The 57,355-nt window shown below is 72.9% G+C and carries 49 protein-coding genes, 2 pseudogenes and 1 riboswitch (2 of these 52 running past the window's edge); of the genes and pseudogenes, 34 read left to right on the top strand and 17 right to left on the bottom strand.

From position 1 onward, the window contains the following. The 6 genes from DEH69_RS09915 to thiO form a co-directional block, all read right to left on the bottom strand. Positions 1 to 789, bottom strand: partial view of a transglycosylase SLT domain-containing protein gene (locus tag DEH69_RS09915; RefSeq protein ID WP_113686551.1) — the 5' portion only. 78 nt of this gene lie to the left of the window's left edge; 789 of the gene's 867 nt are visible here — the first part of the coding sequence; its start codon is at positions 787 to 789; its stop codon lies off the left edge, out of view. 305 nt (positions 790 to 1,094) lie between these two features. Then, the gene (pknB, locus tag DEH69_RS09910; protein WP_113686550.1) at positions 1,095 to 3,065 is read right to left on the bottom strand and encodes a Stk1 family PASTA domain-containing Ser/Thr kinase; all 1,971 of its coding nucleotides are present in this window, start codon (positions 3,063 to 3,065) and stop codon (positions 1,095 to 1,097) included. Between the two features lie 130 nt (positions 3,066 to 3,195). Continuing rightward, positions 3,196 to 4,353, bottom strand: a complete 1,158-nt coding sequence (locus DEH69_RS09905; RefSeq protein ID WP_181727347.1) for a DUF4190 domain-containing protein — start codon at positions 4,351 to 4,353, stop codon at positions 3,196 to 3,198. 82 nt (positions 4,354 to 4,435) lie between these two features. Further along, a complete protein-coding gene (locus DEH69_RS09900; protein WP_258534572.1) occupies positions 4,436 to 5,206 on the bottom strand; it encodes a thiazole synthase in 771 nt (256 codons plus the stop codon). A 162-nt stretch (positions 5,207 to 5,368) separates the two neighbouring features. After that, the gene (gene thiS / locus DEH69_RS09895) at positions 5,369 to 5,593 is read right to left on the bottom strand and encodes a sulfur carrier protein ThiS (RefSeq protein ID WP_258534565.1); all 225 of its coding nucleotides are present in this window, start codon (positions 5,591 to 5,593) and stop codon (positions 5,369 to 5,371) included. Further along, a complete protein-coding gene (gene thiO, locus DEH69_RS09890) occupies positions 5,590 to 6,792 on the bottom strand; it encodes a glycine oxidase ThiO (protein WP_113686547.1) in 1,203 nt (400 codons plus the stop codon). The genes thiS and thiO overlap by 4 nt, the downstream gene beginning before the upstream one ends. Then, positions 6,784 to 6,895, bottom strand: a riboswitch (TPP riboswitch). Its footprint overlaps the gene before it by 9 nt. Positions 6,896 to 7,102: 207 nt before the next feature. On the opposite strand from thiO, the gene DEH69_RS09885 reads away from it, so the two are divergent. The 3 genes and pseudogenes from DEH69_RS09885 to DEH69_RS09875 all read left to right on the top strand — a co-directional run. Then, positions 7,103 to 8,020 (top strand): DUF1996 domain-containing protein, encoded by a 918-nt coding sequence (locus tag DEH69_RS09885; RefSeq protein ID WP_258534564.1) that lies wholly within the window; start codon positions 7,103 to 7,105, stop codon positions 8,018 to 8,020. A 97-nt stretch (positions 8,021 to 8,117) separates the two neighbouring features. After that, positions 8,118 to 8,759 carry a DUF305 domain-containing protein gene (locus tag DEH69_RS09880; RefSeq protein ID WP_113686545.1) on the top strand — a complete coding sequence of 214 codons (642 nt, stop codon included), beginning with the start codon at positions 8,118 to 8,120 and terminating at the stop codon, positions 8,757 to 8,759. A 223-nt stretch (positions 8,760 to 8,982) separates the two neighbouring features. After that, positions 8,983 to 10,194 (top strand): annotated as a pseudogene (locus DEH69_RS09875) (family 16 glycosylhydrolase); the annotation flags it as partial. A 53-nt stretch (positions 10,195 to 10,247) separates the two neighbouring features. Here DEH69_RS09875 and DEH69_RS09870 read toward each other — a convergent pair. Continuing rightward, the gene (locus tag DEH69_RS09870; RefSeq protein ID WP_113686543.1) at positions 10,248 to 11,300 is read right to left on the bottom strand and encodes a LacI family DNA-binding transcriptional regulator; all 1,053 of its coding nucleotides are present in this window, start codon (positions 11,298 to 11,300) and stop codon (positions 10,248 to 10,250) included. Positions 11,301 to 11,331: 31 nt separating this feature from the next. Between DEH69_RS09870 and DEH69_RS09865 the strand changes: the two genes are divergently transcribed. The 8 genes from DEH69_RS09865 (at position 11,332) to DEH69_RS09830 (ending at position 18,146) form a co-directional block, all read left to right on the top strand. Next, a complete protein-coding gene (locus DEH69_RS09865) occupies positions 11,332 to 12,534 on the top strand; it encodes an NAD(P)/FAD-dependent oxidoreductase (RefSeq protein WP_258534563.1) in 1,203 nt (400 codons plus the stop codon). A gap of 32 nt (positions 12,535 to 12,566) precedes the next feature. Beyond that, positions 12,567 to 12,932, top strand: a complete 366-nt coding sequence (locus DEH69_RS09860; protein ID WP_113686542.1) for an Rv2175c family DNA-binding protein — start codon at positions 12,567 to 12,569, stop codon at positions 12,930 to 12,932. A gap of 54 nt (positions 12,933 to 12,986) precedes the next feature. Next, on the top strand, positions 12,987 to 13,658 hold the full coding sequence (gene thiE / locus DEH69_RS09855; RefSeq protein ID WP_113686541.1) for a thiamine phosphate synthase: 672 nt from the start codon (positions 12,987 to 12,989) through the stop codon (positions 13,656 to 13,658). Between the two features lie 10 nt (positions 13,659 to 13,668). After that, positions 13,669 to 14,595 (top strand): methylenetetrahydrofolate reductase [NAD(P)H], encoded by a 927-nt coding sequence (gene metF / locus DEH69_RS09850; protein ID WP_113686540.1) that lies wholly within the window; start codon positions 13,669 to 13,671, stop codon positions 14,593 to 14,595. A 19-nt stretch (positions 14,596 to 14,614) separates the two neighbouring features. Then, complete coding sequence (locus tag DEH69_RS09845; RefSeq protein ID WP_113686539.1) at positions 14,615 to 15,580, top strand: hypothetical protein; 966 nt, start codon at positions 14,615 to 14,617, stop codon at positions 15,578 to 15,580. 620 nt (positions 15,581 to 16,200) lie between these two features. Then, positions 16,201 to 16,680, top strand: a complete 480-nt coding sequence (locus DEH69_RS09840) for an SAV_6107 family HEPN domain-containing protein (RefSeq protein ID WP_113686538.1) — start codon at positions 16,201 to 16,203, stop codon at positions 16,678 to 16,680. A gap of 44 nt (positions 16,681 to 16,724) precedes the next feature. After that, on the top strand, positions 16,725 to 17,540 hold the full coding sequence (locus tag DEH69_RS09835; RefSeq protein ID WP_113686537.1) for a bifunctional 2-polyprenyl-6-hydroxyphenol methylase/3-demethylubiquinol 3-O-methyltransferase UbiG: 816 nt from the start codon (positions 16,725 to 16,727) through the stop codon (positions 17,538 to 17,540). Positions 17,541 to 17,747: 207 nt separating this feature from the next. Beyond that, positions 17,748 to 18,146, top strand: coding sequence for a DUF3040 domain-containing protein (locus tag DEH69_RS09830; protein WP_113686536.1), 399 nt, complete (start codon positions 17,748 to 17,750; stop codon positions 18,144 to 18,146). Positions 18,147 to 18,222: 76 nt separating this feature from the next. Here the strand turns inward: DEH69_RS09830 and DEH69_RS09825 are convergent, their stop codons facing one another. From DEH69_RS09825 to DEH69_RS09810, 4 genes are all read right to left on the bottom strand, one after another. Next, entirely contained in the window at positions 18,223 to 20,661 is a 2,439-nt protein-coding gene (locus tag DEH69_RS09825) for a DUF3488 and transglutaminase-like domain-containing protein (protein ID WP_309302774.1), read from the bottom strand. Between the two features lie 7 nt (positions 20,662 to 20,668). Then, entirely contained in the window at positions 20,669 to 21,976 is a 1,308-nt protein-coding gene (locus tag DEH69_RS09820) for a DUF58 domain-containing protein (RefSeq protein ID WP_113686535.1), read from the bottom strand. Then, positions 21,976 to 22,968: a MoxR family ATPase gene (locus DEH69_RS09815; RefSeq protein ID WP_113686534.1), complete on the bottom strand. Its 993-nt coding sequence runs from the start codon at positions 22,966 to 22,968 to the stop codon at positions 21,976 to 21,978. The genes DEH69_RS09820 and DEH69_RS09815 overlap by 1 nt, the downstream gene beginning before the upstream one ends. A 130-nt stretch (positions 22,969 to 23,098) precedes the next feature. Beyond that, entirely contained in the window at positions 23,099 to 23,614 is a 516-nt protein-coding gene (locus tag DEH69_RS09810; RefSeq protein ID WP_113686533.1) for a carbonic anhydrase, read from the bottom strand. 203 nt (positions 23,615 to 23,817) lie between these two features. On the opposite strand from DEH69_RS09810, the gene rsmH reads away from it, so the two are divergent. The 16 genes from rsmH to DEH69_RS09730 all read left to right on the top strand — a co-directional run bounded on the left by rsmH (position 23,818) and on the right by DEH69_RS09730 (position 41,617). Then, on the top strand, positions 23,818 to 24,795 hold the full coding sequence (rsmH, locus tag DEH69_RS09805) for a 16S rRNA (cytosine(1402)-N(4))-methyltransferase RsmH (protein WP_113686532.1): 978 nt from the start codon (positions 23,818 to 23,820) through the stop codon (positions 24,793 to 24,795). Continuing rightward, positions 24,792 to 25,397, top strand: a complete 606-nt coding sequence (locus tag DEH69_RS09800) for a septum formation initiator family protein (RefSeq protein WP_113686531.1) — start codon at positions 24,792 to 24,794, stop codon at positions 25,395 to 25,397. Before rsmH ends, DEH69_RS09800 begins: the two co-directional genes overlap by 4 nt. Beyond that, complete coding sequence (locus tag DEH69_RS09795) at positions 25,394 to 27,265, top strand: penicillin-binding protein 2 (RefSeq protein WP_113686530.1); 1,872 nt, start codon at positions 25,394 to 25,396, stop codon at positions 27,263 to 27,265. Before DEH69_RS09800 ends, DEH69_RS09795 begins: the two co-directional genes overlap by 4 nt. Positions 27,266 to 27,394: 129 nt before the next feature. Continuing rightward, positions 27,395 to 28,990 carry a UDP-N-acetylmuramoyl-L-alanyl-D-glutamate--2,6-diaminopimelate ligase gene (locus DEH69_RS09790; protein ID WP_181727346.1) on the top strand — a complete coding sequence of 532 codons (1,596 nt, stop codon included), beginning with the start codon at positions 27,395 to 27,397 and terminating at the stop codon, positions 28,988 to 28,990. Next, positions 28,987 to 30,417, top strand: coding sequence for a UDP-N-acetylmuramoyl-tripeptide--D-alanyl-D-alanine ligase (gene murF, locus DEH69_RS09785; RefSeq protein WP_113686529.1), 1,431 nt, complete (start codon positions 28,987 to 28,989; stop codon positions 30,415 to 30,417). Before DEH69_RS09790 ends, murF begins: the two co-directional genes overlap by 4 nt. Further along, positions 30,414 to 31,478, top strand: coding sequence for a phospho-N-acetylmuramoyl-pentapeptide-transferase (gene mraY / locus DEH69_RS09780; protein WP_113686528.1), 1,065 nt, complete (start codon positions 30,414 to 30,416; stop codon positions 31,476 to 31,478). Before murF ends, mraY begins: the two co-directional genes overlap by 4 nt. Before the next feature lie 5 nt (positions 31,479 to 31,483). Continuing rightward, positions 31,484 to 32,911, top strand: a complete 1,428-nt coding sequence (murD, locus tag DEH69_RS09775; RefSeq protein WP_258534571.1) for a UDP-N-acetylmuramoyl-L-alanine--D-glutamate ligase — start codon at positions 31,484 to 31,486, stop codon at positions 32,909 to 32,911. A 41-nt stretch (positions 32,912 to 32,952) separates the two neighbouring features. Next, the gene (ftsW, locus tag DEH69_RS09770) at positions 32,953 to 34,323 is read left to right on the top strand and encodes a putative lipid II flippase FtsW (protein WP_113686526.1); all 1,371 of its coding nucleotides are present in this window, start codon (positions 32,953 to 32,955) and stop codon (positions 34,321 to 34,323) included. Between the two features lie 6 nt (positions 34,324 to 34,329). Beyond that, on the top strand, positions 34,330 to 35,421 hold the full coding sequence (gene murG / locus DEH69_RS09765; protein WP_113686525.1) for an undecaprenyldiphospho-muramoylpentapeptide beta-N-acetylglucosaminyltransferase: 1,092 nt from the start codon (positions 34,330 to 34,332) through the stop codon (positions 35,419 to 35,421). Positions 35,422 to 35,447: 26 nt separating this feature from the next. After that, positions 35,448 to 36,248 carry a cell division protein FtsQ/DivIB gene (locus DEH69_RS09760; RefSeq protein WP_113686524.1) on the top strand — a complete coding sequence of 267 codons (801 nt, stop codon included), beginning with the start codon at positions 35,448 to 35,450 and terminating at the stop codon, positions 36,246 to 36,248. A gap of 254 nt (positions 36,249 to 36,502) precedes the next feature. Beyond that, on the top strand, positions 36,503 to 37,741 hold the full coding sequence (gene ftsZ, locus DEH69_RS09755; protein ID WP_113686523.1) for a cell division protein FtsZ: 1,239 nt from the start codon (positions 36,503 to 36,505) through the stop codon (positions 37,739 to 37,741). Positions 37,742 to 37,774: 33 nt separating this feature from the next. Continuing rightward, positions 37,775 to 38,509: a peptidoglycan editing factor PgeF gene (gene pgeF, locus DEH69_RS09750; RefSeq protein ID WP_113686522.1), complete on the top strand. Its 735-nt coding sequence runs from the start codon at positions 37,775 to 37,777 to the stop codon at positions 38,507 to 38,509. After that, positions 38,506 to 39,237 carry a YggS family pyridoxal phosphate-dependent enzyme gene (locus tag DEH69_RS09745; protein WP_113686630.1) on the top strand — a complete coding sequence of 244 codons (732 nt, stop codon included), beginning with the start codon at positions 38,506 to 38,508 and terminating at the stop codon, positions 39,235 to 39,237. The genes pgeF and DEH69_RS09745 overlap by 4 nt, the downstream gene beginning before the upstream one ends. Positions 39,238 to 39,360: 123 nt before the next feature. Beyond that, complete coding sequence (locus DEH69_RS09740) at positions 39,361 to 39,984, top strand: cell division protein SepF (protein WP_113686521.1); 624 nt, start codon at positions 39,361 to 39,363, stop codon at positions 39,982 to 39,984. A gap of 72 nt (positions 39,985 to 40,056) precedes the next feature. Further along, on the top strand, positions 40,057 to 40,341 hold the full coding sequence (locus DEH69_RS09735) for a YggT family protein (RefSeq protein WP_113686520.1): 285 nt from the start codon (positions 40,057 to 40,059) through the stop codon (positions 40,339 to 40,341). Between the two features lie 49 nt (positions 40,342 to 40,390). After that, the gene (locus DEH69_RS09730; protein ID WP_113686519.1) at positions 40,391 to 41,617 is read left to right on the top strand and encodes a DivIVA domain-containing protein; all 1,227 of its coding nucleotides are present in this window, start codon (positions 40,391 to 40,393) and stop codon (positions 41,615 to 41,617) included. Positions 41,618 to 41,698: 81 nt separating this feature from the next. Here DEH69_RS09730 and ileS read toward each other — a convergent pair whose 3' ends face one another. Continuing rightward, positions 41,699 to 44,872 (bottom strand): isoleucine--tRNA ligase, encoded by a 3,174-nt coding sequence (ileS, locus tag DEH69_RS09725; protein WP_113686518.1) that lies wholly within the window; start codon positions 44,870 to 44,872, stop codon positions 41,699 to 41,701. 517 nt (positions 44,873 to 45,389) lie between these two features. Here ileS and DEH69_RS09720 point away from each other — a divergent pair. The 3 genes and pseudogenes from DEH69_RS09720 to DEH69_RS09710 form a co-directional block, all read left to right on the top strand. After that, positions 45,390 to 45,800, top strand: a pseudogene (locus DEH69_RS09720) (TraR/DksA family transcriptional regulator); the annotation flags it as partial. A gap of 99 nt (positions 45,801 to 45,899) precedes the next feature. Next, positions 45,900 to 46,538, top strand: a complete 639-nt coding sequence (gene lspA / locus DEH69_RS09715; RefSeq protein WP_113686629.1) for a signal peptidase II — start codon at positions 45,900 to 45,902, stop codon at positions 46,536 to 46,538. A gap of 44 nt (positions 46,539 to 46,582) precedes the next feature. Further along, on the top strand, positions 46,583 to 47,524 hold the full coding sequence (locus tag DEH69_RS09710; RefSeq protein ID WP_113686516.1) for an RluA family pseudouridine synthase: 942 nt from the start codon (positions 46,583 to 46,585) through the stop codon (positions 47,522 to 47,524). Positions 47,525 to 47,601: 77 nt separating this feature from the next. Here the strand turns inward: DEH69_RS09710 and DEH69_RS09705 are convergent, their stop codons facing one another. Further along, positions 47,602 to 48,675 (bottom strand): mechanosensitive ion channel family protein, encoded by a 1,074-nt coding sequence (locus DEH69_RS09705; RefSeq protein WP_113686515.1) that lies wholly within the window; start codon positions 48,673 to 48,675, stop codon positions 47,602 to 47,604. Between the two features lie 144 nt (positions 48,676 to 48,819). On the opposite strand from DEH69_RS09705, the gene DEH69_RS09700 reads away from it, so the two are divergent. Then, a complete protein-coding gene (locus tag DEH69_RS09700; protein WP_113686514.1) occupies positions 48,820 to 49,407 on the top strand; it encodes a dienelactone hydrolase family protein in 588 nt (195 codons plus the stop codon). Between the two features lie 11 nt (positions 49,408 to 49,418). Here the strand turns inward: DEH69_RS09700 and DEH69_RS09695 are convergent, their stop codons facing one another. From DEH69_RS09695 to DEH69_RS09685, 3 genes are all read right to left on the bottom strand, one after another. Beyond that, entirely contained in the window at positions 49,419 to 50,300 is an 882-nt protein-coding gene (locus tag DEH69_RS09695; RefSeq protein WP_147255505.1) for a hypothetical protein, read from the bottom strand. Positions 50,301 to 50,535: 235 nt separating this feature from the next. After that, positions 50,536 to 51,369: a DsbA family protein gene (locus DEH69_RS09690; protein WP_113686512.1), complete on the bottom strand. Its 834-nt coding sequence runs from the start codon at positions 51,367 to 51,369 to the stop codon at positions 50,536 to 50,538. 101 nt (positions 51,370 to 51,470) lie between these two features. Beyond that, positions 51,471 to 52,145, bottom strand: coding sequence for a hypothetical protein (locus tag DEH69_RS09685; RefSeq protein ID WP_113686511.1), 675 nt, complete (start codon positions 52,143 to 52,145; stop codon positions 51,471 to 51,473). Between the two features lie 272 nt (positions 52,146 to 52,417). Here DEH69_RS09685 and dnaE point away from each other — a divergent pair, with 272 nt between their 5' ends. Then, positions 52,418 to 55,954: a DNA polymerase III subunit alpha gene (dnaE, locus tag DEH69_RS09680; protein ID WP_113686510.1), complete on the top strand. Its 3,537-nt coding sequence runs from the start codon at positions 52,418 to 52,420 to the stop codon at positions 55,952 to 55,954. Between the two features lie 132 nt (positions 55,955 to 56,086). Next, positions 56,087 to 56,320, top strand: coding sequence for a hypothetical protein (locus tag DEH69_RS09675; RefSeq protein ID WP_113686509.1), 234 nt, complete (start codon positions 56,087 to 56,089; stop codon positions 56,318 to 56,320). Between the two features lie 104 nt (positions 56,321 to 56,424). Here DEH69_RS09675 and DEH69_RS32510 read toward each other — a convergent pair whose 3' ends face one another. Then, positions 56,425 to 56,550 carry a hypothetical protein gene (locus DEH69_RS32510; protein ID WP_258534562.1) on the bottom strand — a complete coding sequence of 42 codons (126 nt, stop codon included), beginning with the start codon at positions 56,548 to 56,550 and terminating at the stop codon, positions 56,425 to 56,427. A 189-nt stretch (positions 56,551 to 56,739) separates the two neighbouring features. On the opposite strand from DEH69_RS32510, the gene DEH69_RS09670 reads away from it, so the two are divergent. Then, positions 56,740 to 57,355: the 5' portion of an NYN domain-containing protein gene (locus DEH69_RS09670; protein ID WP_113686508.1), read on the top strand. Its footprint extends 602 nt past the window's final position; only the first 616 of its 1,218 coding nucleotides appear in the window; it begins with the start codon at positions 56,740 to 56,742; its stop codon lies beyond the right edge, outside the window.

The raw sequence follows: 57,355 nt of genomic DNA, 5'->3' as shown, positions 1-57,355 counted from the left end.
CGGGTCGTAGATGTCATACGGGGTGCCCTCGACGTGATAGGCGTCGAACGTCGGCTGAATCACCTGGAGAAGGCCGATGGAAGGCGTTCCGTTGATGGCGTTGATATCCCAGAGATTGATGGCGTTGGGGTCGCCGCTCGACTCGCGGATGATGTTGCGGTGAAGTCCGTCATAGGTGCCGGGAATTCCGTTCGCGGCCATGACGTCAAGGGCCTCGCGGATCCATCCGTCGAGATTGTCGGGATAGGTCGGCGCCGCGGGCTCGGCCGCGGGCTCGGGCTCGGCCTCGGCGGCCGGGGGCGCCGCGGGGGCGGCCTCGGGCTCGGCGGCGGCCTGGGCGGTGGGCTCCTCCTCGGCGGCCTGGGCCTCCTCCTGGGCCTGCCGCTCGGCCTCGGCCTGCCGTTCCTCCTCGGCCTGCCGCTCGGCCTCGGCGGCGGCCTCGCGCTCCTCGCGCTCCTCGCACTCGGCCTGCTTGGCGCTCTCGGCGGCGAACGCGCGCTGCCCCGCCACCGCGGTGGCCAGCGCGGACTTCGTGCCGGGGGCCAGCTCGGCGAACTCGGCGACCTCGGGGGCCAAGGCCCCTGGCTGCCGGTGTCCCGGGAGGTCGGCGGCCTTCACATCCCAGGCCACCGCGCGGGAGTTGGCCACCTGGACCGCGGTCTTGGTGTCGGCCGCCGCGGGCGTCGCCGACAGGGCCAGGGCGCACACACCGGCGGCGGCCAGCGTCGCGGTGGTGGTGCGCCGCAATCGGGTCTTGCGGAGCGTGGACGTTCTGCGGTGAGCGGGCATTTCGGGGGACCTCGTGTTCGGTGGCGTGTCAGGGGCCGGTTGCGATGGCCCTTCGTAACAGCACTCAAAATCGGCGCGCAATATCCCCGTGTACTAGGCGCCATAGTGGTGGACGAGGAATGCCCCGGGAAACGAGAAAGCCGCGGGACGGGAATTCCCGGGCCCTGCGGCGGAAATGGGGGGAGACCCCCGAGCACTAAGCGGATTCGTATGTGATGTGCGTCTCATGACGTGGTTCACAGGGCGCACGGGATGAAACGGGGCACCCGGTGGCGGCGGCCCCCGCCGGAGGGGCCGCCGCGGGGTCAGTTGACCCAGATCGTCACGGTCGAGCCGCGCGGCGCCCGGTCGCCAGGCCCTGGTGACTGGTTGAAGACGTCGCCGAGCAGGAAGATCCGGTTGACGTTCACCTCGAAGCCCGCGTCCTCGAGCGTCTCCCTGGCCTCGCCCTCGTCCATGTCGCCCACGTCGGGCACCTCGATCATCTCGGGGCCGCGGGAGAGCGTGAGCTGGACCGTGTCGCCCTCGGCCGCGGTCTCGCCGCCGCCTGGCGACTGCTCGGCGACCGTGCCCGGCTCCTCGTCGGAGTACACGCGCCCTGACTCGACGTCGACGTCGAAGCCCGCGCGCTCCAGGCGCGCGATGGCCGAACTCTCGGACATCCCGGTCACATCGGGCACATCGATCTCGGGGCCCCTGCTCACCACCAGGCGCACCGCCGAGTCGGGGCGGCGCTCCTCGCCGGGCGCGGGGTCCGTCTCGAGCACCGAGCCGCGCGGCACCTCGTCGGAGAAGACCCACTCCTCCTCGCCCGGCGTCAGCCCCGCGTCCCGCAGCTCGGCCTGCGCCTCGTCGAGCGGCAGGCCCCTGACGTTGGGCACCTCGGCGACCTCGGGGCCGAGCGAGACGGTGAGCGTCACCGTGGCGTTGTTCCTGATCCGCTCGCCCCGTTCAGGATCCGTCGCGATGACATGCCCCGGCTCGACGGTCTCGGAGAAGTCCTCCTCGATCCGCACCCTCAGGCCCGCGTCCCGCAGCTCGGCGGTGGCCTCGTCGACGGTCAGGTCGTAGACGCCTGGAGTCCGCATGAACTGCCCGGAGTTGATGTACCACACGCCCACGCCACCGGCTACGAGCAGCAGCGCGAGCGCGATCAAGGGCAGCGCCCGACGGCGCGGAAGCCGCCCGCGCACCCCGGCGCGCACCCCGGCGCGCACCCCGCGCCGCCGCAGCCCTTCGGGCGGCCCTTCAAGCGGGCCTTCGGGCGGCAGGGGCGCGCCATCGGGAAGCTCGATGCGGCTGGTGACCTGCGTTCCGTCGGCCCGCGCGCCGACCCCCGCGGGCATCGGCGGCACCTCGCGCGTGAGGTCGTCGGGGCCCACCACGCCCGCAAGGGCCGAAGCGGGCGGCTGCGCGTCGAGCTGCTGATCGGTCATCGCGGCCCGCGCCGCGCGCACCAGGCCCAGCATCGCCGCCGCGTCCGTCGGCCGGTCCCCCGGCACCCTGGCCGCGGCCGCCGCGACCAGGCCGTCGAGCTCGGGGGCGAGCCCTCGCACCGCGGCCGACGGCGCGGGAACGTCCTCGTGCACCCGCGCGTACAGCACGCGCGCCGGGGAGTCCCCCTGGTGCGCCTTCGCGCCGGTCAGCATCTCGTACAGCAGCAGGCCGCACGCGTAGACGTCGCTGCGCGGGTCCACCGCGCCGCCCTCGATCTGCTCGGGCGCCAGATACGACACCGTGCCGAGCACCGACCCCGTGGTGGCCGACGTCTGGCTGTCCACGCCGCGGACCAGCCCGAAGTCGGCGACCTTGACCCGGCCGTCGTCGCCGATCAGGACGTTCTCCGGCTTGATGTCCCGGTGCACCAGGCCCGCCCGGTGCGCGGCGGCGAGCCCCGCGAGCACCGGCTCCATGATGTCGAGCACCGCGCGCGGCTGGAGCGCGCCCCGGCCGCGCAGCAGATCCCGCAGGGTGCAGCCCGCGACATACTCCATCGCGAGGTAGACATAGCCCCCGTCCCTGCCCTGGTCGAGCACCCCCACGATGTTGGGGTGGGCGAGCCGGGCCGCGGCCTTGGCCTCGCGGATGAACCGCTCGGTAAACGCCGCGTCGCCCGCGAGCGAGGGGTGCATCACCTTCAGGGCGAGCACCCGGTCGAGCCGGGTGTCCACCGCCCGGTAGACGGTGGCCATGCCCCCCACGGCGATCCGCTCGTCGACGCGGTAGCGCCCGTCGAGAACGTGTCCGATCAGCGGGTCGTGAAGGGTGGTGTCCACGGCACCCGAGTCTACGAGCACCGCGGCGTCGTCCGGCCGTTGACGACCGCCCCGGGCCACAACCGCGGCCGAACGGTGACGAAGGGCCACGCACCGGCCGCCCCCGGGCCGCCCTCCCGGGCCCCCGCCGTCAGGCCCCCGTCGCCAGGCCCAGGGTGTCGCGGATCTCGACCTCGAGCTCGATGCCCATCACCGCGTACCCCGTGTCCACATAGGCGTCGAACGCGTCGGCGTCCACCGCGCCCGCCGCGCCCGACCAGCTGGCCAGGCTCTCCTCGCGCGCCCGCACAAGCCGCCCGATCAGCTCGTCGACCCCGGGCGACCACGCGTGGTCCGCGAGCGCCTCGGTCTCGGCCTCCACCACCTCGGCCATGCGCGCCGCCCACACCTGACGGTCCGCGAGATCCGCCTCGGGCAGCGGCTCGCTCCACGTCACGAGGTCGAGCGGGGTGGTGATCTCCAGATAGCCCAGCTGGTCCTCGCTCATGCCGCTGGCGTCCCCGCGCAGCGTCTCGTCGAGCTGGCCGCCGTCGAGGTGGCCGAGAAAGCAGATGACCTCACGGTCGCCGTACTGCCATGAGTCCCTGGTCGGGTGGTAGTAGTACGGGCTGACGTCGAGCGGGAGCGCCCAGGTGTCCAGCACATAACCCTGGATCAGCCGGTCGCACTCCTCCTCGGCCAGCGTCAGGATCTCCTCGTCGCCGGGGAACGCGTCGTGCCCCTCGACCAGGACCGTCCCGAACGCCTCCGCCTCGTGCGGCCCTTCGCACGGGCGGCGGGTGACAAACGTTTCCTCGACGCCCTCGCCGAACGCGTCCAGGCTCGTGCCGGGGTCGAAGCAGTCACCCGCCTCGATGTCGTTGACCTGGACGTCCTCGCCGTCCGTGCCCTCCGAGCCGTCCCCCTGGTCGCCCCCGGGGGCGCTCTCCCGCTCCTCAGCGCCGCCAGGCGCGGCCCCGATGCCGGTCCTGTCGCCGGTGCCGCCCCTGGGGTCGCTCATCACGGCGAGCGGAACGGCCACCGCGAGCGCCACCACCTGCAACGACGCGATCACCAGCCCGGCCACCGCGAGGCCGCGCCCCCGCTCGGGAGTGACCCGCGGCCTGGCGAGCGCGAGGACGCCGAGCATCAGGCCCAACGGGAAGACGCCGAACGACGTGATGAACGCCCAGACCGGCAGCCTGCCGAACGGCTGCCGCGGCGGCACCGCGGGCGCCTGGGGTATCAGCGGCGCGGCGCCCTGTGCCGGTGGTGGCGGCGGCGCGTCCGGTGGCGGCGGTGTGCTCACAGACCCCCCAAGGGCGTGGTGCCGGGCGTGGTGTCGCTCTTCCCCGGGGGCACCAGCGTGCATCGTAGGCGTGGATCGTATATCAGTACGAGAACGCCGGACGCTCGGGATCGAGCGACGCGAGACCCTCGGCCGGGGACGACGCCTCGGCGTGGTGCCGCCGCGGCATCCGCCCCGCCCGGTAGGCCAGGCGCCCCGCGACCACGGCGTTCCGCATCGCCTCCGCCATCAGCACGGGCCGCCGCGCCCGGGTTACCGCGGACGCCAGCATCACCCCGGCGCACCCCAGCTCCATCGCGAGCGCCGCGTCCGACGCCGTGCCCGCCCCCGCGTCCAGGATCACCGGCACGGAGACGCGCTCGGCGATGAGCTGGAAGTTGTGCGGGTTGCGGATGCCGAGGCCCGAGCCGATGGGCGAGCCCAGCGGCATCACCGCCGCACAGCCCGCCTCCTCGAGGCGCTGGGCGATCACCGGGTCGTCGTTGGTGTAGGGCAGCACCGTGAACCCGTCGTCCACCAGGAGCTCCGCCGCGTCGAGCGTGGCCACGGGATCGGGCAGCAGGGTGCGCTCGTCGGCGATCACCTCCAGCTTCACGAGGTCGGTGCCCAGCGCCTCGCGCGCGAGCCGCGCCGTCAGCACGGCCTCGCCCACCGTGTGGCAGCCCGCGGTGTTGGGCAGCGGGACGATGCCGAGTTCGCCAAGCACCGAGAGGACCGAGCCGCCCACGCGGGGGTCGAGGCGGCGCATCGCCACCGTGGTCAGCTGGGTGCCCGACGCGACCAGCGCGTCCCGCAGCACCTCCAGGCTCGGCGCGCCGCCCGTGCCCATGATCAGCCGCGACGTCAGCCGCAACGCGCCGAGGTGCCAGACGTCCTGGGCGTCGTCCGCGGCCGCCTCGTCGCCGGGCCGCGCCGTCGCCGTCGGGGTCGATGTCGGTGTCGCGGTCGATGTCGCGGTCGATGTCGGTGTCGGTGTCGATGTCGATGTCGGTGTCGATGGGGTGGTCAAGCCTGGTCAGCCTCCCTGCACTGCGGTCAGTACCTCGACGCGGTCGCCGTCGGCCAGCGCGGTCCCCGCCCACCGCCCGCGCGGGACCACCGTCTCGTTCACCGCGGCGGCGACCCCCGAGGCGGCCGAGGTCAGCGCGCCCACCAGCGCGTCCAGCGTGGTCCCGCTGGCCAGGGCGCGGCGTTCACCGTTCACCCATACCGTCACCCGGCCGTTCACCGTGTCCTTCACACCGGCACCTCCCAGCCGCTGATGGCGAATCGGTCCGCCGCGAACGGGCGGGCGTAGTCCGGCAGTTCGCCGGTCTTGAGCGAGGCGGCCAGCGCGTCCCCCGTGACCGGGGCGAGCAGCACGCCGTTGCGGTGGTGACCGGTCGCCAGGTGCAGCCCTGGCAGCGCCGTGGGGCCGAGCAGCGGGGCGTTGTCCGGCGTCGCGGGCCGCAGCCCCGCCAGGGTTTCCACGAGCGGCAGCTCGGTGATTCCCGGCACCAGCTCATGGGCGTCACGAAGCAGTTGGTAGACGCCCCCGGCCGTCACCGTGGTGTCCAGGCCACGCTCCTCCGATGTCGCGCCCACCACCAGCTCGCCGCTCTCCCGCGGCACCAGGTACACATCCCCGCCGCGTACCACCGCGCGCACGGTGCGCGAGAGGAACGGCGCCAGGGGCCGCGTGATCCGCAGCCGCAACACCTGCCCCTTGACCGGCCGCACCGGCACCGAAACCTCGGGTGGCAGCCCGCCGAGCCGCCCGCTGCGGCAGCCCCCGGCGAGCACGGTGAGCCCGGCGGCCAGGGCCGTTCCGTCGTCGAGCGCCACCCCCGTGGCCCGCCCTCGCGCCACCGTCAGCTCGCGCGCCCAGGCCCGGTGGAACGCCACCCCGGCCCGCTCACACGCCGTCAGCAGCGCGGCCGTCAGCAGCCGGGGGTCCACCTGGTGGTCGCCGTCCGCCCTGAGCCCCCCGCGCACGCCCGGCGCGAGCATCGGCTCCAGCTGGCGGCACTCACGCCCCGTCAGCCACTCGGTCTCCAGACCGCAGCGGCGTTGCAACGCGTGCAACTCCCGCAGCTGCGCCCGGTCGTCCGCGTCGAGCGCGGCGGCCAGCGTGCCGCACGCGCGGTACCCGACGCCCGCGCCCGCCGCCTCGGCCAGCTCGGCCGCGAAGTCGGCCCAGCGCGCCGCCGAGACCAGGCCGAGGCCGAGCAGCGGCTCCTCGCCGTGGCGCAACTCCGTGACGGCGGCGAGCATCCCGGCCGCCACCCGCGCGGCGCCGCCGCCTGGCGTCGGGTCGACGACCGCGGTGCGCAGCCCGAGTCCGGCCGCCCGCCACGCGGTGACCAGGCCGATGACGCCCCCGCCGACCACGACCGCGTCAAACGACGCGCGCGGGGACGAACGGCCCTGTGAACGCGGTGATGTGGTGCGCGGAACCACGCGACTCCTCCCTTCGCCGGCATGACCCGGATCAGGTGCGTACGGTCGGAGGCCGGCCAGCCTCCCTCTCAGCCCGGTACGCCGGGCTCCCGTGGTGCCTTTCTCGACATGCCAGCGTAGTACGCGCCGTGAGCGCCGGGGGAGTGCGGGTCGCCCCGGCGCTGAGAGAGCGCTCTCTCGAAATGCTCTCCGGCATCTACGGATCCGGTTCCGGGAATGCGCCGGATGCCTTGACGGCATGGGTGGCCACTTCTACGTTCCACCGTGAGAGCGCTCTCTGACCCCCCACCACCCCCCGATGGGAGAGCACGTGACATCACCCCACCCCCGCGACGGGACGGCTCCGTGGCCCCGTCGCGCGCTCCTCGCGGTGCTTGCCATCGCCGCGCTGTTCGCCTCGCAGCTGTTCGCCTCGTCCGCCTCGACGGCCGCGCCCGGGGAACGGGCCGCGGACGTCGGCCCGAACGCCGTGCGCGTCGCGGAGTTCGTGGCCGAGTGCGCGTTCAGCCACCGGCTGCCCGACGACCCGATCGTCTTCCCCGACATGCCGGGCGCCTCGCACATGCACAGCTTCTTCGGCAGCACGGTGACCGACGCCGGTACCACCAACCTGGGCGATCTGCTCCAGGGCGACAGCACGTGCGACCCGGTCATCGACCTGTCCTCGTACTGGGTGCCGACCCTGTTCGTGAACGGCCAGCCGGTCGAGCCGCAGTCGGCGACGTTCTACTACCTCGGCGAGGGCGTCGACGCCGATGTGGTCGCGAACACCCAGCCGCTTCCCCGGGGCCTGAAGATCGTGGCGGGCAACGCCCTCGCCACGGGCCCCGACCAGTCCATCGCACGGTGGTCGTGCCTGCACGCCGGACATGTCAACCCCTCGAAGGACTTCGTCAACTGCCCAAGCGGCACCGCGTTGGAGTCGTATCTGGACTTCCCGCAGTGCTGGGACGGCGTGAACCTGGACTCGCCCGACCACAAGAGCCACATGGCCTACCCGGTGGCCGGTCAGTGCCCGTCGACGCACCCGGTGGCGGTGCCGAAGCTCCGACAGGTGCTGCGCTACCCGGTCAACGGCGATCCCTCGGGCTTCGCGCTGGCCTCGGGAGCGGGCTACACGATGCACGGCGACTTCTTCAACGCGTGGCCCGAGGACGAGATGCTGCGGCGGGTGGAGGACTGCATCCGCCCCGTCATCAAGTGCGGCGCCGACGGCGTCCCCTCGTGACCCCCGTCCGACCCTTCTGAGCACCACCGAAGCAGGCGCACCCGTGTGCCGGTCCGCCCCGTGCGGGCCGGCACCGTCAGGAAGGAGTCGCGGCCCCATGCCGACCACCCCCACCGCGCGCTCGGCCGCCGCCGCGCTGCTCGCCGCCGCGCTCGCGCTGTGCGCGCCGGTGCTGCTGACCGGCCGCGGCGGCCCGGACGAGGAGGCGCCGCGCGAGCCGCGCGAGCCGCGCGAGCCGTCCGCGGCGGCTGGGGCCGCCTCCGGCGCGGCCACCGACCCCGCCGCTGTGGGCACCCTGAACGCCACCGACCTCGCCTGGATCCAGCTGATGATCCCGGTCAACGACCAGCTCCTGCCGCTGCTCGACCAGGTCGCCGAGCGCAGCCCCGACCGGGCGTTCCGGGAGTTCGCCACGGGGCTCGCCGAGCGCCACCGCTCCGAACTCACCGAGCTGCACGCCCTGTTGGACGAGGCGGGCGTCGAGTACACCAACCTCCACGAGGGCCACGACATGCCAGGGATGGTCACGGACGAGGAGCTGGCCGCCCTCGCCGCCACCGAGGGCGCCGCCTTCGACCGCGCGGCCAAGACCCATCTGCGCGAGCACCTGGAGCAGTCGGCCCGGGTGTCGCGTTCCGAGGTGGAGTCGGGAGCCGACGCCGACGCGACCGCGCTCGCCGCCGGACTCGACGAGGCCCGCGCCGACCAGCTCGACGAGCTCACGGCCCTGGGCGGCTGAACGCGGCCCCACCCCGATACACCCCCCACCGGACCCCCACCGGACCCCCACCGAAGCCCCACCGAAGCCCCACCGGACCCCCACCAGAGAGGATCAGGACGAGATCATGCATGCCACCCCACCGAGGAGGCGCCTGCCGCGCACGCTGGCGGCGCTGGTCGCCGCGCTGGCGACGCTCCTCGGCCTCACCGCCATCGCCGGGCCCTCCGCGGCGGCCCAGGACGAGGTCCTGCTCTCCTACGACAAGCCCGCGCAGGCGTCCACGAGCCAGCACGACGGCAACTGCTGGGAGTGCGTCCCCGCCCGCGCGTTCGACTTCGACCCCGCGAGCCGCTGGGCGACCTCGCCCGAGAACGGCTGGAGCGACCCCGGCTGGATCTCCGTCGACCTGGGCGCCCCCGCGCACATCAGCCGCGTCGTCCTCCAGTGGGACCCGGCCAACGCCCTCGCGTACGAGATCCAGGTCTCGGACGACAACCAGAGCTGGGAGACCATCTACCGGACCACGACCGGCGCGGGCTTCCGCGAGGAGCTGGCCGTCTCGGGCGATGGCCGCTATGTGCGGATGTACGGCACACAGCGCTCGGGCCCCTACGGCTACTCGCTGTGGGAGTTCCAGGTGTACGGAACGGGCGGCGCCCCCGAGGCACCGCCCGTGCCGCCGGACCCCGCCGACCCGCCGCAGCTGGTGTGGAGCGACGAGTTCGACGGGCCCGCGGGCGCGACCCCCGACCCGGCCAAGTGGAGCCAGGACCCGGGCAACGGGCGCAACAACGAGCTCCAGATGTACACCGACGGGCAGAACACCACGCTGGACGGCAACGGCTCCCTGGTCATCGAGTCACGCCGCCAGGAGACGCCGGGCTCGAGCTGCCCCGTCGACCCGCTCAGCGGCTCCACGACGTGCCAGTACACCTCGGGCCGGATCAACACCTACGGGAAGTTCGACTTCACCTACGGCCGCGTCGAGGCCAGGATCCAGGTGGCCAGCACGCGCGGCATGTGGCCCGCGTTCTGGATGCTCGGCTCCGACTTCTACTCGGAGGGCCGCCCCTGGCCCTACACCGGCGAGATCGACATCATGGAGCACGTGGGTCACGAGCCCCACACCGTGCACTCCACGCTGCACGCCCCCGCCTACAACGGCGGTGGCGGTTACGGCGACTCCCACGAGCTGCCCGCCCCCGCGTCGGCCGATTACCACGTGTACGCGGTGGAGTGGGACAGCCGGGGCATGGTGTTCACCGTGGACGACAACGTCGTGCACACCGTCGACCGCGCGGAGCTGGAGAGGACGGTCGGGCCCTGGGTCTTCGATCACGACTTCTTCATCATCCTCAACACCGCGGTGGGCGGCGACTGGCCGGGCCCGCCCGACGGCTCCACGGTCTTCCCCCAGCGGATGCGGGTGGACTACGTCCGCGTCTACCAGTGAAAGGCCATCGGTGAACGGCTCCCGCCGCGCGCCGGAGCGCGCGCCGGGAGCGTTCAGCCGCTCTGCCGGATCACCAGCTCGGGGTGGAACACGACCGAGGGCAGGGGACGTTCCCCCGTGTCGATCTGGCGCAGCAGCAGCCTGGCCATCTCCGCGGCCATCTCCTCCACCGGCTGCCTGACCGTCGTCAGCGGCGGGTCGCAGGCGAGCGCCGAGCTGCTGTCGTCGAAGCCCACCACGGCCACGTCGTCGGGCACCCGCCTGCCCTGCCGGTGCAGCGCCGCCACCGCGCCGAGCGCCATCAGGTCGGAGGCGACGAACACCGCGTCGAGATCGGGCCGCAGCCCGAGCAGCCGCTGCATCCCCGATGTGCCGCTCGCCTGGGTGAAGTCCCCCTCCGTCCAGACCACTTCGGCCAGGCCGCGCTCCTTCGCGGCCGCGAGGAACCCCGCGAGCCGCTCGCGCGCCGCCGTCATGTCCTGCGGCCCCGCGATCGCCGCGACGCGCCGCCGCCCGGTCGCCGCCAGGTGCTCGGCCGCGAGCCGCGCGCCCGCCCGCTGGTCGGCGTCCACCGAGGTCAGCGAGAGCGGCGTCGCCGGCCGCCCCGCGAGCACCGCGGGCAGCGCCGTGCGCGCGAGCAGCCCGGGCAGCGGGTCGTCGGCGTGCGAGGAGATCAGCACCACCCCGTCCACGTGCCCCTGCTGGAGATAGCCGAGCAGCTGGGTGCGGGACGGCTCGTCGTCCGCGAGGAGCAGCACCATCTGCACCCCGCGCGGCCTGGCCACCTCGAGCAGCCCGCCGACCACGCGCCCGAAGTAGGGGTCGGAGAAGATCCGGCCCACGAACGGGCCCGTTACCTCGCGCTGTTCGCGCTCGGAGACGACCAGCGCGACCGAGTCGGTGCGCCGCGTCACCAGCGAACGCGCCGCGCGGTTGGGCACGTAACGCGTCCGCGCGATGGCCTCGTCGACCAGCTTGCGCAGCCTGGGGTCGACGGTGGCCTCGCCGTTGATCACGCGTGACACGGTGGCGCGGGACACCCCGGCGACGCGGGCCACGTCCTCCAGGGTGACGGGCCTGGAGGACGAGGAGGGCTCCGGAGTCACCCCGCCTTTATACCCTCGTACGCTGGGGCGCGTGAGTGAGTCCGGTGTGGTCGTGGTGGGAGCGGGTCTCGCGGGGGCGCACACCGCGGCCCGGCTGAGGGAGCGCGGCTGGGCCGGTCCGGTCACGCTCGTCGGGGCGGAGACCCACCCGCCCTACGACCGCCCCCCGCTGTCCAAGGAGCTGCTGCTCGGCACCGCCGAACGCACCGATCTCGACATGGACTTCGCGGCCCTGGGCGTCGAGCTCGCACTCGGCCGCACCGCCACGGGCCTGCGCGCCGACGCCCGGGTGCTGGAGACCGACGCCGGCCCGGTGCCCTATGACCACCTGGTGCTGGCCACGGGCGCCGAGCCCGTCGCGTTGCCCGGCACCGGGGGGCTCGCGAATGTGCACACCCTGCGCACCCTCGACGACGCGCGCCGCCTGAGGCCCGTCCTGGAAGCGGGCGGCAGCGTGGTCGCGGTGGGAGCGGGCTGGATCGGCGCCGAGGTGGCCACGGCGGCGCGCGCCGCCGGCTGCCGGGTGACCGTGGTCGAGGCGGGGCGCCAGCCGCTCGCGGGCGCGCTGCCCGCCGAGGTCACCGCGCCGATGCGCCGCTGGTACGCCGACGCGGGCGCCGAGCTGCGCACCGGCTCGCCCGTGACCGCCGTCCACGACGGCGAGGTCGAGCTGGCCGACGGCACCGTGGTCGGCGCGGACGCCGTGCTGGTCGGGGTCGGCTCGCGCCCGGCCACCGGCTGGCTCGCGGGCTCGGGCGTCGAGCTGGCCGCCGACGGCTCGGTCGCCGCCGACGCCGCCCTGCGCGCCTCGGCGCCCGGTGTCTGGGCGGTCGGCGACTGCGCGTCCTACCCCGCCGCCCGCTACGGCGGCAGGCGGCTGCTGATCCACCACTGGGACAACGCCATGACCGGTCCCGCCACCGTGGCCGCGGGGATCCTGGGCCGGGACGCCGTCCACGACCCGGTGCCGTACTTCTGGTCCGAGCAGTTCGGCCGGTATGTGGCCCACGCGGGGCTGCGCGGCCCCTCCGACGCCCTGCTGTGGCGTGGCGACCCAGGGGAGCCCGGCTGGACGGCCCTGTGGCTCGGCGATGGCGGTGCGCTCACGGCGTTCCTCGCCGTGGACCGCCCCCGCGACCTGTCCCAGGGCCGCCGCCTGCTGGAACGCGGCGCCGCGCTCGACCCGGAGCGGGCCGCCGACCCGTCCGTACCACTCAGGGCCGCCGCCCGCTGACGGCTGTCGGTGGAAGGTGGCAGGCTGGACGTGTGACCGAGATTGATGCGAAGACCGACGCTCTCGTGCCCGCCTGGCTCACCGTTCCCGATGTCGCCGATGAGCTCGGCGTCGAGGTGACCCGCGTCCGGCAGCTGGTCAAGGAGGGCCAGCTCATCGCCGTGCGCAGGGGCGAGAATCGTGTCCTCCAGGTGCCCGCTGCCTTCGTCGGCGGCGGCAAGATCGTCAAGGGCCTGGCCGGCACCCTGACGCTGCTGCGCGACGACGGCTTCACGGACGAGGAGATGCTGGAGTGGCTCTTCACGCCCGACGACAGCCTCCCCGGCACGCCCGCCGACGCGCTGCGCGAGAATCGGGGCACGGAGGTGAAGCGCCGCGCCCAGGCGCTCGCCGTGTGATGTGAACGCCATGTGATCCGAACGCCCCGCCACCCGAACGTTGAGGGGGACCCCATGCGGCTCGCCGACGCCCGGCTCTATCTGTGCACGGACGCCAGAAAGCGGCAGGGCGATCTGCCGGGGTTCCTCGACGCGGTGCTCGCCGCGGGCGTGGACATCGTGCAGCTGCGCGACAAGACGCTTGAGGCAGCCGAGGAGCTGGAGCACCTGGCCGTGTTCGCCGACGCCTGCCGGCGGCACGGCCGGCTCCTCGCGGTCAACGACCGGGCGGACGTGGCGCACGCGGCCGGGCCCGACATCCTGCACCTGGGCCAGGGGGACCTGCCGGTGGCCGCCGCCCGGGCCATCCTCGGCGACGGCGTGCTGATCGGGCGCTCCACGCACGCGGAGGCCGAGGTGGACGCCGCCGTCGCCGACCCCCGCGTGGACTACTTCTGCACGGGCCCCTGCTGGCCCACCCCGACCAAGCCGGGCCGCCCCGCCCCCGGGCTGCCCCTGGTGCGCCACGCCGCGGCGACCGCGGGTGACCGCCCGTGGTTCGCCATCGGCGGCATCGACGCGGGGACCCTGGACGCGGTGCTCGACGCGGGCGCCCGCCGGGTCGTGGTCGTGCGCGCCGTCACCGAGGCGGACGACCCGGCCGAGGCGGCGGCGGCCCTGGCGCGGCGGCTGCGCGAGCGTCCGCTCCCCGGACGCGGACCGGGGCTGGCGGCCCGTTCCGGGTAGCCTTCGTCACATGGCCCTAGGGATTGCCAGCAGGATGACCGGGCGCGCGCCGACCGTGCGAGACCTGCTCGCGGCGGGGGAGCGCTCCTACTCCTTCGAGTTCAGCCCGCCGAAGACCGAGAGGGGCGAGCGCACCCTGTGGAGCGCCATTCGCCGGGTGGAGGCGGTGGGCCCGACGTTCGTCTCCGTGACCTATGGCGCGGGCGGCTCGTCCAGGGAGCGGACCGTGCGGGCCACCGAGCGGATCGCCGCCGAGACCACGCTGACGCCCGTCGCCCATCTCACCGCGGTCAACCACTCGGTGGCCGAGCTGCGGAACATCGTGGGCCAGTACGCGGGCGCCGGCATCAGGAACATGCTGGCGCTGCGCGGCGACCCGCCGGGCGACCCGATGGGGGAGTGGACGCGGCACCCCGAGGGGATCAGCTACGCCGCCGAACTGGTCGGTCTCATCAAGGAGTCGGGCGACTTCTGCGTGGGCGTCGCGGCGTTTCCCGAGATGCACCCCAGGTCCACCGACTGGGAGAGCGACATCCGGCACTTTGTCGCCAAGTGCCGCGCGGGCGCCGACTACGCGATCACGCAGATGTTCTTCTACCCCGAGGACTACCTGCGGTTGCGCGACCGCGTGGCCGCCGCGGGCTGTGAGACGCCCATCATCCCCGAGGTGATGCCGATCACCAGCGTCCGGCAGATCGAGCGCTTCACCCAGCTCAGCAACACGACGTTCCCGCCCGATCTGGAAAGGCGCATCCTCGCGGTCAAAGACGACCCGATGGCTGTACGCTCGGTCGGGATCGATTTCGCCACGGAGTTGTGCGCGAGGCTGATGGAGGAGGACATCCCAGGGATCCACTTCATCACCCTGAACACGTCGGTGCACTCCACGGCGACGCTGGACGTCTACAAGAATCTGGGTCTGCACCAGCGGACCTAGGTCACTGGAGAGGGGCGTAATGGGCTGGACGGTCCTCTACATCGCTTTTGGCATCGTGGCCCTGTGGCTGCTCGGAGAGGTCCTGCTCCAGTACAAGGCGCGGCTGCGCTGGCGGCTCGTGGCGTTCTGCGGGTTCCTCGGCGTCGTGATCGGCGTCGTCCTGTCCCATGTGCCGCTGATCGCGGTGGGCGCGGTCGCGTTCGCCACCGGCCAGACGTTTGTCACCCTCTCGTTCCGCCGCGGCTTCTCGACCGGCTGGGCGCTCGGCGGCAAGCCGGGCACCAGCAGGCGCAGGCGTGAAGGGGCGGGCGGCGTACGGCCGATGCCCGCCGTTCCCGACGGCGCGGCCGATGGCGCGGTCGACGAGGCGGTCGAGGGGGCGGTCGAGGGGGCGGACGTTCCCCCGCCGCCGCCGGACGCCCCCGGCGTCCCCGAGGCGCCGGGTGTCCCGCCCATGCCGGACGAGACGCCCGCCGAGGGCTTCGCCGCGTACGCGGGTGACGGCGGCGAGATATACGGGGACCGGGCGCGGGAGACCGCCGACGTCTACCAGGACCCCTACGCCACCACCGCGGTGGGCTACGGGAGTTACCAGGGCGACTACCCCGCCGAGGCCCAGGGCTGGGGCGCCCCGCAGCAGGACTACGGCGCCGAGCCGTACGCCCCCGAGCACCAGCAGTACGCCGCCACCTACGCCGCTGACTACGCGGCCGACTACGCGGGGCCCCCGGCCCCCGCCGACGAGCACGCGGGCGCGCCCTGGCCCGCCGCCTCCGACACCTACTACCAGGAGACGCCGCCCGGCGGCGTGTGGGTGCCGCAGCAGCGCGAGAGCCCCGTTCCCGACCTGCCGGACCCCGGCTATGGCTACCCCCCACAGCAGCCACAGCAGCCACAGCAGCAGGCCCATGACTACCCCCGGCACGACGGATACGGCCCATCGGCGGGCCAGGGCTACTACTACTCCGACGACCAGCGGTACTGACCGGCCGGTCGTCCGCCCCCTTCCCGCTCCCCGCTCCCCTCAACGGCCCCCGAAGTGGCCGCCGTTCGGCGTGCGTCGGGAGCGGGGCACCTGAGTACCCGGTTGAGTACCCCCTGAGTAGCACGACGGAGGGAAGCGGCCGCGCGTCACGGAAGAGTGAGGCGCGGCAGAGCCCGTGGGCCGGACCGCCGACACGGGGCGGCGCAGGGCACAGGAGCTCGGCCATACCCGGGGTGGGGGAACTCACCGGGGAGCGGAGGGCGTTCCGTCATGGCCCTCCGCCCCCGGCGAGCCGGCCGCGCAGCGGCCCGAGCCCGCGCGGTCGGCCAGGCGTCGATGCCCGGCGCGAACTCCCCTTTGGGCCACGCCCTCTTCAGGCACCTCCTCCACTACCCGCGGGAGGTCACCGCGCGGTTCGGCGAGCGCCGCGCGCCACGCGCGCCCGGGGCACCACGGCTCGGTGTCCAGTCCCGGCCTTCCCACGTCAGGGCCGCTCCCGACGGATTGTCAGTGCCATGGGTCACCATGTGCACAGATGCGCAATCCGCGCGGAATCAGCACACGCTGGCTTCCACGCACGACGCTGTACGACGCGAGTGACGACTGACTGGAGGCTCGTCATGAACGGACTCCCGACCGATGTGCACCCTGTGCCGCGCCGGGCTCCCGCGCCGCCGGCCGCGCTCGACCTGCTCGCCAAGGCGGAGCGCGGCCTCGACGAGGCGGCCGCGCTCACCGACCCCGGCGAGTCCTATGTGGCCGCCCACCTCGCCGCGCTGCGCGCGGCCGCGGCCGTGCTCGCCGTCAGGGGCCGCCCCGAGCCGACGGCCCGCGGGCGGCGCCGGATCCGCGGCGTGTGGGAGGTGCTGCCCGAGATAGCCCCCGAGCTGGCCGAGTGGGGCGTGCTGTTCGCCGCGAGCGCGAAGCGGCGGGCCCGAATAGACGCGGGCATCCGGGGAGTTGTCTCTCGGGCCGACGCCGACGAGCTGGCGCGGGCCGCCGGGTTCTTCGTGCGCCTGGTGGAGGAGAAGCTGGTGCGCCAGCCGATGCTGCGCGCCGACCGCGAGCGGGGCGGGCAGGGGGAGCAGGGCGGCAAGTAGGGTGGTGAGGCCCCCGTCACGCCACACCGAGGAGCACCACCGCCATGCCGTCAGAGTCGAGGGTCAGCGCCCGAGGCGGCCCCACGCCGGGACCGCACGCCGCGCTGCGCGCCGGGGTGGCCTGGGAGGTGCTGCGCCACGCGGTCGCGCGGCGCGCCGAGGCCGCGGGGCGGCCGGTGCTCGACGTGCTCGACACCGGGGGCGGCAGCGGCAGCTTCGCCGTTCCCCTGGCCGGGCTCGGCCACCGGGTCACCGTGGTCGACCCCAGCCCCGACGCGCTCTTCGCGCTCGGGCGCAGGGCGGCCGAGGAGGGCGTCTCGTGGGACTCTGCCGATGGCGGCCGGGTCAGGGGCGTCCAGGGGGACACCCAGGACCTGCTGAGCGTCGCGGGGCGCGACGCGTTCGACGTGGTGCTGTGCCACGGCGTGCTCGAGTATGTGGAGGAGCCCGCCGCCGCGCTGGCCTCGGTGGCCGACGCGCTGCGCCGCGGCGGCGGCACGGTGAGTCTGCTGGTGGCGGGAGTGGGCGGCGCGGTGCTCTCCCGGGCGCTGGCCGGGCGTTTCTCCGAGGCCCGCAGGGCGCTCGCCGACCCGGCGGGGCGCTGGGGCGAGGCGGACCCGGTGCCGCACCGTTTCACCGTGGAGGGGCTGACGTCGCTGGTGAGCGAGGCGGGTCTGGTGCCGGGGGAGGTGCATGGCATCCGCGTCTTCGCCGATCTCGTGCCTGGCTCGCTTGTGGACACGGAGCCCGACGCTCTCGCCGCCCTGACCAGGCTCGAAGCGGAAGCCGCCCGTCAGCCGGCGTTCCGGGCGATCGCCGGGCAGCTGCATATGCTCGCCGAGCTTCCGGGCGAACTGTAGTCCAGTTCCTCGTATCATCGTGAGGGACTAGCTGGGCATGATCCGAGGTTCGCGAGGGAAGGACATTCCCAACCCCGCGGGGCTTGGTGTGCCGGGTGTGGTGGGCGAAATTGGCGTACAGGGGTGGGTTTCACAGGGCGACTTCCCTGCCTATCCTTGGAAGAGTCGGATCGGGTCGCCACCGCGACCGACGAGTAGGAGGACTCCGTGCCGCTCTCGGACCACGAGCAGCGCATGCTCGAACAAATGGAGCGAGCGCTGTACGCCGAAGATCCCAAATTCGCGACAGCGCTTGAGGGAAACGAGCTGCGCACGTACACCCGCAAGCGGGTCTACCAAGCGATTGCCGGTTTCCTTGTGGGGATCGGCCTCCTCATGGGAGGCATGGTCGCCCAGTTCATCGCCCTTAGCGTGGTGGGCTTCCTCGTGATGCTCGGTTGTGCCGTCGTCGCCGTGACCGGCTGGCGCAAGTCGCCGTCGGCGGGCGAGGGGCAGGCGCGCGGCGGGGGCGCAGGTGGCAGGCAGCGTGGCCAGAAGCAGCGCCGCTCCATGATGAACAGGATCGAGCAGCGCTGGCAGCGACGCCGTGACGCGCGCGACGACTGAGGCCGACGAGAAGCGTTGAGGGCCGCCCGGCAGGTGCCGGGCGGCCCTTCTGCGTGCCTGTCGCGCCCTGCGCCCCTCAGGCCCTGCGGCGCGTGAGCCGGGCCGTGATGCGCCCCGCCCTGGCGCGCAGGCGCCCGACGAGCGCCGCCCGCCGCTCGGAGAGCAGCCGTGTCACCCATATGGCGGAACGCGGCAGCAGGAGTGCCCGCCACCGTTCGGCCCGGCTCGCCCCGGCGCGCAGGCCCGCGGCCGCGGTGCGCACGTCATGGGCGAGCCCGCGCTCCTCGCGCCGCGCGCCCGGTGGCGCGTACAGCTCCTCCTCCACGGCCGTGGCCACGCGCAGCACGGCCGCCGCGGCCTCCTCGCCGAGCCCGGTGACCCGCACCAGCCGCTCGCCCGCCTGCCGGGGCGTCTCCCAGCTCTGCGGCGGCACGCCGTAGTCCCACGCGGTGTCCTTCAGCTCCCGCCAGGCCGCCAGCGTCCCCGCCCCCCGCGCGAGCCGCCCCGTCCTGGCCCGGGTCCGCCACAGCAGCGGACCGCCGAGCAGCGCGAGTGCCAGGCCGCCGCCGCCGAACAACAGCGCGGCCCACCACCCCGGCAGCCCGGCCTGGTCCTCGCTGTCCAGCGCGATCGGCTCCTGGGGCCCGCACGCGCCGTCCACGGCGGGGTCGCAGCGGTCTGGCGCGGTCGGCGTCGGTGTGGGCTCCTCGTCCGACGGCTCGGGCTCGGGCACCTCGGGATCCGACGGGCTGTCCTGGTCGGGCGCCGCGTAGTCGGGCCTGGTGTGGTCGGGCGCGTTGCCCTGGCCGGGCGTCGGCTCGAACCTGACCCAGCCTGTGCCCTCGAAGTACAGCTCGGGCCACGCGTGCGCGTTGTGGATGCCCACCGAGTAGGTGCCGCCCGGCATCCGCGTCCCCGGCGTGAACCCCACCGCGACCTGCGCGGGGATGTCCAACGTCCGCGCCATGGCGGCCATGGTGAACGCGAAGTGGACGCAGAATCCCTCCCTCTGCTCCAGGAAGTTGACGATCGCCTCGCTGCCGCTGCCCGACTCCACCTCGGTGTCGTAGGCGAACCCCCCCGAGCCCGTGAACCACTCCTGCAACGCCACCGCCCGCGCGTGGTTGTTCGCCGCGCCCCTGGTGACCTCGCGCGCGGTCTCCTCGACCTCGGGCGGCAGGTTGTCAGGGACCCGCGTGTAGTGCCGTGCGATGTCGGTGCGCGGCTGCGGCGCGTTGGTCAGCTGGTCGGCCGTGGGCTCGACGAGCAGGTGGTTGACCTCGTAGGTGCGCCCGCTCGCGGAGAGGCCCGAGTCGTTCGACACGAGCGTCTGGGAGCCGGTGTCGTACGACCAGTTGCCCGTGGTTTCGATCCACTCCGCCGGATACGGCACAGGCAGCGAGGACTGGGCGTAGCTCTCGGACGCCGTGATCGACGTCGTCACCTGCGAGGTCTCGACGCCGGGCGCGAGCCCGTTCACGCTCCATGGCCCGCCGGGCACCGGGTCGTGCCAGCGCGAGGAGATCCACTCCTCGCCGGTGAAGTCGTCGAGCGCGACCAGCCGCAGATACATCTCGTCGGGCGACGGGCTGTTGGTCCTGTACCGCAGGATCTCGCGGTCCGCCGGCTGGTTGAGCTGGTCCTGGAGCGCGACCACGGGGTCGACCGAGGAGACCGAGCCGCCCCCGCCCCCGGCGCCGCCCTCGCCGTCGATGTCGAGCAGCCCGCCGCCGAGCGACGGCAGCAGCGCGGGCGCGAGCGCGGCGACGCCCAGGCTCACCGCGCCGATGCGCCGCCCGGCGCGCGCCCTCGGCCCGGCGCCGAGCACCTGGTCCCGCGGCCCCATCGGCCGCCCGTGGCCGGGGCCGCCGAAGAACCTCCCCCAGGTGCCGAGCCGTTCACGCCCCTCCGCGAGCAGCAGCACCAGGTACCCGGCCGCCGCGGTCACGAAGTACGGCCAGCTCGACGCGTCCTGGGCGACGCCCGCCGCCACCGAGTAGAGCGCGAGCAGCGGCAGCCCGGCCGCGGCGGCGCTGCGCATCGGCACCGCGAGGACGTCCACGAGGAGCCCGATCAGCAGCACCCCGCCGAACACCATGAGCCTGATGCCCTCGGTCGCGGGCGCGGGCGCCACATACCGGCCGATGTCCTCGGCCCCGGCGGAGAGCAGCCGCCCGAACCGGTCGAACACCGCGGGCCCAGGCAGCAGCCCGCCGACCGCGTACTCCGCCGCCGAGACCACGGTCAGCATCAGCAGCGACGCCAGCGCCTGCACCGCGACCGTCGGCGGCATGGCCATGCCGCGCCAGCGCATCAGCACCCCGATGCCGGTCTGGGTGGCCGAGAGGACGGCGACCTGGACCATCCAGTCCGAGCCGTCGATCAGCGGCAGCAGCGCGCACGCCGCGGCGAGCGTGGCCACCCATGCCGCGCAGGCCATCCGTATCCGGCTGTCCATCCGGCTGTCCATCCGGCCGTTCATCCGCCCGTTCCATCCCTCCGGCTCGTCGGGCACCCGCGGCTCATCGCGGCCCGGTCACTCCCCGGCCCGCGGCCGCGAGCTCGAGCGCGGCCTCCTGCCACAGCCGCCCCAGCGGCACGCCCTGGTGGTGCGCGAGCGCCGTCCACCCCGCCTGTCCGAGCGCCCGCAGCCGGTCCGCCTCGTACGCCGGGTCCCACTGACCCGCGGCGAGCAGCGCGACCGCGCCGTTGGCCCGCTGCCTCAGCCGCCCCAGCACGGCGATCTGCTCGTCGTCCACGGCGCCGAGAAACGCGACCAGCAGCCCGGTGTCGCCGCCGCGAGCGCCCGCGAGCGCCCCATCGAGCCCGTCGTTGGCCGAGTGGTCGACCACCGCGAGCGCGTCCATGATCAGCCCTGTGACCTCGGCGGTGTCGGCCGTTCCGGTGTCGGGGCCCGGCATCGCGAGCCCCGCGTCGGTCACGAGCCGCGCGCCGTATCCCCGCGCCACCAGGTGGCTCACCACCGAGGCGGCCCCCGACACCGCGCGTTCGAACGCCGATTCGGGCCCGCCGCCCGCGTAGGCGCGCCGCCGCGTGTCGAGCAGCACGGTGCACCGCGCCTGGAGCGGCTGCTCCTCGCGCCGCACCATCAACGCGCCCCGGTGCGCCGTCGAGCGCCAGTGCACGCGCCGCAGGTCGTCGCCGTGCCGGTAGTCGCGCGGAATGATGTCGTCGTCGCCCGCCACCGCGATGACGCGCTGCCTGCCGTCCCCGTGCCCGCCCGCGTCGCCGCCGAGCCGCACCGGCGGCAGCGACTCGATCCGCGGCAGCACGGTCATTACGTCGTACGCGTGGAACGACCGGCTCAGCTCCACCATCCCGAACGGGTCGGCGAGCCGCAGCTGCAAGGGCCCCAGCGGGTAACGCCCCCGCAGGTCCGAGCGGATCCGGTACGTCACCTCGCGCCGCCCGCCCGGCTCGATCCGGTCGAGCACGAACCTCGGCCTCGGCCCCAGCACATAGGGCACCCGGTCCTGGAGCAGCAGCAGCCCGCTGGGCAGGCGCGCGACGTTCTCTACGCGCAGGTGCACCCGCGCCTCGCTGCCCGCGCCCACCCGGGCGGGCGAAAGGCGCCGCGCCGCCGCCACCCCGCTGCGGGTGCCGTGCAGCACCAGCACGCACAGCACGGGCAGCGCGGCGAGCAGCATCCCCACCCGCAGCAGGTCGGGCTGCCCCAGCAGGTACGCGCACGCCGCCGCCGCGCCCCCGGCCGCGAGGAACGACCGGCCGCGCGTGGTCAACCCGGCGAACGCCGCCCGCAGCGGCCCCCGGTCGTCCTCCGCTCCCGCGGGCGGCCGGTCCCGGGACATCAGTAGCCCCGCAGGCGCTGGGCGGCGTAGGGGTCCGGCACCGAGGTTCGGCGCAGGATGTCGGTCACGAACTGCTCGGTGGTGTGCCGGTTCAGCTGGGCCTGCGCGCTCGGCAGCAGCCGGTGGGCCAGCACGGGCACCGCGAGCTGCTGGATGTCGTCGGGCAGCACGAAGCCGCGCCCGGCGAGCGCCGCCGCGGCCTTGGCCGCCCGCACCAGGTGGAGCGTCGCGCGCGGGGACGCCCCGAGCCGCAGCTCGGGGTGGCCGCGGGTGGCCGCGGTGAGGTCGACGGCGTAACGCCGCACCGCGTCCGACACGTGCACCTCGCGCACGGCCTCGATCAGCTTGATCACGTCGCTCGCGTGCGCCGCGGGCCGCAGCGACGCGAGCGGCGACACGCCCCCGTGCGACTCCAGCATCCGCAGCTCCGCCTCGGCGCTCGGATAGCCGACCGAGACCCGCGCCATGAAACGGTCACGCTGCGCCTCGGGCAGCGGGTACGTCCCCTCCATCTCCACGGGGTTCTGCGTCGCGATCACCATGAAGGGGCGCGGCAGCTCGTAGGTGCGCCCGTCCGCCGTGACCTGGCGCTCCTCCATCGACTCGAGCAGCGCCGACTGCGTCTTGGGCGAGGCGCGGTTGATCTCGTCGCCGATGACGATCTGCGCGAACACCGCCCCCGGCTTGAACTCGAACTCCTTGCGCTGCTGGTCGAAGACGCTGACCCCGGTGATGTCGGTGGGCAGCAGATCCGGCGTGAACTGGATGCGCTGCACCGAGCAGTCGATCGACTTCGCCAGCGCCTTGGCCAGCATCGTCTTGCCGACCCCCGGCACGTCTTCGAGCAGCAGGTGCCCCCCGGCGAGCAGCACCGTCAGCGAGAGCCGTACGACCTCCGGCTTCCCCTCGATCACGCTCTCCACCGCGCGGCGCACCTGCTCCGCCGTGGCGCTCAGATCGGTGAGGTTGGTCTGCTCCTCATAGGTCGTCACCCGGCCCTCCTCGGCCCCATTTGCCATGCCAGGCCCGGCGTGCCGCCGGGCCGTGTCGATCAACCGGACACCGATTCCGAACCGGACGGTTGCCTCCCCGCAGCATTCTTCACACTGCCAGGGCCGCCCGTCACTGGACCGGCGTGCCCGCGGGGTCGATCTCCCGCAACAGCCCGGTCGTCACGTCGAACACAAAGCCGCGTACGTCATCAGTGTGCGGGAGAAAGGGGGAGGTGCGCACGCGGGCCATTGACTGGCGCACGTCCTGGTCGAGGTCGTGGAACGACTCCAGCGCCCAGTTCGGCCGCTGACCGACCTCGAGCTCGAGCTCGTGCCTGAAGTCCTCGCTCAGGCCGAGCAGCCCGCACCCCGTGTGGTGGATCAGCACCACGGCGCGGGTCTGGAGAAGCCGTTGACTGATGGTCAGGGAGCGGATCACGTCGTCGGTGACCACACCGCCGGCGTTCCTGATGGTGTGGCAGTCGCCCAGCGCGAGGCCCAGGGCCTCGTGCAGGTCGAGCCTGGCGTCCATGCAGGCGACGATCGCCACCTTGCGCACTGGTCTGGCGTCCATTCCCGGATCGGTGAACGCCTCGGCGTAGCGTTCGTTGGCCCGGAGAAGCTCATCGGTGACCGTCTGCGTCATATCTGTGACGTTAATACGAGCGCCACTGAGGCGTCTCCCCGGGACGAGTGATGCGGGTCACAGCTTCCTGGCGCATCCTGGGGTCGGTCCGGTGACCGCGGAAACCGGTGGGCTAGTGTGACGCGCACCGGGAGGCGTGCACCAGGCCACTGTTTCCGCCCGTCATTCGCCCGTCACCTGTCTCACCTCCCCCCGGAAGGCACATGACGACCAGCAACGACCGGCCGCCGGAGGCCCGGCACCGCCCCGTCATGCTCAGGCGCTGCCTCGAGCTGCTCGGCCCGGCGCTGCGTGCCCCGGGGGCGGTGGCGGTCGATTGCACCCTCGGCCTCGGCGGGCACAGCGAGGCGCTGCTCACCGCGTTCCCCGGGGCCCGCCTCGTCGCCCTCGACCGCGACCCCGAGGCGCTGCGGCTGGCCGGCGAGCGCCTTGCCCCGCACGGCGACCGCGCCACCCTCGCGCACGCCGTCTACGACGAGCTGCCCGACGTCCTCGCGCGCCTAGGCGTCACCCGAGTGGCCGCCGTGCTCTTCGATCTCGGCGTCTCGTCGATGCAGCTCGACGAGGCCGACCGCGGCTTCGCCTACGCCCGCGACGCCCCCCTCGACATGCGGATGGACCAGTCGAAGGGCCCGAGCGCCGCCGACGTCCTCAACACCTACCCCCCGGGCGAGCTGGTCCGCGTCCTGCGCGCCTACGGCGAGGAGCGCAACGCCCGCCGCATCGTCGACGCCATCGCCAAGGAGCGCCGCCGCGAGCCGCTGACCTCCACAGCCCGGCTCGTCACCCTCATCCGCGACGCCCTGCCCCAGGCCGCCAAGCGCACCGGCGGCAACCCCGCCAAGCGCACCTTCCAGGCCCTGCGCATCGAGGTCAACGGCGAGCTGCGCGCGCTCGAACGCGCCCTGCCCGCCGCCATCGACGCCCTCGCCGTGGGCGGCCGCGTCGCGGTCCTTTCGTACCACTCGCTCGAGGACCGGCTGGTCAAGCGGGCCCTGGCCGAGGGCGCCGGATCGACGGCCCCGCCCGGGCTGCCCGTCATCCCCGAGCAGTACCAGCCGCGCCTGCGCCTGCTGACCCGCGGCGCGGAGCAGCCGGACGCGGAGGAGCTGGCCGAGAACAGCCGCGCCGCCCCCGCCCGCCTGCGCGCCGCGGAACGCGTCAGGGAGGCCGTCCCATGAGCCGTTCCCGAGGCCCCGGGCCCCAGACGCGGCTGACCCGCCTCGCCGGACTGGTGCCCAACCGTTCCTCGTCCGCAGCCCGCACCCCGTTCGTCCTGCTCGTGGTGGCGCTGCTCGGCCTCGGCATGATCGCCCTGCTGTTCCTCAACGCCTCGCTCAACCAGGGCTCGTTCGAGCTGAGCGAGCTGCGCAGGGAGACCCGCGAGCTGACCGACGAGGGTCAGGAGCTCCAGGCCGAGGTGGACGGGCACGCGGCCCCCGACGCGCTGGCCGAGCGCGCCCGCGAGCTTGGCCTCGTCCCGGCCGGGCCGCCCGCGTTCATCGGCCCCGACGGCACCGTGCTCGGCGAGGCCGAGCCCGCCCCCACGCCCACGCCGGAGCCCGACGACGAAGCGGCCGAGGGCGGCGACGCGGCCAACGGCGGTGATCCGGGGGACGCTTCGGAGGAACGCCCCGAGATCGCCCCGCAGTCGGGCGACCTCGTCCCCGTGGTCCCCGCGCCTCCGGGACCGCCCGCGCCATCGACCGCGCCCACCGAGCCCACCGCGCCCACCGAGCCCACCGCGACGCCGGGGGCGCCCCGACCGGGGGAGACCTCATGACCGCGCCAAGGCCGCCGCAGCCGCGCCGTTCCCGCCCCGACGGCCCCGCGTTGCGCCTGGGCTCCCCACGCCCCAGGCTGCGCCTGATCGGCCTGGCGCTGACGCTCATCATGGTGGCGTTCTCCGTGCGGCTGCTCCAGGTCCAGGCCGTCGGCGCCTCCTCGTACACCGCGCAGGCCACCGTCAACCGCTATGTCACCGTCCCGCTGACCGCCGAGCGCGGCGACATCACCGACCGCGACGGCGCCGCCCTGGCCACCACCGTGGACGCGTACGACATCACCGCCGACCCGCTCCTCTTCTCCGAGGAGGAGACCGGCATCCCCGACGCCCCCGAGCGCGCCGCCGCGCTGCTCGCCCCGATCCTCGGCAGGGACGCCGCCGAGCTGACCGACCTGCTCGACGACCCCGACTCGCGCTACGCCGTGCTCGCCCGCGAGCAACTCCCCGCCGTCTGGCGGCAGATCCAGGACCTGCGCGCCAACCTCGCCGAGCAGGAGGCCAAGGGCACGGGCGAGCAGGTGCTCTCCGGCGTCTTCGCCGAGGAGAACTCCAAGCGCGTCTACCCCAACGCCGACCTCGCCGCCGCCGTTCTCGGCTTCGTCAACGGCGAGGGCGTGGGCGGCGGCGGCCTCGAGGCGCAGCTCGACGACCAGCTCTCGGGCGAGGACGGCGACATCACCTACGCCCAGTCCGGCGGCCGCCGCATCCCCACCGCCGAGGAGACGGAGAACCCCGCCGTCCCCGGCACCGATGTCGAGCTGACCCTCGACCGCGACATCCAGTGGGCCGCGCAGCACGCCATCGAGGCCCAGGTCGAGGAGTCGGCGGCGGACAGCGGCTATGTCGTCGTCCAGGACACCACCACGGGCGAACTCCTCGCCCTGGCGAGCGCCCCCGGCTACGACCCCAACGACCTGACGGCCGTCGACGGCCAGGGCCTGGGCAACCCCGCGCTCCAGGACGCGTTCGAGCTCGGCTCCACCAGCAAGGTCATCACCATGGCCGCCGTCCTGGAGGAGGAGGCGGCCACCAGCGACACGCACGTCACCGTGCCCAACCGCCTCCCGCGCGCCGACCGCAGCTTCGCCGACCACGAGGAGCACGAGACGCTCTACCTCACCCTCGCCGGCGTCCTGGCCCAGTCGAGCAACATCGGCACGATCCTCGCGGCCGAGGAGCTGGGCGACACCCAGTCCGAGGCCAACGAGGTGCTTCACTCCTATCTGCGGGCCTTCGGCTTCGGCAGCCCCACCGGGCTCGGCTTCCCCGGCGAGACCCCCGGCATCCTCGCCGACCCCGAGGACTGGAACGCCTCGCAGCAGTACACGATCCCGTTCGGCCAGGGCCTGTCCGTCAACGCCGTGCAGGCCGCGTCCGTCTACTCCACGCTCGCGGGCGGCGGCGAGCGCGTCACCCCGACCCTGGTGCGCGGCACCACGGGCCCCGACGGCGAGTACAGGTCCGCGCCCGAGCCCGAACGCCAGCGCGTGGTGAGCCAGGACACCGCGACCGAGCTGACGCGCATGCTGGAGACCGTGGTCGCGAGCCCTGACGGCACCGGCGCTGCCGCCCGCATCCCCGGCTACCGCGTCGCGGGAAAGACCGGTACCGCCAACCGGGTGGACCCCGAGACGGGCGTCTACGACGGCTACACCTCGTCGTTCGCCGGGTTCGCCCCCGCCGACGACCCCCGCGTCACCGTCTACTGCGTCGTCCAGAACCCCACGGACGGCCCCTACACCGGCAGCGAGGTCTGCGGTCCCGTCTTCAACGAGGTCATGCGCTTCTCCCTGGCCGCCCTCGAGGTCCCGCCCACCGGCTCGGAGTTCGAGGGACTGCCGATCACGTTCGACCCCGACGCCTGACCACCCCGCAGGCACGACGACCCCGCACCACCCCCGCACCACAGAGCGGAGCACAGGCACGTGAGAACCATCACCGACGGGTCAACCTCGTTTCGCTCCGGCACGCCCCAGCCCGGTACGCTCACCGCCGTGCCACTCGCTGATCAATCACCGCGCCGCCCGGCGCATGTGAGGCCCGTGCCCCTGGCGGAGCTGGTCGCGCTCCTCGACCGCCCCGAGCTCTCCGGCGTCGAGGCTCCGGGCGGCGAGCAGCCCGTCACCGGGATCACCCACGACTCACGCGCCGTCATCCCCGGCGACCTCTACGCCGCGCTCCCCGGCGCCCGCTTCCACGGCGCCGACTTCGCCGCCCAGGCCGCCAGCCTCGGCGCGGTCGCCGTGCTCACCGACCCCGGCGGCGCCGAGCGCGCCGCGGTCACCGGGCTCCCGGTCCTCACCGTGCCCGAGCCGCGCGCCGTGATGGGCGGCCTGGCCGCCGCGATCTTCGACGAGCCCGGGCGCGACCTGCTCCAGATCGGCATCACCGGCACCTCGGGCAAGACCACCACCGCCTACCTGGTCGAGGGCGGCCTGCGCCACGCGGCCAAGGACGGCGAGGAGACCGGCCTCATCGGCACGGTCGAGACCCGCGTCGCGGGCGAGCGCCTGGCGTCCGAACGCACCACCCCCGAGGCCACCGAGCTCCAGGCCCTCTTCGCCGTCATGCGCGAGCGCGGCGTCCGCTCCGTCGCCATGGAGGTCTCGAGCCACGCGCTGGCCCTCGGCCGCGTCGACGGCTGCGTGTTCGATGTCGCCGTCTTCACCAACCTCAGCGCCGAACACCTCGACTTCCACCCGGACATCGAGGACTACTTCCTCACCAAGGCGCGCCTGTTCACCCGCGCCCGCGCGCGGCTCGGCGTGGTCAACCTGGACGACGAACACGGCCGCAGGCTGCTCGGGCTCTCCGAGGTCCCGGTCACCACGTTCTCCGCCGAGGGCCACCCCGACGCCGACTGGCGCGCCGATGACGTGGAGATCGGCCCGCTCGGCTCGACGTTCACCGCGCTCGGCCCCGAGGGCGCCCGCGTGCGGGCCACCGCCCCGCTGCCGGGCCCGTTCAACGTCGCCAACGCCCTCGCCGCCGTCGCGGCCCTCGCCGTCGCGGGCATCGACCCCCAGACCGCGGCCGACGGCGTCGCCGCGGTGCCCGGCGTCCCTGGGCGGCTCGAACGGGTCGACGCGGGACAGCCGTTCCTCGCCGTGGTCGACTACGCCCACAAGCCCGACGCCGTGGAGTCCGTGCTCTACGCCCTGCGCAAGGTGACCAGGGGCAGGCTGCACGCCGTGCTCGGCTGCGGCGGCGACCGCGACCCGCACAAGCGCCCGCGCATGGGCGCCGCCCTGGCCCGGCTGTCCGACACCGCCGTGCTCACCTCGGACAACCCCCGCTCCGAGGACCCGCTCGCCATCCTGGCCGCCATGCTCGCGGGTGCCGCCGATGTGCCCGCCCACGAGCGCGGCACCGTGCTGGTGGAGGAGGACCGCGCGGCCGCCATCGCCGCCGCCGTCGCCCGCGCCGAGCCGGGCGACACCGTCCTGGTCGCGGGCAAGGGCCACGAGCGCGGCCAGGACATCGCCGGAGTCATCCGGCCCTTCGACGACCGAGAGGAGCTGCGCGCGGCCATCGAGCGCGGCTCGCAAGCCCCAAGACATCCCGACGCCAGGCGAGGCCCGTTGCAGTGATCCCCCTTTCCGTTGCTGAGCTCATCACGGTCGTGCGGGGAGAGCCGCATGACATACCGGAGTCACCACCCCGCGTCACCGGGCCCGTGGTCATCGACTCCAGGCTGGCCGAGCCCGGCTCACTCTTCGCCGCGCTGCCGGGCGAACGCGTCGACGGCCACGACTTCGCCGCCGCCGCCGTCGCCGCGGGCGCCGCCGTGGTGCTCGCCACCCGCCCCGTCGGCGTGCCCGCCGTGCTCGTCGACGACGTCACCGCGGCGCTCGGCGCCCTCGCCCGGCACACCGTCAAGGACCTGGGCGCCACCCTTGTCGCGCTCACCGGCTCCGCGGGCAAGACCAGCACCAAGGACCTCATCGCCCAGCTGCTCGAGCGCACCGCCCCCACCATCTGGCCGCCCGGCTCCCTGAACAACGAGATCGGCCTGCCGCTGACCGCCCTGCGCGCCGGGGAGGCCACCCGCTTCCTCGTGCTCGAGATGGGCGCCCGCGGCATCGGCCACATCCGCTACCTCACGTCGCTCACCCCGCCGCGCATCGGCGTGGTCCTCAACGTCGGCTCCGCGCACATCGGGGAGTTCGGCTCGAGAGAGGCCATCGCGCAGGCCAAGGGCGAGCTCGTCGAGGCGCTGCCGCCGGCCGCCGAAGGCGGCGTCGCCGTGCTCAACGCCGACGACCCGCTGGTGCGCGCCATGGCCAGCCGCACCGCCGCCAGGACGCTGCTCTTCGGCGAGGCCGACGACGCCGACGTCCGCGCCGCGCACGTGCGGCTGACACCACGGGGACGGCCGGCGTTCGAGCTGCATACCCCCACCGGGTGCGCCGATGTGACCCTGCGCCTGTACGGTGAGCACCATGTGTCGAACGCGCTTGCCGCGGCGGCTGTTGCGCATGAGGTAGGCATGTCCGCCGCGGACATCGCCGAAACCCTGACGGAGGCCGCGCCGCTCTCGAAGTGGCGGATGGAGGTCACCGAACGGTCCGACGGCGTCACCGTGGTCAACGACGCCTACAACGCCAACCCCGAGTCGATGCGCGCCGCGCTGCGCGCGCTCGTCGCCATGGGCGACGCCGCGAAGGCACGGGGCGGGCGCACCTGGGCGGTGCTCGGCGCGATGGCCGAGCTCGGGGAGGACGCGCTGGCCGAGCACGACGCCGTCGGGCGGCTGGTCGTCCGGCTCAACGTGAGCAGGCTCGTGTCCGTCGGCGGCCAGGAGGCCGCGTGGCTGGACATGGGCGCCAAGAACGAGGGTTCGTGGGGTGAGGAGTCGGTGCACGTGTCCGACGCTCAGGCGGCGGTCGAGCTGCTGCGCAGGGAGCTGAGGCCGGGAGATGTCGTGCTGGTCAAGGCGTCCCGCGCGGTGGGCCTGGAGGAAGTCGCCACCCGGCTGACGGGCGACGGCGTCGATGGCGAGGTCGCCGCCCGATGAGGCAGATCCTCTTCTCCGGCGCGATCGGACTCTTCCTGACCCTGATCGGCACGCCGCTGCTGATCAAGCTGCTGGCCCGCAAGGGCTACGGCCAGTACATCAGGGACGACGGCCCGAGGGACCACCACAGCAAGCGCGGCACCCCGACCATGGGCGGCATCGCGTTCATCCTGGCGACCCTGATCGCCTACGCCCTCACCAAGGTCATCACCAGCGAACAGCCCAGCATCTCGGGCCTGTTGGTGCTCTTCCTGATGGCGGGCATGGGCCTGGTCGGCTTCCTCGACGACTACATCAAGATCGTCAGGCGGCGCAGCCTGGGCCTGCGCGCCGGCGCGAAGATGCTCGGGCAGTTCATCGTGGGCGTGACGTTCGCGATCCTGTCCCTGAACTTCGCCGACGCCCGCGGGCTCACCCCGGCGTCCACGCACCTGTCGTTCACCCAGGACTTCTCCTGGACCATCGGCCCCGTGCTGTTCGTGCTGTGGGCGCTGTTCATGATCCTGGCCATGTCCAACGGCGTGAACCTCACCGACGGCCTCGACGGCCTCGCCACGGGCGCCTCGGCGATGGTGTTCGGCGCGTATGTCTTCATCGGCGTCTGGCAGTACGGCCAGACGTGCGCCGACCCGGTCACCGCGGGGGCGTCCTGTTACGAGGTACGCGATCCGCTCGACGCCGCGGTGGTGGCCGCCGCGCTCATGGGCGCGCTCTTCGGCTTCCTGTGGTGGAACACCTCACCGGCCAAGATCTTCATGGGCGACACCGGCTCACTCGCGCTGGGCGGCGCGCTCGCCGGGCTCGCCATCGTCTCGCGCACCGAGCTGCTCGTCGCGGTGCTCGGCGGCCTCTTCGTCCTGATCACCATGTCCGTGGTCATCCAGGTCGGCTCGTTCCGGCTGACCGGGCGGCGCGTGTTCAAGATGGCGCCGCTCCAGCACCACTTCGAGCTCAAGGGCTGGAGCGAGGTGCTGGTCGTCGTGCGGTTCTGGATCATCCAGGGCATGTGCGTCATCGTCGGCATCGGCATCTTCTACGGCACATGGGTGGCGGACTGGTGACACGGCTGCCTGCAACGTTCGACGGCCTGCGCGTGACCGTGGCCGGGCTCGGGGTGAGCGGGGTCAGCACGGCCCGCGCCCTGGCCCGGCTCGGGTCGCGGGTCACCGTGGTGGACGGCGGCGACAGCGAGCGCCAGCGGGCGCGCGCGGCCGAGCTGCGCGAGCAGGGCATCGACGTCTGGCTCGGCGACGGCGAGCGGCTTCCCGGGGACACCGACCTGGTCGTCACCTCCCCGGGCTGGCGCCCCGACAGCCCTCTGTTCACCGCGGCGGCGGCCATCGGCGTCGAGGTCGTCGGCGATGTCGAGATCGCCTGGCGGCTGCGCGGCGACGCCGGCCCGCCCTGGCTCGCCGTCACCGGCACCAACGGCAAGACCACCACCGTGCGCATGCTCGCCGCCATCCTCCAGGCGGCGGGCCTGCGCACGGCCGCGGTCGGGAACATCGGCACCCCGCTCGTCGACGCCGTCCTCGCCGACCCGCCCTACGACGTGCTCGCCGTCGAGCTGTCCAGCTACCAGCTGCACTGGGCGCCCTCCGTGCGCCCGCACTCGGGGGCCGTGCTCAACCTGGCCCCCGACCACCTCGACTGGCACGGCTCGATGGACGCCTACGCCGCCGACAAGGGCCGCGTCTACGCCGGGAACCGGGTCGCCTGCGTCTACAACGTCGCCGACCCCGCCACCGAGGACCTGGTCGCCAAGGCGGACGTGGTCGAGGGCTGCCGCGCCATCGGCTTCACCCTCGGCCCGCCAGGGCTCTCCCAACTCGGCGTCGTGGACGGCGTCCTGGCCGACCGGGCGTTCATCGCCGACCGCCGGGAGCGCGCCCAGGAGCTCGCCACCGTCGCCGACGTGAACCCCCCGGCCCCGCACAACATCGCCAACGCCCTGGCCGCCGCCGCCCTGGCCCGCGCCTACGGCGTGGAGCCCGTGGCCGTGCGCGACGGGCTGCGCGCGTTCACCCCGGATCCGCACCGCATCGAGCACGTCGCGGACGTGGCGGGGGTGGCCTACGTGGACGACTCCAAGGCCACCAACACCCATGCCGCCGAGGCATCCCTCGCCGCCTACGCGTCCACCGTGTGGATCGCCGGAGGTCTTGCCAAGGGCGCGACGTTCGACGACCTGGTGCGCGGCGCCGCCGGGCGGCTGCGCGGCGTGGTCCTCATCGGTGCCGACCGCGGCCTGATCGCCCAGGCCCTGGCGCGACACGCCCCGGATGTGCCGGTCGTCGACCTCGGACGGACGGACACTGGGGCGATGGCGGCGGCTGTCCGCGAGGCGACCCGGCTGGCCCGGCCCGGAGACACGGTCCTGATGGCCCCGGCCTGTGCCTCGATGGATATGTTCACCAGTTACAACGAGCGGGGCGACGCCTTCGCCGCCGCCGTCCACGCCCTGGCGGACGGTCAGGGCGCCACCGAGCAGTAGCCCGCGGGAGAAGCCGGCGCGGGCCGAAGGAGGGGCCCACGATGACAGCTGAGCACCCCGCGCCCTCCGCCGCCCGCCGTTCCGTCCCCCCAAGCGCGCGCCGCGGAGGTGCCGTGCGCCCGCGCGCGCCCCGGAGTGAGGCCGCGGTCTACGCCCCGCGCAGGCGCCCGCGCCCGCGTCCACCGCGCGCCCCCCGGCCGCTGGCCAGGCTGCGCCGTGCGTGGGACCGCCCGCTGACGGCCTATTACGTCGTGATGGGCACCGGGCTGCTGATCACCCTGCTCGGCCTCGTGATGGTCTTCTCCGCCTCCCAGATCCAGGCGCTGCGCCACGAGCTGCCCGCCACGTTCTACTTCAGGAAGCAGCTGCTCGCCGCCGTGCTCGGCACCGTGCTGCTCCTCATCGCCTCCCGCGTCCCCGTCAGGCTGCTGCGCGCCCTGACCTATCCCTTCCTGGCTTGCACGGTCGCCCTGCTGGTGCTCGTGCAGGTCCCCGGCGTCGGCGTCGAGGTCAACGGCAGCACCAACTGGATCGCGGTGGGCGGCTCGTTCCAGATCCAGCCGAGCGAGTTCGCCAAGCTGGCGCTCGTGCTGTGGGGCGGCGACCTGCTGGCGAGGAAGGGCGAGAAGCGGCTGCTGACCCAGTGGCGCCACCTGCTGATCCCGCTGGTCCCCGGCGCGCTGCTGGTGTTCGGCCTGGTGATGGTCGGCGGCGACATGGGAACGGTGATGATCCTCACCGCCATCGTCTTCGCCCTGCTCTGGCTGGCCGGCGCCCCCACCCGCCTCTTCGTGGGCGTCCTCACTGCGGCCGCCGCGCTGGGCGCGCTCTTCATCGCCACCAGCCCTCACCGCATGGACCGGCTCGCCTGCCTCGGCGCCACCGACCCGGGGCCCGACGACCGCTGCTGGCAGGCCGTTCACGGCATCTACGCCCTCGCCTCGGGCGGCTGGTTCGGCTCGGGACTCGGCGCGAGCGCGGAGAAGTGGGGCGAACTCCCCGAGCCCCACACCGACTTCATCTTCGCCATCGCTGGGGAGGAGCTCGGTCTTGCGGGGACGCTGTCGGTCCTCGGCCTCTTCGCGGCTCTAGGCTATGCGGGTATCCGCGTGGCCGGACGTACGGAGGATCCCTTCGTGAGGTATGCCGCGGGAGGGGTGACGGCCTGGCTGATGGTCCAGACCGTGATCAACATCGGTGCTGTGCTGGGTCTGCTGCCCATCGCCGGGGTGCCCCTGCCGCTGTTCTCCTACGGGGGTTCAGCCCTGCTGCCCACCATGTTCGCCGTCGGTCTGCTGATCGCCTTCGCGCGCAGCGACCCGGCGGCCAGGGCCGCCCTGGCCACGCGGGGGCCTGGGCTCAAGTGGAAGACGATGAGACGGCGTGCCAGGACGCCGTCCGGAGAGCGGTGAAATTCGGTGCATGTTGTCCTCGCCGGCGGAGGGACCGCCGGCCACATCGAGCCGGCGCTCGCCCTCGCGGACGCCCTGCGCAGGCAGGATCCGACCGTGGGCATCACGGCCCTGGGCACGGAACGCGGTCTCGAGACCCGGCTCGTGCCCGAACGCGGCTACGAGCTCGGCCTGATTCCCGCCGTTCCGCTGCCGCGCAAGCCCACGCCCGAGCTGATCACGGTCCCGGGCAGGCTGCGCGGCACGATCAAGGCGGCGGAGGAGATCATCGAACGCACCAAGGCCGCCTGCGTGATCGGCTTCGGCGGCTATGTCGCCCTCCCCGGCTATCTCGCCGCCAAGCGCCAGCGCGTCCCGATCGTGGTCCACGAGGCCAACGCCCGCCCCGGGCTGGCGAATCGGATCGGCGCGCGCTACACCCGTTTCGTCGCCGTCTCGACCCCCGAGAGCAAGCTGCGGCACGCGCGCTACGTCGGCATCCCGCTGCGCCGTTCCATCGCCACCCTGGACCGCAGCGCGCTGCGGCACGAGGCGCGGCGGTTCTTCGGGCTCGACGCCAACCTGCCGACGCTGCTGGTCTCAGGGGGTTCGCAGGGCGCGCGGCGGCTCAACGAGGTCATCGCCACCGCCGTTCCCGCCCTTCAGCGCTCCGGCGTCCAGGTCCTCCACGCGGTCGGCCCCAAGAACGAGCTGCCGCAGATCGACACCATGCCGGGGATGCCCCCTTATGTCCCGCTATCGTATGTGGACCGCATGGACCTCGCGTACGCGGCGGCCGACATGATGCTCTGCCGCGCGGGCGCGATGACCGTCGCCGAGCTGTCCGCCGTCGGGCTCCCCGCCGCCTATGTCCCGCTGCCCATCGGCAACGGCGAACAGCGGCTCAACGCCCAGCCGGTGGTGAACGCGGGCGGCGGCCTCCTGATCGACGACGCCCAGCTGACGCCGGACTGGGTCAGGGGAACGGTCCTTCCGGTGCTGACCGATCCGGGCCGGCTGCTGGCCATGTCCCGCGCAGCCGCCGAGTTCGGCCGCAGGGACGCCGACGAGCTGCTGGTCGGCATGGTGCACGAGGCGATCGCCGCGCGCCGTTCGTAGCGCGCGACTGGGGAGTTGAAGGACACGTGGCCGGAGCGACGACAGCGCAACGCGGCGGACCGCCCCGCACGTCGGACTCCGGCCGCCGCCCGCCCGCGCGCGGGCGCCGCTGGTTCGGGCGGCCCGGCCCTGTGGCCGCGCTCCTCGTCCTGGCCGCGCTGCTCGGCGGCTTCGGCGCGTGGGCGCTCTACGGCTCGGACTGGCTGCGCGTCGAGCGCGTCTCGGTCCGCTGGCACGAAGGCCCCCGGGTGCTGACCGAGGATCAGATCTTGGAGGTGGCCGACGTCCCCGTCGGGTCGCCGATGGCCTCCCTGGACAAGGGAGCGATCGGCGACCGGCTCCTCGCGGAACTGCCGCGCCTGGCCTCGGTCGACGTGGTCCGCGGCTGGCCGCACGGCGTCACGGTCAAGGTGACGGAGCGCAGCCCCGCCGCGCTGATCGCGGCGGGCGACGCGTTCCGCGAGGTGGACGGGGACGGCGTCGTGTTCGGCGAGCGCGCCGACGCGCTGCCCGGGGTGCCGCTGCTCGCGATGGAGCTGACGGAGAGTCCGAGCCTGCGGCGCTTCGGCGAGGACCGCGTGCGCGCGGAGGCCGTCTCGGTTGTGGAGGCCCTGCCCGGCGCCGTGCGCGAGGACCTTGACGTCGTCCGCGTCGCGTCGTTCGACGCCATCACCCTTGAGTTGTCGGGGGATCGCGTGATCCGCTGGGGGAGCGCGGAGGATTCGGAGGCGAAGGCCACCGCGCTGGTCGCGGTCATGAACGCGGCCGACGGCGCACGGCACTTCGACGTCAGCGCGCCCAGCGCCCCCGCGGCGTCCGGAGGTTGACCCCCGTGCGGCGGCGCAGGCGGCGATCACATAGGGTGAAAAGAAAAACAGGAGGTTCGGCGTGTTCGTTGAACGCGTACCACTTGTCGACTTAGTGTCCGTTCCGAGGAATCCAAGGAACGACGAGCACAGGTAACCCTAAACTTGGGCGTTAGGGTTCGGGACGGCTTATCCACCCGTCCCATCGGCATCCGTCGACGCGCTGCGGCACCCGCGGAGCGGCGACACGTAAATCGAGGCGAGAGGCCTTCGACGTGGCAGCACCGCAGAACTACCTCGCAGTCATCAAGGTCGTCGGTATCGGCGGCGGTGGTGTCAACGCCATCAACAGGATGATCGAGGTCGGTCTCAAGGGCGTCGAGTTCATCGCGATCAACACCGATGCGCAGGCGCTGCTGATGAGCGACGCCGACGTCAAGCTGGACGTCGGCCGCGAGCTCACGCGCGGGCTCGGCGCCGGCGCCAACCCCGATGTCGGTCGCAAGGCTGCCGAGGACCACCGGGAGGAGATCGAGGAGGTCCTCAAGGGCGCCGACATGGTCTTCGTGACGGCGGGCGAGGGCGGCGGCACCGGCACGGGTGGCGCGCCGGTCGTGGCGAACATCGCGCGTTCCCTCGGGGCGTTGACCATCGGCGTGGTCACCCGCCCGTTCACCTTCGAGGGCCGCCGCAGGGCGAACCAGGCCGAGGACGGCATTGCCCAGCTGCGCGACGAGGTCGACACCCTCATCGTCATCCCGAACGACCGGCTGCTGTCCATCTCGGACCGCCAGGTCAGCGTCCTCGACGCCTTCAAGTCCGCGGACCAGGTGCTGCTCTCCGGCGTCCAGGGCATCACCGACCTCATCACCACCCCGGGCCTGATCAACCTGGACTTCGCCGACGTCAAGTCCGTGATGTCCGAGGCGGGCTCGGCACTCATGGGCATCGGCTCGGCCCGCGGCGACGACCGCGCGGTGGCCGCCGCCGAGATGGCCATCTCCTCCCCCCTGCTCGAGGCGTCCATCGACGGCGCCCGCGGTGTCCTCCTCTCCATCTCGGGCGGCTCCGACCTCGGCCTCTTCGAGATCAACGAGGCCGCGCAGCTCGTCAGCGAGGCGGCCCACCCCGAGGCGAACATCATCTTCGGCGCCGTCATCGACGACGCCCTCGGCGACGAGGTGCGCGTGACGGTCATCGCGGCCGGCTTCGACGGCGGCCAGCCGCCGTCCCGCAGCCGCGACAAGGCGCTCGGTGCGTACGGCGCCAAGGAGGAGAGCGTCTCCCCGCCCGCCCCCGAGCGCTCCGAGCCCGAGCCCGAGCGCCCCTCGTTCGGCGGCCTCGGCTCGCTGCCCCCGCGGGAGCCCTCGGTGCTCGACGGACGCGACGCGGGCCAGCCCGAGCAGCAGTCCGACCCGGTCCGCGACCCCAAGGGCTCGCCCCAGGTCCCGTCCGCCCGGCCCTATGACGGCGGGCAGGTCGAGGAGCTGGACGTTCCGGACTTCCTGAAGTAGCCGCGGCGGCCCCGCGCACGGTATGACGTCACAGTGATAGAGCGGCAGTCCACAGCGAGCGGCGCGCACTTCGCCTTCACCGACCGGTGGGGCGGGGTGAGCGCCGCTCCGTATGAGAGCCTGAACGTGGGGGGCGCGGTGGGGGACGACCCCTCCGCCGTCCTGGCCAACCGCAAGCTGGCCGCCGAGGCCGCGGGCCTCGACCCCGCCTCGGTCCGCTGGCTGCGCCAGGTACACGGAAGCAGGGTCGTGGTCGCGGGCGACCCGTGGCCCGACGGGGTCGCGCCCGAGGCGGACGGCGTGGTCACCGCGCGCCGGGGGCTCGCGCTCGCGGTGATCACCGCCGACTGCACGCCGGTGCTTCTGGCCGATCCGGTCGCCGGGGTCGTGGGCGCGGCGCACGCCGGGCGCCCGGGGCTGCTGGCCGGGGTGGTCCCCGAGACGATCGCCGCGATGCGCGCGCTCGGCGCGGAGCCGGGCCGGATCGCGGCCCGCACCGGCCCTTCGGTGTGCGGGCGGTGCTACGAGGTGCCGGGGGAGATGCGCGACGACGCGGAGGAGCGGGTGCCGGGGTGCGCGGCGACGACCCGCGCCGGGACTCCGGCCGTCGACATCCCGGCCGGGGTGCTGATCCAGCTGAACGCCGCGGGCGTCACCGATGTGACGCTCTCCCCGGTCTGCACGCTCGAGTCGGCCGACCACTTCTCCCACCGCCGCGAGCGACCGACCGGTCGGCAGGCGAGCTACGTGTGGCTGGCCGCGTCATGAGCGCGCCGGAGCGGCGCCGGGCCGAACTGGCCGAAGGGCTCGCACGCGTGGAGAGGCGCATCGCCCGCGCGTGCGAGGCCGCGGGGCGCGCGCGGGAGTCGGTGACGCTCGTCGTGGTGACCAAGACCTACCCCGCCGATGACGTCCGCACGCTGGTGGATCTCGGGGTGCGCGACGTTGCGGAGAATCGCGACCAGGAGGCGTCGGCGAAGGCGGCCGCGTGTGCCGATCTCCCGCTGACCTGGCACTTTGTGGGGCAGTTGCAGACCAACAAGGTGCGCTCCGTCCTCTCCTACGCGGACTATGTGCACTCGGTGGACCGCGCGAAGCTGGTGTCCGCGCTCTCCTCCGCTGTCACGAGCGCCGGGCGTGCGCCCCTCAACTGTCTGCTTCAGGTGGCGTTGGAGAAGGAGTCGGGCCTCGGCGGTGGCCGCGGGGGTGTCGCGCCTGACGGCGTGGGCGAGTTGGCGGCCGCGGTCGCGGCCGCTCCGGGGCTGCGGCTCGCCGGTCTGATGACCGTCGCGCCGCTCGCGGGTGCGTACGCCGGTTCGCCGGATGCCGCTTTCGAGCGGCTTGCGGAAATCGCAAGGGACCTGCGCGCCGACCATCCTGCTGCGAACATGGTCTCGGCAGGTATGAGTGCGGACTTGGAGGACGCCGTCGCCGCGGGAGCGACACACGTGCGCGTGGGCAGCGCGGTGCTCGGAGTCCGCCCCGCCCTCGGGTAACGTCGCCAGGCGAGGGCCCCAGAGTCGAAAATATGGTCAATCCCACCTAAGTGGGGCAGGTTACGTGGATCCGCGGCCCGGGCAGATCGGAGCCGATCCACCAGGGAGCGGAGGACGCAGTCGATGGCTGGCGCGATGCGCAAGATGGCGGTCTACCTCGGCCTCGTGGAGGACGACGGCTACGACCGCGCGGGCTACGGCCCCGATGACGAGTTCGAGCCGGAGCCCGAGCCCGAACGGGGCAGGCGCCAGCCGGCGCACGAGCCCCCGCGGCGGGAGCGGGCCGAGGAGCCGGTGCGGGTCGTGCACCCCCCAGCGCCGCGGGAGCCGGAGCCAACACCCGCTCCCGTGCTGGCCGAAAGCAGACGGCCCGGGAGGATCGCTCCCGTGTCTTCCATCACATCCGAACGACAGAACCTGGAGAAGAGCGCGCCGGTGATCATGCCCAAGGTCGTGTCAGAGCGGGAGCCGTACAGGATCACCACGCTCCACCCAAGGACGTACAACGAGGCCCGTACCATCGGGGAACACTTCCGCGAGGGCACTCCCGTGATCATGAACCTCACGGAGATGGACGACACGGATGCAAAGCGACTTGTCGATTTTGCCGCTGGTCTGGTCTTCGGTCTCCATGGCAGCATCGAGCGGGTGACGCAGAAGGTGTTCCTGCTGTCGCCTGCTAACGTCGATGTAACGGCGGAGGACAAGGCCCGCATCGCGGAGGGCGGGTTCTTCAACCAGAGCTGACGACAGGACACCGGAAGACGCTGCTTCGGCCGCCCGGCCGGAGCATGAGACAAGGGGAGAGGGACAGGCAGGATGGGCATCGTTCAACAGGTGGTCCTGATTGCCTTGTACTGCCTGCTCGGCCTGCTGCTCTTTCGCCTGGTCATGGACTACGTGTTCATGTTCGCGCGTTCGTGGAGCCCCGGCAGGGCGATGGTCGTGGCCCTGGAAGCCACCTACACTGTCACCGATCCGCCACTGAAGGCGCTGCGGAAGGCCATCCCACCGTTGCGTTTCGGGGGCGTGGCGCTCGATCTGTCCTTCTTCGTACTCATGATCATCGTCTACATCCTGATCAGCGTCGTGGCCGGGCTGTGAACGAGTACGGTCTAGCCGATATGCCGACGAATTACGTTGAGGTGAAGAGATGCCGCTGACCCCCGAGGACGTGAGGAACAAGCAGTTCACCACCGTCCGACTCCGAGAAGGCTATGACGAGGACGAGGTCGACGCCTTCCTCGACGAGGTCGAGGCAGAGCTGACCCGGCTGCTCAGGGAGAACGAGGATCTCCGCGCGAAGCTGGCCGCCGCGACCCGGGCTGCCGCGCAGAACCAGCAGAACATGCGGAAGCCCGACCCGCAGGACCGCCCGGGCGGGCCCATGTCGGCCATATCGGGTCCGGGTCCCCAGCAGCATCAGCAGCACCAGCAGCAGCACCAGCAGCAGATGGGCGGCCCTCCGCAACTTCCCGCCGGCCCCGGTGGTCCCCAGGGCCACCCCGGCGGTCCTGGCCCGATGGGCCATGGCGGCCCCGGCGGTCCGATGGGCCCCGGTGGGCCGCAGGGTCACCCCGGCGCCCCGGTGCCGATGGGCGGCCACGGCACCCATGGCGGGCAGGCTCTGCCCGGTGGTGGCATGGGCGGTCAGGGACTCGGTGGCCCTCCCGGCATGGGTGGCCCCGGCATGGGCGGTCCCGGCATGCCGCAGCAGCAGGGCGGCAACGAGAGCGCGGCCCGCGTGCTTTCGCTGGCCCAGCAGACCGCGGACCAGGCGATCGCGGAGGCCCGTTCCGAGGCCAACAAGATCGTCGGTGAGGCGCGCAGCCGCGCCGAGGGCCTGGAGCGGGACGCCCGCGCCAAGGCCGACGCGCTGGAGCGGGACGCGCAGGAGAAGCACCGCGTCGCGATGGGCTCCCTGGAGTCCGCCCGCGCCACGCTGGAGCGCAAGGTCGAGGACCTGCGCGGCTTCGAGCGCGAGTACCGCACGCGCCTGAAGTCGTACCTGGAGAGCCAGTTGAGGCAGCTGGAGAGCCAGTCCGACGACTCGCTCGCCCCGCCGCGCTCGCCCGCGGCCCCCTCGCTCCCCGCTCCTCCGCAGCCGTCGCTCGCCTCCGCGGGCGCCCCGGCCGGGCCTGGCGCGGGCATGGGCGGCCACCAGTCCCTCGGCGGAAACCAGCCGATGGGCGGTCATGGCGGCCATGGTGGCCACGGTGGTCATGGCGGCCCCTCGGGCCCGCCCTCGTACGGCGGCCAGCAGCAGATGTCGCCCGCGATGACGCAGCCGATGGCGCCGGTGCGGCCGCAGGGTCCGCAGCCGATGCAGCAGGCTCCCTCGCCGATGCGCGGCTTCCTGATCGACGAGGACGACAACTGACGCGCCTCCGCGCCGCCTGACGGCGTTCGGCATATCACGGGCCGGGGCCCGGACCGCGAGGTCCGGGCCCCGGCCCTTCGGTCATGCGCGCCGCAGGCGGAACGTCGCGCCAAGCACTCCCTCGCCGAACGGCTCGCCCCAGCCCGCGCGTTCACCTTCCCGTTCACCTTCGCCCTCGGCCCCGCCCTCGACCTCGGTGAAGCCGGTGGCCAGCACCTCGGCGGAGATCAGGTCCCGGTGGTCGGCCAGGGCGCGCGCGGTCTCGCCGTCGGTCGCGCTCCAGCGGACCTCGATCCGGTCGGTCACCTCGAGGCCGCTGTTCTTGCGGGCGTCCTGGATCAGCCGGATCGCGTCGCGGGCCAGGCCAGCGCGGCGCAGCTCGGGCGTGATCTCCAGGTCGAGCGCCACCGTCGCCCCGGTGTCGGAGGCCACCGACCAGCCCTCGCGCGGCGTTTCGGTGATGATGACCTCCTCGGGCGACAGGGCCACCTCATCGCCGTCCACCGTGACCGTGGCCGTGCCCGCGCGCAGCGCCGCGGAGAGCGCGGCGGCGTCCGCCTCGGCGATGGCCCGGGCGACCGGCTGGGTGCCCTTGCCGAAACGGCGGCCGAGCGCACGGAAGTTGGCCTTGGCCGAGGTGTCCACGAGCGAGCCGCCCATCTCGGAGAGCGAGGCCAGCGTGGCGACGTTCAGTTCCTCGGCGATCTGTTCGCGCAGGTCGTCGTCGAGTAGCTCGAAGCCCTGCGCCGCGACCAGCGCGCGGGAGAGCGGCTGGCGCGTCTTCACGCCCGACTCGGCGCGCGTGGCCCTGCCGAGCTCCACCAGGCGCCGCACCAGCAGCATGTCGCGCGACAGATCCGGGTCGACCAGCGACGGGTCCGCCTCGGGCCAGGACGCCAGGTGCACCGAGTCGGGGGCGCCAGGGGTCACGGGGACGATCAGGTCCTGCCAGACGCGTTCGGTCACGAAGGGCACGATCGGGGCCATCAGCCGCGTCACGGTCTCCAGCACGTCGTGCAGCGTGCGCAGCGCCGCCGGGTCGCCCTGCCAGAAGCGGCGGCGTGAACGCCTGACGTACCAGTTGGAGAGGTCGTCGACGAACGTGGAGATGAGCTTGCCCGTGCGCTGGGTGTCAAAGTTGTCCATGGCCTGGGTGACCATGTCCGTCAGGGCGTTGAGCTCGCTGAGCAGCCAGCGGTCGAGCAACGGCCGCTCCGCGGGCGCCGGGTCGGCGTCCGACGGGGCCCAGCCGCACGTCCTGGCGTACAGGGCCTGGAACGCGACGGTGTTCCAGTAGGTCAGCAGCGTCTTGCGGACCACCTCCTGGATAGTGCCGTGCCCGACCCTGCGGGCCGACCAGGGCGAGCCGCCCGCCGCCATGAACCAGCGCACGGCGTCGGCGCCGTGCCGCTCCATGAGCGGGATGGGCTCCAGGATGTTCCCGAGGTGCTTGGACATCTTGCGGCCGTCCTCGGCGAGGATGTGGCCGAGGCAGACCACGGTCTCGTAGGAGGAGCGGTCGAAGACCAGGGTGCCGACGGCCATCAGCGTGTAGAACCAGCCGCGGGTCTGGTCGATCGCCTCGCAGATGTACTGGGCGGGGTAACGGCGTTCGAACGCCTCGCGGTTCCGGTAGGGGTAGCCCCACTGCGCGAACGGCATCGCGCCCGAGTCGTACCACGCGTCGATCACCTCGGGGACGCGTGTGGCCGTCGCGTCGCAGCCGTCCTCGGGACAGCCGAAGACGACCTCGTCGATGAACGGGCGGTGCGGGTCGAGGCCCGACTGGTCGGCGCCCGAGAGCTCGGAGAGCTCGGCGAGCGAGCCGACGCACGTGAGATGGCCCGCGTCGCAGCGCCAGATGGGCAGCGGGGTACCCCAGTAGCGGTTGCGGGACAGCGCCCAGTCGACGTTGTTGGTGAGCCAGTCGCCGTAGCGCCCGTGCTTGATCGACTCGGGGTACCACGTCGTCCGCTCGTTCTCCCGCAGGAGCGCGTCCTTCACGCGGGTGGTGCGGATGTACCAGGCGGGCTGTGCGTAGTAGAGCAGGGGGGTGTGGCAGCGCCAGCAGTGCGGATAGCTGTGCTCGTAGGGCAGGTGCCGGAACAGCAGCCCGCGCTCGGCGAGGTCGGCGACCAGCGCCTCGTCGGCCTTCTTGAAGAACTGCCCGCCGACCAGCGGAAGCCCCTCGTCGAACGTGCCGTCGGCGCGCACGGGGTTGACCACGGGGAGGCCATAGGCGCGGCATGTGACGAGGTCGTCCTCGCCGAACGCGGGCGACTGGTGGACCAGGCCCGTGCCGTCCTCGGTGGTGACGTACTCGGCGTTCACCACGTAGTGCGCCTGTGCGCCCCCGAAGTCCACGAGGTCGAACGGGCGGCGGTAGGACCAGCGTTCCATCTCGGCGCCGGTGAACGTCTGCCCCGTGGCCGTCCAGCCGTCGCCCAGCGCGGCGGCGAGCAGCGGCTCGGCGACGACGAGGCGCTCGGTGCCGTCGGTGGCCACGGCATAGGTGACGCCGGGGTGGGCGGCGACGGCGGTGTTGGAGACGAGCGTCCAGGGCGTGGTCGTCCACACGAGCAGCGACGCCTCGCCCGCCAGGGGCCCGGAGACCAGCGGCATGCGCACATAGACCGAGGGGTCGACGACCGTCTCGTAGCCCTGCGCCAGCTCGTGGTCGGACAGGCCGGTCTCGCAGCGCGGGCACCAGGGGGCGACGCGGTGGTCCTGGCCGAGGAGGCCCTTGCCGAAGATCTCCTTGAGCGACCACCACACGGACTCGATGTACTCGGGGTCCATCGTGCGGTAGGCGTGGTCGAGGTCGACCCAGTACCCCATGCGGTTCGTGAGCTCGGCGAACGCGTCGGTGTGCCGCGTCACGGACGCGCGGCACCTGGCGTTGAACTCGGCGATGCCGTACGCCTCGATGTCCTGCTTGCCGGTGAAGCCGAGCTCCTTCTCCACGGCCAGCTCGACCGGCAGGCCGTGGCAGTCCCAGCCCGCCTTGCGGGTGACGTGGAAGCCGCGCATCGTCTTGAAGCGGGGGAAGACGTCCTTGAAGACGCGCGCCTCGATGTGGTGGGCCCCCGGCATGCCGTTGGCGGTGGGCGGGCCCTCGTAGAACACCCAGTCGGGGCGGCCCGCGGACTGCTCGACGCTGCGGGCGAACGTCTTGCTCGCCTGCCACAGCTCAAGCACCTCGTGTTCGAGCGCGGGCAGGTCGACCTGCGCTGGGATGTGGCGGTACTGCGTCATCGGATCGTCCTCCGGCGGACACACGTCGTGATCTCCGACGGAGGGACGAGAGCGAGCGCTCCCGCGGTACCACCCTCCTTGGCCGGGGCGCGTGGCCGCCGTGACGGCCGGTGCCCCTGGCCCGCTCATTGGGCCGCGACGCCGGATCTACTCGCTCGAAGAGCTTTCTGCCGACGGCTCCGGGGTGATCTTCACACCGCGTCCGCCCCCGGGCTCACACCGCCCCCGGGTCGCTCGTGGCGGCTTGACGGCGCTACTCGTCCCCATCAACGCCTTTCGCTGCCCCCAGTGTACGGTCCGCTCGCGGCGGGTGGGCACCGGTTACACCGGGGGCCGGGCGGGGCACAAGGCAGGGAGACCGGCGCGCCCCCGTTGCCGCGCCCACCCGGTCGATTTATCGTTCCGGTCACGATTCGCGAGCAAGATCACACTATGTGAAGGAGCCGACGCCATGGTGGCAGCGAAGAAGGGGACGGCGGGTGAACCGGTTCCCCCGGTGCCGTCGGTCCGCGCCGCGGCGCCGGCCGTTCCCGGCGATCTCGCCGTCAGGTCGGGTGAGGAGCCCTGGACGGCGGCGGAGGTCGCCCAGGCCAGGGACGAGCTGACGGTCGAGGCCGACCGGCTGCGCGGGGAGATCAGGTCCGTCGAGGAGGCGCTGACCGGGCTGATGCGCGACTCGGGCGACGGCGCGGGCGACGACCAGGCCGACACCGGCACCAAGAACGTCACGCGCGAGCACGAGATGGCCCTCGCGAGCAACGCCAGGGAGATGCTCTACCAGACCGAGCGCGCCCTGAAGCGCCTCGAGGCCGGGACCTACGGCCTGTGCGAGAGCTGCGGTAACCCGATCGGCAAGGCCAGGATGCAGGTCTTCCCGAGGGCGACCCTGTGCGTGGACTGCAAACAGAAGCAGGAGCGGCGGCTCTAGGCAGCGTCCGGTGGCCCCCGGCGCCGACGCGTCCGTTGGCCGGGGCGGCCGACGGAGCGGATTTCCGGTGTTCGCACTGGCGTGGCGTACCCTCATCCCGTGAGCGAGGCGGAGCGGACCATCGAGACCCCCGACGACCCCGAGGACGTGGCCGAGGCCACTCCTGAGGCCACCTCGGCGGAGGCCGCCGCGGTGGACGACGAGCGGGAGCCCGGGGGCGGGCCCGAGGACGCGGAGCCGGGCGCGGGGCGCGGCCGGCGGCGGGTCGGCGTGCTGGCCGGGGTCGCGGCGTTCGCGTATCTGCTCGACCTGGTCACCAAGATCATGGTCGTCGAGTGGCTGGAGCACGAGGAGCCGATCGACATCTTCGGCGAGTGGCTCCGCTTCGAGGCGCTGCGCAACGGCGGGGCGGCGTTCGGCATCGGCGAGGCGCTGACTGTCGTGTTCACCTGCATCGCCGCCACGGTCATCGTCGTCATCATCCGGCTGGCCAGAAGGCTGTACAGCGCGCCGTGGGCCGTCGCGCTCGGGCTGCTGCTCGGCGGCGCGCTCGGCAACCTCACCGACCGCCTCTTCCGCGCGCCCGGCGCGTTCCAGGGGCATGTGGTCGACTTCATCGCCCCCAAGTACTTCGCCGTCTTCAACCTCGCCGACTCGGCGATCGTGTGCGGCGGCATCCTCGTCGTGCTGCTGTCCTTCCGCGGCCTCGACCCCGACGGGACCGTGCACCGCGACTGACGCTCCGTCCCTGGGCCATCGCGCCGTCCGGCATACTCGGACGGGTGAGCACCGTTCCCGAGACCCGTACCCTGCCCGTTCCCGAAGGGCTTGAGGGTGAGCGCGTCGACGCGACCCTGGCCCGCATGCTCGGCTTCTCGCGCACCAAGGCCGCCGAGCTCGCCGCCGCGGGGAAGGTCAGGCTCGACGGCGCCGAGGTGGGCAAGTCCGAGCGCGTCATGAGCGGTTCGTGGCTCGAGGTGGAGATGCCCGCGCCCGCGGCGCCGCCCGCGATCGAGGCCGAGCCCGTCGAGGGCATGGAGATCGTGCACGACGACCCCGAGCTGGTCGTCGTGGACAAGCCGGTCGGGGTCGCCGCGCACCCGAGCCCTGGCTGGAGCGGCCCCACTGTGATCGGCGGCCTCGCCGCGGCCGGGTACCGCATCGCGACGTCGGGGGCCGCCGAGCGGCAGGGCATCGTGCACCGCCTTGACGTCGGGACGTCGGGGCTCATGGTGGTCGCCAAGTCGGAGCCCGCGTACGCCCACCTCAAGCAGCAGTTCCGCGAGCGGACCGTGGACAAGCGGTACCACGCGCTCGTGCAGGGCCACCCCGACCCGCTGAGCGGCACGATCGACGCGCCCGTCGGGCGGCATCCGCAGCACGACTGGAAGTGGGCGGTCACCGCGGACGGCAAGCCGTCGGTGACGCACTACGACCTGATCGAGGCGTTCCGCGGCAGCAGCCTGCTCGACATCAAGCTGGAGACGGGCCGCACCCACCAGATCAGGGTGCACATGTCGGCCCACCGGCACCCGTGCGTCGGCGATCTGACCTATGGCGCCGACCCGACGCTGGCCAAGCGGCTGCGGCTGACCCGGCAGTGGCTGCACGCGGTGCGGCTCGGCTTCACCCACCCCGGGGGCGGGCAGTGGGTCGAGTACGCCAGCCGCTACCCCGAGGACCTGAGGACCGCGCTGGAGCGGCTGCGCGCCGAGAGCGCCTGAGCGCCGAGAGCGCCTGAGCGTCGGGAGCGCCTGAACGTCCCTGGCGCGCCGCGTCGTTGGGGCCCTTGCCCAGATCCTCAGATCTTCTCGGGCGACGGGGTGTCGCGCGGGGCCGGGGGGACGGCGGCGGGGGAGGTGGCGACGCGGGGGAGCGCGTAGGGGTGGTTGTCGCGCAGCCACGCGATCAGCTCCTCGCGGACCGCGCAGCGCAGCGTCCAGGCGTCGTCGGCGTTCCGCGCGGACATCGCGGCGCGCACCTGGATCGTGGAGGGCGTCGTGTCGGTGACCACCAGGCTCCAGGCGCGGCCGTCCCAGTCGGGGCGGCCCAGCAGGAACTCCTGGAGCCGCTTGCGCAGCTCGGCGACGGGCGTGGTGTGGTCAAGGTGCAAAAAGACGGTGCCGGTGATCTCGTTGCCGCCGCGTGACCAGTTCTCGTAGGGCTTGCTGTTGAAGTACGACACGGGCATCGTCAGGCGCCGGTCGTCCCAGATCCTGACCGTGAGGAAGGCCATCGATATCTCCTCGATGGTGCCCCACTCGCCGTCCACCACCACGGTGTCGCCGATCTTGACCGAGTCGCCGAACGCGATCTGGAGGCCCGCGAAGAAGTTGCTGAGCATCGACTGGGCGGCCACACCGGCGATGACGCCGATCACACCCGCGGAGGCCAGCATCGAGGTGCCGAGCGCCCGCAGGCTGGGGAAGACCAGCAGGATCACGAACGCGGTGGCGACGACCGCGAGAACCGTGGTCACCACGCGGCGGATCATCGCGAGCTGGGTGCGGAACTGCCGCACGCGCGCCTGGTCGGTCGTGCGCGACTCGTAGCGGGCCAGGAAGTTCTCGGCGACGGCACCGGCCGCGCGTATCGTCAGCCAGGCCGCCGAGAAGATCGTCACCATCGCGAGGGCGCTGCGCACGATGTCGTCGCGCCGCAGATGGAGATCGAACGCGCTGTAGACGACCTGCACGGCCGAGGAGGCGAGCAGCACCTGGAGCGGCATGCGGCAGCGCCGCAGCAGGGACCACAGCTGGGTGTGCGGCTGCCGGGCGTCCGCGACCCGCAGCGCCCGGTCGATCAGCCAGCCGAGCGCCAGCGTCAGCGTGATGGTGCCGACGATGACCATGAGCGGTCGCAGCACGTCCTCCATGGGGTGGATCGCCTCTCCGTCGGGTGTCAGGGGGTACGTGTCGCCGTTCCCACTGCCAGGCTAACGGGCCAGGCCAACTGGCAGGATGTGCCGACGAGACCCACAGGTACCACGGAAGGGCCGATCGACGCCGTGAGCCATGTCATGCTGATCCACTCCGCCTACGGGCCGCGCCCCGCCGTGCGGGAGGCGGCCGACCGCCTGGCCGCCGCGGGGCACCGGGTCGAGGTGCCCGACCTGTACGAAGGGCGCACCGCGGACGCCGTCGAGGCGGGGATGGCGATCAGCGAGGAGATTGGCCGCGACGAGCTGCTGCGCCGCGCGGTCGCGGCCAGCGCGCCGCACGCGGACGAGGGCCTGGTGTACGCGGGGTTCTCGATGGGCGCCTCGATCGCGCAGACCCTGGCGCTCGGCGACCGTGAGGCGCGCGGTCTCGTGCTGCTGCACGGGACGTCCGACCTGGCCGACGACGCCTCGGCCGACGGGCTCCCGGTGCAGCTGCACGTCGCCGACCCCGACCCGTTCGAACCCTACGACTGGCTCAACGCCTGGTATCTGCGGATGCGGCGGGCCGGGGCCGACGTGGAGGTCTACCACTACATGGGCGCGGGGCACCTGTACACGGACCGTGGTCTCGACGACTGGGACGAGGGGGCCGCCGAGGCGACGTGGCGCACGGTGCTGGGCTTCCTCGACGGGCTCGACGCGGGGTCTCTCGACGCGGGGTCTTAGAGCCAGTACACCTAGCCGTCGTCGCAGCGGCTGGTGGCGAGGCTGTCGGGGTTGCACAACAGGTCCGCGTCGGCGGGGTCGTGGCTGAGGTAGCGGCCGACGCACTCGTTGCCCGTGGTGAGGCCGCGTTCGGCGCAGAACGCCAGCGCGGCGTTGCCGTCGGCGAACAGGCCAGGGGCGTAGATGAACCAGTAGCCGGGGCGCAGCGAGGCCCAGTCGGCGCTGAGCAGCACCTCGGCCTCGGGGACGTTCGCGCGGACGGCGTCGAGGCGTTCGTCGCGCGCGGCGGTGCCGGAGTCGACCGACTCGGAGAACAGCTGCGCCACCCAACGGCCCTCCTCCGTCTCCTCGTTCGTCTCCTCGTCTTCGGGCTCGGGCTCGGGCTCGGGCTCCGGCTCGGGCTCGGGCTCGGGGGTGAGCTCGGGCGTCGGCGGGGCCGGGTCGTTCTGCTCGGTCTCGTCGACGGACGGGGTTTCGCCGCCGCCGCGCTCGCCGCCCTCGTCGAGGCGGTCGCCGCCGCCCCGGAGCAGCGACGCGGTCAGGGCGCCCGCGCCGATCAGCAGGACGGCGGCCACGGCGGCGGTGATCACCCGGGTGCGGGCGGCGTCCCGGCGCGGGGGCGCGGCGAGCGGGTCCGTGGTGGCGGCGGGCCTGACCCCGGTCTCGGTGGGGGAGTGGGCCACGCCGGGCCCCACCTCCCGCTCGACGGCGGCCAGCATCGCGTCGAGGCGCGCGGCGTCGGGGCGGGCGGCCGGGTCCTTGACCAGCAGCGCCTGAGCACGTCGCCGAGCGGGCCCGACCTGACGGGCGGCGGCACCGGTCCTCGTGGACCGCGGAGAGCGTGGCCAGCGTCGTGCCGCGGCGCAGCGGGCCGTAGCCCTCGGCCAGGACATAGAGGGGTAGCAGCTCCATCACGAGCCACGGGTGCGGGTCCAGGTCGACGATGTGGTTGCCCCCGTGGCCGAGCCGTTGGAGCAGCTCGAAGCGGCCGTCGATCACCTGACCTGGCTGTGCCCCCGTCATGGGGTCAGCTGAGGCCGGTGGCCAACGGGCGGGCGAACCGGGCGTCTTGGCCCGGGGGGCCGGGGGCCGGGGGATCGCCCGCCCGTGGGCGGGAGGTGGCGCGGGTCAGCCCTGGACGCTGTTGGCCTCGATCACGGCCTGGAAGTCCTCGGGCGTGGCGGGCCGTTCGATGACCTCGCCGTTGAACTTGAGCGTGGGCGTGCCCTCGACGTCGGGGTCCGCCTGGAACTTGTCCGACATCCGCAACGCCCAGACGGCGAACGTGTCGTTGGTGACGGCGTTCTCGAACTCCTGGTTGTCCGCGAGCTCGGGAATGTTCGCGGCTATCTCGATCAGCCGCTCGTCGTCACCGAACTCGTCGGCGGACTCCGGGGGATGGATGTCCGCGGAGTACAGCGCGTCGTGGTAGTCGAGGAACGCCTCGGGGCTGACGTCGAGCGCCGCGCCCAGGGCGCCCAGGGCGTTCTTCGAGCCCGAGCCGCCGAGGTTGTCGTCGAGGAAGGTGCCGAAGACATACTCGACCGCGTAGTCGCCGTTGTCGATGCCCTCGCGAACGGTCGGGCCGAGGGACTGCTCGAAGTCGGCGCAGGCAGGGCAGCGGGCGTCCTCGTAGAGGGTGAGGGTGTTGGCGGCGTCCTCGTCGCCGACGCGGACGGTCAGTCCCTCGTCGCCCGAGGCGTGGGCCGGGGCATCGGTGGGGAAGTCGCCCTCCCCGTCCTGCACCTGCTCGGCGACGGCGCCCCAGTCGGTGGCGTCGTCGCCGTCGCCCATGCTGGCGACCGCGACGCCGATGCCGCCCGCGACGGCGAGGATCGCGACGACCGAGCCGCCGACGGTGAGTTGCCTGCGGACCTTCTCGCGCCTGGCCTGGCGTTCGCGCTCGGCCTTGAGGCGCTCGCGGGCCGCGCGCTTGGCCTCGGAGGAATTGCGCTTGCTCATGGTGGATGGTCTCCGTGGTGTGTGGTATCCGGTCGGTGGGCGGGGGCCCGCCACGGAACGCGGCGCGCGGGCGCGACGTGGTCGGCGCGTGCGCGGTGCGGTCAGTGGGCGGGCGCGGCCACCGGGGGTCCGCGGCGCAGGACGGAGTGGGCGAGCGCGGGGAGCGCGGGGGCCGCGAGCACGCGGCGCGGGCGGCGGGGGCCAGGGTCCACGGGGGCGGGGACGGCGGCGCGCGTGAGCGGGACGAACAGCGGGCGGAACGTCGCGGCGGCGGCGGAGCGCAGCGTCCGCGCCAGGGCGCGCTCGCCGCAGCGGAGCCAGGCCGCGGCGGCCAGGCCGACGGCCACGTGCGCGGCGAGCAGCAGCCAGGGCCCCGCGGGGGCGGCGGCGAACGGGACGGGGTCGCCGCCCGCGAGCCCGGCCAGCGGGGGGCCCACGTCGCCGCCCGCGCACAGGAGATCGACGCCGAGCAGCCGGAGCGGGCCCGTCACGGGCCCGCCGCCGGGGCCGTAGCACGTGGCCTGGCCCGTGGTGAAGACGGTGTCGGCCGCGAGGTGCGCCGGGACGAGCAGCGCGGCGATCGTGCCGAAGCCGTGCTCGCGGCGGCCGACGAGGGCCAGGGCGAGGCCGAAGACGGCGAGGGAGACCACGGCGACGGTCGGCAGGGGCAGCGGCTCACCGGAGAGCAGCACATGCGCTCCGGCGGAGAGCGTGACACAGAGCGCCGCGAACACCGCCGCGCGCGCCACCCGCATTCCCGGAGCCGATATGCCCATCGGAACCGAGTGTGCCACGGCCGCGGTCGGCGGGGTACGGGCGGTGTGCCCCGGTGCCGGGGCGGGCGCCTGCGGGAGAGATCGCGGACGGGGTCGCGCGGGAGGTCGCGCGGGAGAGCGAACGCTCCCCCGCTGGCCTGCGGCATCGTTGATCAACAGGGGCCTGACCTGCGTAAACGTCATCTGCTTCGGGGCGCGCCCCGACCGTTCCCCCGGCGCTCGCCGGATGTAGGGTCGGGGGATCCACGACCCTGCTGCGGAAGGCCCGGCGCGTGACCAAGCCCTTCACACACCTGCATGTGCACACCCAGTACTCGCTGCTCGACGGGGCGGCGCGGCTGAAGGACATGTTCAAGGCGTGCCAGGAGATGGGCATGTCACATATCGCGATCACCGACCACGGCAACCTGCATGGCGCGTACGACTTCTTCCAGCAGGCGCGGGGCGCGGGCGTGACGCCGATCATCGGGATCGAGGCGTATGTCGCGCCCGAGTCGCGGCGGCACAAGCGCAGGGTGCAGTGGGGCCAGCCGCACCAGAAGCGCGACGATGTCTCCGGCTCGGGCGGCTACACGCACAAGACGATCTGGGCGCACAACAGCACCGGGCTGCACAACCTCTTCAGGCTCACCTCGGACGCGTACACCGAGGGATATTTCGTGAAGTGGCCGCGCATGGACAAGGAGACCATCGCGCAGTATTCGGAGGGGCTGATCGCCTCCACGGGCTGCCCGTCGGGCGAGGTGCAGACGCGGCTGCGGCTCGGGCAGCCCGAGGAGGCGCTGAAGGCGGCCGCGGACTACCAGGACATCTTCGGCAGGGAGCGGTACTTCCTGGAGCTGATGGACCACGGTCTCGAGATCGAGACCCGGGTGCGCGATGGGCTGCTTGAGATCGGCCGCAAGCTGGGCATCCCGCCGCTGGTCACCAACGACTCGCACTACACGCACGCGCACGAGGCCGGGGCGCACGACGCGTTGCTCTGCGTCCAGACCGGCAAGAACCTGTCGGATCCCGATCGTTTCCGCTTCGACGGGACCGGCTACTACCTGAAGTCGCCCGAGGAGATGTACGCCATCGACTCGTCGGATGCCTGGCAGGAGGGCTGCGCCAACACCCGCCTGGTCGCCGAACAGGTCGACATCGACGGCTGGTTCGAGCCGCGCGACCTGATGCCGCGCTTCGACGTGCCCGAGGGGTACAGCGAGGTGACCTGGTTCCAGGAGGAGGTGCGGCGCGGGATGGAGCGTCGCTACCCGGGCGGGGTGCCCGAGGACCGGGCGCGGCAGGCCGAGTACGAGATGGGCGTCATCATCCAGATGGGGTTCCCCGGGTACTTTCTCGTGGTCGCGGACTTCATCATGTGGGCCAAGGCGCAGGGCATCGCGGTGGGCCCGGGCCGCGGCTCGGCCGCAGGCTCGATCGTGTCGTACGCGATGGGCATCACCGACCTCGACCCGATCGAACACGGCCTGATCTTCGAGCGCTTCCTTAACCCCGAGCGCGTGTCCATGCCCGATGTCGACATCGACTTCGACGAGCGCAGGCGCGGTGAGGTCATCCGTTATGTCACGGAGAAGTACGGCGCCGACAAGGTGTCGATGATCGGCACCTACGGCACGATCAAGGCGAAGGCCGCCATCAAGGACGCCTCCCGCGTGCTCGGCTACCCGTACGCGATGGGCGACCGCATCACCAAGGCGATGCCCGCCGACGTGCTGGGCAAGGGCATCCCGCTCTCCGGCATCACCGACAAGGACCACCCGCGCTACAGCGAGGCGGCCGAGGTCAGGGGGATGTACGAGAACGAGCCCGACGTCAAGAAGGTCATCGACACCGCCAAGGGCCTGGAGGGCCTGGTCCGGCAGATGGGCATGCACGCCGCTGGCGTGATCATGTCGAGCGAGCGGCTGGTCGACCATGTGCCGCTGTTCGCGCCGAAGAACGACGGCGTCGTGGTCACGCAGTGGGACTATCCCACGTGTGAGTCGCTCGGCCTGCTGAAGATGGACTTCCTCGGGCTGCGCAACCTCACGATCATGGATGACGCGGTCAAGCTCATCAAGAAGAACAAGGGCATCGACGTCAAGCTGCTCGATCTGACGCTCGACGACCCCAAGACGTTCGAGCTGCTGGGGCGCGGCGACACCCTGGGCGTCTTCCAGTTCGACGGCGGGCCGATGCGGTCGCTGCTGCGCATGATGAAGCCCGACGACTTCGAGGACATCTCCGCCGTCGGCGCCCTGTACCGCCCCGGGCCCATGGGCATGAACTCCCACATCAACTACGCCCTGCGCAAGAACGGCCAGCAGGAGATCACGCCGATCCACAAGGAGCTCGAGGAGCCGCTCAAGGAGGTCCTCGACGTCACCTACGGCCTGATCGTCTACCAGGAGCAGGTGCAGAAGGCCGCCCAGGTGCTCGCCGGGTACTCGCTCGGACAGGCTGACCTGCTCCGCCGCGCGATGGGCAAGAAGAAGAAGGAGATCCTGGACAAGGAGTTCGTGCCGTTCCAGAGCGGCATGCGCGCCAACGGGTACTCCGACGAGGCGATCCAGGCCGTGTGGGACGTGCTGGTGCCGTTCTCCGGCTATGCGTTCAACAAGGCGCACTCGTCGGCATATGGCCTTGTCACCTACTGGACGGCATATCTCAAGGCCAATTACCCGGCCGAGTACATGGCGGGGCTGCTCACGTCGGTGCGCGACGACAAGGACAAGTCGGCCGTCTATCTCAACGAGTGCCGCCGCATGGGCATCAAGGTGCTGCCGCCCGATGTCAACGAATCCGAGGCGCACTTCACGCCGCGCGGCGATGACACGATCGTTTTCGGTCTTACCGCGGTGCGAAACGTGGGCCAGAACGTTGTCGATTCGATCGTGGCCACCCGGAAGGCGAAGGGGAAGTACAGCTCGTTCCCCGACTTCCTCGACAAGGTCGAGGCCGTGGTCTGCAACAAGCGCACCGTCGAGTCGCTGATCAAGGCGGGCGCGTTCGACACCCTCGACCACACCCGCAAGGGCCTGACCGCGCACTTCGAGCCCATGATCGACAACGTCGTGCAGGTCAAGCGCAAGGAGGCCGAGGGCCAGTTCGACCTCTTCGGCGGCATGGACGACAAGGACGAGGACAGCGGCCCCGGCTTCGGCATGGACGTGGTCTTCTCCGACGAGGAGTGGGAGAAGGGGTATCTGCTCGCGCAGGAGCGGGAGATGCTCGGCCTGTATGTGTCCGATCATCCGCTGTTCGGCATCGAGCACGTCCTGGATGAGAAGGCCGACGCCGCGATCTCCGCGCTCGCGGGGGACTACCAGGACGGCGCCGTGGTCACCATCGGCGGCATCATCTCGGGGCTCCAGCGCAAGATGACCAAGCAGGGCAACCCCTGGGCCATCGCCACCGTCGAGGACCTGGGCGGCTCGATCGAGTGCATGTTCTTCCCCGCCTCCTACCAGCTGGTCTCCACCCAGCTCGTCGAGGACGCCGTGGTGTTCGTCAAGGGCCGCCTCGACAAGCGCGAGGACGTGCCGCGCCTGGTCGCCATGGAGCTGATGGTGCCCGACCTCTCCGAGGCGTCCGCCGACGCCCCGGTCACGATCAGCATCCCCCTGGTCAAGGTCACCCCGCCGCTGGTGGAACGCCTCGGCGAAGTGCTCGGGCAGCACCGCGGCCCCACGGAGGTGCGGGTCAAGCTCCAGTCCGCGCGCAGCACGACCGTCTACCGGCTCGACCGCCACCGCGTGCGGGCCGATCCCGCGCTGTTCGGGGATCTCAAGGCGCTGCTCGGCCCTGCCTGTCTCGCGGGGTGACGGCGTTTGGCGGGATGATGCCCGCCTGTTGGGCGGATGATGGAGTCCGCTTTACCTGAATGGGGCGTCGGGAGGTCTACCTTCGACAAGGAGCGAATCTCCGAATGAGGGTGGAGCGCAGTGGAAGCCCGAATGGTCAACAAGGCGGTATTCCTGTTGCGTCAGGTGCGTGTTTCGCGCCAAGAGGCCGTGCACGCGCTGGTCGTCTATTTCCCCGGCACGGCATTCGAGGACCGATTGCGCTGCGTCCATGAGGCGTGGGACATCGTGCACGGCGATGCCGCGCCGGTGGAATCGGTGACCTCCGAGGTGTCGGACGCGCGCTATTTCGCGGCGGCGCATGAACGGCACTCGTTCAACGACTGAGACCGGCTGAGACCGGGACCTGACACCGAAGGGCGCGCCCCCGCCGCGGGGCGCGCCCTTCGCCGTGTCGCCGTGTCGCCGTGCCGTGGGCCCGGCGTCGGCGGTCAGTTGTGCCCGAAGCGGCGCTCGCGCTTGCGGCTCCTCGGCTGCTCGGCGGGCGACTCGGTGCGGGGCTGCTCGGGCGGCGGCTCGGGTGCGGGCCGACGGTCGCGATTCTTGTTCTTGGCCATGATCGCCTCCTGGCTGCGCTTCCCGCGATCGGTGAACGCGGGCCCGCGACCAGGCTCGCACGACCCGCCATCCTTCGCATTCCGGGCGCGGGCGGTCACGGATTCGCCACGCCGAAGATCGAGTTGGCACAGATAACGGCGGTCCTGTCGGGCAGACTCAGGAAAACGCTTAGGTAGGGAAGGTGCAACGTGGACCGCTGTGTCGTCCTGGTGGATGCCGGCTATCTGCTCGGTGCCGCCGCCAGCCTTCTCGCCGGGGAGCCCGCGCGCCCGCGCATCACCGTCGATCACGCCGCGCTCATCCAGGCGTTGCGCGAGCGCGCGGAGGCCGACACGGGCTGCGACCTGCTGCGGATCTACTGGTTCGACGGCGCGCCCGACCGCGTTCCCCAGCCCGAGCACCGGCGGTTGCGCGTGATGCCGCGCGTCACCGTGCGCCTCGGGGCGCTCACCAGGAGCGACGGGCGCTGGGCGCAGAAGGGCGTGGACGCGGCCATGCACGCCGAGCTCACCGAGCTCGCGCGCAACCGGGCGTGCGCCGACATCGTGCTGGTCACCGGCGACGGCGACCTGCTGCCCGGGCTGATGTCCGCCAAGGAGCACGGAGTCGCCGTCCACCTGTGGGCCGTCCAGGCCGCCGACGGCGACTACAACCAGTCCGAGGACCTGGTCGCCGAGGCCGACGAGCGCCGCGTCCTCGACCGCGCCTGGATCACGCGCGCCGTGCGCGTCAACGAGGCGCCCGCGCCCGGCTCCGCGCCCCGCGTCACGCGCCCCGAGATCGCCGCCATCCTGTCAGCGCCGC

The sequence above is a fragment of the Streptomyces sp. PT12 genome, assembly GCF_003311645.1.
In the GTDB taxonomy this organism is placed as follows: Bacteria; Actinomycetota; Actinomycetes; order Streptomycetales; family Streptomycetaceae; genus Streptomyces.
This window is presented reverse-complemented; position numbering and strand designations above follow the sequence as displayed.

Excerpts from the sequence above, each read along its gene's own strand:
- DEH69_RS09810 (WP_113686533.1), bottom strand. The coding sequence starts at position 23,614 with ATGACGCAGACGGTCACCGATGAGCTTCTCCGGGCCAACGAACGCTAC.
- DEH69_RS09685 (WP_113686511.1), bottom strand. The coding sequence starts at position 52,145 with ATGGGCATATCGGCTCCGGGAATGCGGGTGGCGCGCGCGGCGGTGTTC.
- rsmH (WP_113686532.1), top strand. The coding sequence starts at position 23,818 with ATGACGACCAGCAACGACCGGCCGCCGGAGGCCCGGCACCGCCCCGTC.
- DEH69_RS09745 (WP_113686630.1), top strand. The coding sequence starts at position 38,506 with ATGAGCGCGCCGGAGCGGCGCCGGGCCGAACTGGCCGAAGGGCTCGCA.
- DEH69_RS09705 (WP_113686515.1), bottom strand. The coding sequence starts at position 48,675 with ATGGAGGACGTGCTGCGACCGCTCATGGTCATCGTCGGCACCATCACG.
- ftsW (WP_113686526.1), top strand. The coding sequence starts at position 32,953 with ATGACAGCTGAGCACCCCGCGCCCTCCGCCGCCCGCCGTTCCGTCCCC.
- DEH69_RS09880 (WP_113686545.1), top strand. The coding sequence starts at position 8,118 with ATGCCGACCACCCCCACCGCGCGCTCGGCCGCCGCCGCGCTGCTCGCC.
- DEH69_RS09690 (WP_113686512.1), bottom strand. The coding sequence starts at position 51,369 with ATGAGCAAGCGCAATTCCTCCGAGGCCAAGCGCGCGGCCCGCGAGCGC.
- DEH69_RS09730 (WP_113686519.1), top strand. The coding sequence starts at position 40,391 with ATGCCGCTGACCCCCGAGGACGTGAGGAACAAGCAGTTCACCACCGTC.
- thiE (WP_113686541.1), top strand. The coding sequence starts at position 12,987 with ATGCGGCTCGCCGACGCCCGGCTCTATCTGTGCACGGACGCCAGAAAG.
- DEH69_RS09735 (WP_113686520.1), top strand. The coding sequence starts at position 40,057 with ATGGGCATCGTTCAACAGGTGGTCCTGATTGCCTTGTACTGCCTGCTC.
- DEH69_RS09695 (WP_147255505.1), bottom strand. The coding sequence starts at position 50,300 with ATGTCCTGGCCGAGGGCTACGGCCCGCTGCGCCGCGGCACGACGCTGG.
- DEH69_RS09840 (WP_113686538.1), top strand. The coding sequence starts at position 16,201 with ATGAACGGACTCCCGACCGATGTGCACCCTGTGCCGCGCCGGGCTCCC.
- DEH69_RS09675 (WP_113686509.1), top strand. The coding sequence starts at position 56,087 with ATGGTCAACAAGGCGGTATTCCTGTTGCGTCAGGTGCGTGTTTCGCGC.
- DEH69_RS32510 (WP_258534562.1), bottom strand. The coding sequence starts at position 56,550 with ATGGCCAAGAACAAGAATCGCGACCGTCGGCCCGCACCCGAGCCGCCG.
- DEH69_RS09845 (WP_113686539.1), top strand. The coding sequence starts at position 14,615 with ATGGGCTGGACGGTCCTCTACATCGCTTTTGGCATCGTGGCCCTGTGG.
- ileS (WP_113686518.1), bottom strand. The coding sequence starts at position 44,872 with ATGACGCAGTACCGCCACATCCCAGCGCAGGTCGACCTGCCCGCGCTC.
- DEH69_RS09795 (WP_113686530.1), top strand. The coding sequence starts at position 25,394 with ATGACCGCGCCAAGGCCGCCGCAGCCGCGCCGTTCCCGCCCCGACGGC.
- DEH69_RS09820 (WP_113686535.1), bottom strand. The coding sequence starts at position 21,976 with ATGTCCCGGGACCGGCCGCCCGCGGGAGCGGAGGACGACCGGGGGCCG.
- DEH69_RS09800 (WP_113686531.1), top strand. The coding sequence starts at position 24,792 with ATGAGCCGTTCCCGAGGCCCCGGGCCCCAGACGCGGCTGACCCGCCTC.
- DEH69_RS09835 (WP_113686537.1), top strand. The coding sequence starts at position 16,725 with ATGCCGTCAGAGTCGAGGGTCAGCGCCCGAGGCGGCCCCACGCCGGGA.
- mraY (WP_113686528.1), top strand. The coding sequence starts at position 30,414 with ATGAGGCAGATCCTCTTCTCCGGCGCGATCGGACTCTTCCTGACCCTG.
- DEH69_RS09700 (WP_113686514.1), top strand. The coding sequence starts at position 48,820 with ATGCTGATCCACTCCGCCTACGGGCCGCGCCCCGCCGTGCGGGAGGCG.
- DEH69_RS09740 (WP_113686521.1), top strand. The coding sequence starts at position 39,361 with ATGGCTGGCGCGATGCGCAAGATGGCGGTCTACCTCGGCCTCGTGGAG.
- metF (WP_113686540.1), top strand. The coding sequence starts at position 13,669 with ATGGCCCTAGGGATTGCCAGCAGGATGACCGGGCGCGCGCCGACCGTG.